Genomic DNA, 51462 nt, shown 5'->3' with positions numbered 1-51462 from the left:
CCGCATCGACGCGGTCCACGCGACCGCCGGTGCGGCCCGCGCCCGAGCCGCGCGAGCGCCGCACCCCGTTGCCGCGCCCGCCGGGCGCGCCACCAACCGAATTCAGCTGGAGAATGACCGTGTTTACCTGCAGAAACCAGAGCTGCGGCACGCAGTGGGAGACGTCCGACGTCGTAATCAAGGACGAAGGCCAGGGGCTGCTGTTCCGCTGCCCGCTGTGCGGCGCGCGCAACTATCTCGAGCGCTTCGACGCGGAAGACGGCACGGTCGTCTACGAGCAGATGGCCGGCCGCCCTTACCTCGGAGACGTGGAATGACCCAGCCGACCGCCACGCCCTTCAGCGCGCTGCCGCTGACGCCCGCCGCGCTCGCGAACCTCACGCAGCTCGGCTACGTCGACATGACGCCGATCCAGGCCGCGAGCCTGCCGATCGCGCTGGCCGGCCACGACCTGATCGCACAGGCGAAGACGGGCAGCGGCAAGACCGCCGCGTTCTCGCTCGCGCTGCTGGCGCGCCTCGACACGCGCCGCTTCGACGTGCAGGCGATGGTCCTGTGCCCGACGCGCGAGCTCGCCGACCAGGTCGCGCAGGAAGTGCGCCGCCTCGCGCGCGCCGAGGAAAACGTGAAGGTGCTGACGCTGTGCGGCGGCACGCCGATGCGCCCGCAGGCGCAGAGCCTCGAACACGGCGCGCACATCGTCGTCGGCACGCCCGGCCGCATCATGGATCACCTCGACCGCGGCAACCTGAAGCTCGACGCGCTGAACACGCTCGTGCTCGACGAAGCCGACCGGATGCTCGACATGGGATTCTTCGACGACATCGCGAAGGTCGCGCGGATGTGCCCGACGACACGCCAGACGCTGCTGTTCTCGGCGACCTATCCGGACGGCATCGCGAAGCTGAGCCAGCAGTTCCTGCGCAACCCGAAGGAAGTGAAGCTCGAGGAGCGCCACGACAACAGCAAGATCCGCCAGCGCTTCTATGAAGTGACGGAAACCGAACGTCTGCACGCGGTCGGCCAGCTGCTGAACCACTACCGGCCGGTGAGCACGATCGCGTTCTGCAATACCAAGCAGCAATGCCGGGACCTGCTCGACGTGCTGCACGCGCAGGGCTTCCACGCGCTCGCGCTGCACGGCGAGCTCGAACAGCGCGAGCGCGACCAGGTGCTGATCCAGTTCGCGAACCGCAGCTGCTCGGTGCTGGTCGCCACCGACGTCGCCGCGCGCGGGCTCGACATCGCGCAGCTCGAAGCGGTGATCAACGTCGACGTGACGCCCGATCCCGAGGTGCACGTGCACCGCATCGGCCGCACCGGCCGCGCGGATCAGGAAGGCTGGGCGCTGAGCCTCGCCAGCATGGACGAGATGGGTCGCGTGGGCGCGATCGAGCAGGCGCTGAAGCGCGAAGTCGAATGGCATCCGCTCGCGGACCTGAAGCCGGCCGGCAACGACACGCTGCTGCCGCCGATGGAAACGCTGCAGATCCTCGGCGGGCGCAAGGACAAGATCCGCCCGGGCGACGTGCTCGGCGCGCTGACCGGCGATGCAGGGTTCGACGGCAAGCAGATCGGCAAGATCAACGTGACCGAGTTCTCGACTTATGTCGCGATCGAGCGCGGCGTCGCGCACGACGCGCTGCGCAAGCTCAATGCGGGGAAGATCAAGGGCAAGCGGGTCAAGGTCCGGTTGATGGACGAGGAGTAATTTCGAGCGGCGCGACTGTCACGGCAGTCGCGCCGCCACATCACGCCAGCTCGGGATACCCGTGCGCGGCCGCGTCCCGCGCGAACCGGGCAATCGTGTCGTACGCGCCCGGCGGCAGGCGCTCGAATCCCTTCAGCCGCAGCACGGTCGCCCGCTCCGGATCGACCGCGACCGCGTGATCGAGCGCATCCCGCAACGCCTCCACCCGCCCCCATTCCAGCGCCTTCGACGCAATCAACGGCAACCCCGGCGCCGACGCCGTCATGCCGATGATCCGGATGTCGTTCAGCAGCTCGGGCAGCGCATCGCGCACGTACGCGAACGTCACGCAGTCGATCGCCGCGCAATCGGCGTCGCCGGCCGCCAATGCGCGCAGCACGTTCAGGTGCGAGCCGAACGACACGACAGAACCGAAGAAACGTCCGTCATGCGCATGCGGCGCGACCGCATGCCGGAACGCGTTCATCCCGCTGTGCGAATCCTCGCCGTTGAATGCGGCCCGCAATCCGCGACAGCCTGCCAGCGTCGTCGCACCGCCCGCATGCACGCGCGCCGACACGGCGAGCACGCTGGCGTAGCGCGCGCCGTCGCAGCCGGGCGCATCGAAGGCCGGCGTCGCGATCAGGTGCACGGCATCGCGCAATCCGAGCATCCGGTACGGATAGCCGCACGTCTGCGACAACAGCAGGTCGTTACGCCGCCACAGCGCGTGCAGATCGCCGAATGGCTCATCCAGCAGCCCGACGCCGGCAGGCCCGCCGGTGCGCGCGAATGCGTCGAGCGCGTCACGCAGCAACGCACGCCACAGTGCGGCGTGGCGCGGCGTCACGTTGTACATCGGCAGTCCGGCGATCCATTGGCTCATGCGCGCATTCTACGCATCGGAGGTGCCCGGGAGAAAGCCGGTTCGCCCACATTTCGGCAAGGTTCGGCACGCGGCGGAGGCTGCCAATGCTTATCGGTCGCGCGGCGATAAGCAAATGCGAATTGCTTGGTTGGTCTGACGATGCAGCCCGGTTAGCGTTCCACTGTCGCAACGCGGTCGCATGCCGCCGTAGCGGTCGACCGCGAGCCGCGACGCCTGTCGGCCAATCGCATCGCGCCCCGTACCGGCGCGATCGTCCGCTTCCCGCATCGCCCGCACTACCCGTTTCATCCCGCCTCAGCACCATGGCCGAATACTTCGACGTCGACCACGCGCGCGCGATCGCCACGCTCGACGCCCGCTTCACCGCCCGCACCGAGTGGCCGACCTGGCTGCTGGTCGTCGCGATCTACGGCGGCTGGCTCGCCGTGCTGCTGCTCGTGCGCGCCGGACGCGTGCCGCTCGCGGCAGCGACGCCGCCGCTGATCCTGCTCGGCGCGTGGCACATGTCGCTGCAGCACGAGCTGCTGCACGGCCATCCGACGCGTTCCGCGTTCGTGAACCGGCTGCTCGGCTATCCGCCGCTGACGATCTGGTATCCGTACACGCTGTACCGCGACACGCACCTCGATCATCACCGCGACGAGGACCTGACCGTGCCGGGCGTCGACCCGGAAACGAACTACGTGTCGCGCGAGCAGTGGGCGCGGCTGCCGCGCTGGCGTCGCACACTGACGGTTGCGCGCACCACCTTCGTCGGACGTCTCGTATTCGGGCCGCCCATGAGCGTCGTCGCAATGTTCGCCGACACGTTGGGCACATTCCGGCGCGGCGACTTCCGCTATCTGCGGATGTGGATCACGCACGCCGCCTGCGTGGTCGCGCTGCTCGCATGGCTGCAGTGGGCGATCGGCGTGCCGTGGTGGTACTACCTGCTGGCGGTCACGTGGCCCGCGCTGTCGCTCGCGATGATCCGTTCGCTGTTCGAGCACCGCGCCGCGCGACATCCGAAGGCGCGCATCGTGATCAACGAAGCCGCCTTCGCGATGCGCCTGCTGTACCTGAACAACAACTATCACCTCGTGCATCACGACCTGCCAAAGCTGCCGTGGTACGACCTGCCGCGCGCTTACCGGATGCGGCGCGACGCGTATGCGGAAAAATGCGGCGGCTTCGTGATTCGCGGCGGGTATCGCGAACTGCTGGCGCGCCATGCATGGACGCCGACCGACACGCCCATGCATCCGTTCGACCAGGGCACGGCGTCGCTGTCGACCGGCAGCGGCGCGAAAGTGGCCGCGGTCGACGGCTATCTTCAGATCAGTACGTGACGCCCGATCGGGCCGCGCTGCGTCGTGAAGCCGCCCGAGTCGACTGCGCGCCTCCAAGGCCGTCCAGCCGCCTCGCATTCCTTACGAAAAGCCGACAATATCGACCTTCATCGGCAAATTGCCAATTCCATCGGCAATGCCCAGAATGACGGCTCGTCCGGGGCTTCCAACAATCATTCGCCCCGACTCAGCCTTCCGGCCGCGCGCCGCACTCCCCTACGACGATGCAACCGAACACCTCGCCCCGCGCGATCCGCTCGATCGGCAACGACTGGTCCGTCTCCGCGATCACCGCGGGCTTTCTCGCGGTGCTGATTTCCTATGCGGGCCCGCTCGCGATCTTCTTCCAGGCGTCGCAGGCCGCGCATGCGTCCAACGCGATGGTGACGTCGTGGGTCTGGGCGATCTCGATCGGCGCGGGCATCTCGGGGCTGTTCGCGAGCTGGAAGCTGAAGGTGCCGGTCGTGACCGCGTGGTCGGCGCCCGGCACCGCGCTGCTCGTCGGCCTCTTTCCGCAACTGACGCTGAACCAGGCAGTCGGCGCGTACATCACGGCCGCGCTGATCATCCTCGTGATCGGCATCACCGGCTATTTCGACCGGCTCGTGCGCCACATTCCGCGCGGCATCGCCTGCGGGATGATGGCCGGCATCCTGCTGCCGTTCGGCATGCACGCGTTCTCCGCCGCGACCGCGCAGCCGGTGCTCGGGTTCGGGATGATCGCGGCCTACGTGATCTTCAAGCGCCTGCTGCCGCGCTACAGCATCGTGCTGGTGCTGCTGACGGGCGCCGCACTCGCGACGCTGCTCGGCATGACGCAGCTCGGCAGCGTGTCGCCGAGCATCGCGCGGCCGATCTTCATCGCGCCCGAATGGACGCTCGGCACCACGCTCAGCCTCGCGCTGCCGCTCGTCGTCGTCAGTCTCACCGGCCAGTTCCTGCCGGGCATGACGATCCTGCGCGTGTCGGGCTATCACACGAGCGCCCGGCCGATCATCACCGCGACCAGCGTGATGTCGCTCGTCGTCGCGTGCTTCGGCGGGATCACGATCGTCGTCGCGGCGATCACCGCGGCGCTCTGCACCGGCAAGGACTCGCACGAGGATCCGGACCGTCGCTATATCGCGGGCCTCGCGAACGGCGTGATCTACCTGATCGGCGGGCTTTTCGCGGGGACGATCGTCACGCTGTTCTTCGCGCTGCCGAAGGCCTTCGTCGCGATCCTGGCGGGGCTCGCGCTGATCGGCGCGATCGGCGCGAACGTGCACGGCATCTTCGAGGACGAGGCTCATCGCGAAGCGTCGGTGATCACGTTCCTCGCGACCGCATCGGGGATGACGTGGCTCGGGCTCGGTTCCGCGTTCTGGGGGATCGTGATCGGGTCCATCGCGTATGCGGTGCTGAGCCGGGTGCGGCGGCAGGCGTAACGCGCATCGCGCGCCCTTTCGCCGCCGCGTCGCTCACCGCGCGTGTTCGCGCACCAGCGCGGCAAGGGCCTCCGCCGGTGTCGTCGTGCCGTACACCCGCTCCGACACACCCGCCTCCACATCGATCTGCCCCGCGTTGTGCACGTCGTACAGATCGACGATCAGTTGTGCGTGTCGTTCGCTGAGCCCCGCGCGCAACAGCGTCGCGATCCATGCGTCACGAGGCAGTTCGTGCGCGGCGATCTCGCGATCGGCTTTCGCGGCGAGCGTTTCGGCGATGTCCCGCACACTCACGCGCCGCGGTCCTTCGATGCTGACGATACGCGGCCCGTTGCCGGCTTCGGTCCGATCGAGCAGCAGCCGCGCCGCCGCGACGCCCACGTCGGGCGCCCAGACCGTCGGGAACACCTTGTCGACCGGATGATGAAAGCTCGGCAGCACGCCGGTACCGAGCGCGACGGGCAAGACGCGTGTCCAGTTCTGCAGGTGTTCGGCCGAGCGCAGCAGCGTGAGCTGCGTCGGAACCGTTTTCAGCCGCGCCTCCAGATAATGAAAGAGCCGCGTGATGCCCGTGTTGCCGTCGCGCTCCGCGCCGTAGTCCGACAGCGCGAGCAGCGCCGGCGGCGGATTCGCGGCAAGTGCGCCGGTCACGATATCGATCGTCCGCGCCATCGTCGCGGCCGGGTCGCTGTCGGCGACGGGCACCGGACACAGCATCTGCACGGCCTGCGCGCCGTCGATCGCCGCGGCGACCGCGCGAGCGTCCGTCAGGTCGGCGATCGCCACGTCACAGCCGAGTTGCGCGAAGCGTTCTCGTCGGCGTGCGTCGCGCAGCACCGCGCGCACGGGATGGCCTGCCTGGCGCAGGGTCGTCACGGTCGACAAGCCGACGTTGCCTGATGCTCCGAAAATCACGAACACGATCCGCTCCTGGGGGATGAAGGTGAGGTGATTGTCGGCACGCGCGGCCGGGACGGCGCGCAAGAATGGATGAAGTGAACAGGAAAGGATGACGGGATGCGAGCGCCGCACGCGGATCGTACGGCACGACCCGCCGGTTCGTCGGCGGCTATCGCCGGGTCGCCGGCGTGTCGTCCTCGCCGTCGTAGGCGAGCCGCAACCCGCCGCGCACGCCCGACCGCGCGATCTCCGTCGGCGTCGCGCCCAGCACGCGATTCATCCAGTTCGCCATATGGCTCTGATGCGCGAAACCCGCTTCGAGCGCGATCTGGCTGATGCTGAGCCGGCCTTCGAGCAACAACGCCTTCGCGCGCTCGACCCGGCGCCGCACCACGTACTGATGCACCGGCATCCCGAGCGTCTCGCGAAACAGCACCTTGAAATGCGGCACGCTGATCGACACGAGCGCCGCGAGTTCGGCGAGTGTCATGCGGCGCTCGAGGTTGGCCTCGACATAGTCGATCACGCGCGCTGCCGCCTTCGGCGCGAGCGTACGCCGGTGCTCGCGGAACGCCGGCTGGCTGTCGGCCAGCCGCGCGACGAGCGCCGTGCACAGGCTCTCCGCATAGAGCGGGTCCGACGCGTCTTCCGCTTCGAGTTCGGCGGCCATCGCCCATGCGATGTGCTGCAGCCGCGGATCGCGCACCTGCAGCCGGCGGCGGATCTGTGCCTGCGACGGCCTCAGCTCGAGCTGGTCGAACGTGCGCCGCACGAACGTATCGCTGAGCGTGATGTGCAGGATCCGGCAGTCGGCGCTGTCGGTCCATTCGCCCGGCACGCCGGCGGGAATCACGTCGACGTCACCATGCGCCTGGATGCGCGACACGCGTGCGCCGTCGCACACGCAATCCGCGCGCACGGGCGAGCCGATATGCACGCCGATGCGGTGATGCTCTGCGGCCGGGATCCGGTACGTGCCCGCGCGAATCTCCAGCAGCGACGCGCCGAAGCCGTGCCAGCCAAGCCCGCGGCTCGAGCGCAGGCTGACCGGCACGCCGTTGTCGGTCGGCGCGGCGAGAATCGGATCGCTCATGGTTCTTCTCCACCAGTTCGTGGGTCGAACGCGCATTGTGACGCGTTTTCCGGCCGCTTGCCGGGCTTGCGCGGCCATTCCCGCGCCACGCGGAAAATGATCATCCGTTTCTGCTCCGGCCCATCCTTGCGTGCGCGCCGACGGGCGCAGCGCCGCTTACGATGGCCTCATCCGACACCTCCGGAGACCGTCATGCCCCATTACTGCCCGCAACGCGCGGCGTTCACCACCGCTTCACCGGCCCGCGGCGCCCGCCGTCCTGCCCGGCCCGCGCCCCGTCACGATCGGATCGCGATCGCGTCGTGGTGCCTGCGCATGATCGGCTGGTACCGGCTCGAACGGCTGCTCGCGTCGATTCCCGACAGCAACGACGACTTCGGGATCGTCTGACGGTCGACACACACGGCGCCGCGGCCGCCCTCAGCCGCCTACTTGCGCCGCCGCTCGTGCGACGCGACCGTCGCGCCGTCGATCACCGGCGCGCCCTGCTTGATCAGGAAATCGCGAAACAGCCCCGTCACTTGCGAGATCCGCCGGTCGGCGAGCGTGATCACGTACCACTCGCGCACGATCGGATTGCCCGGAAACGGCAGTTGCCCGAGCAGCCCGGTGCGCAGCTCGAGTGCACACGCGTGCAACGACAGGAACGCGATGCCGAGCCCCGCTTCGGCCATCTGCTTGATCGCCTCGTTGCTCGACAGTTCGGAGCCCACATGGAAACGGTAGCCGGACGTCTTGAACAGGCTCTCGACGGTCGAGCGCGTACCCGCGCCGCGCTCTCGCACGAGCAGGTGCGCGGATTCGAGATCCTTCAGCGCGACACGCTTGCGCTGCATCAGCGGATGGCCAGGCGCCGCGACGAACACCATCGGATGCTTCGCGAACTCGACGGCGTGCGTGCGCAGTTCCTTCGGTGCACTGCCCATCACCGCGAGATCGATTTCATGCGTCGCGAGCATGCGGATGATGTCGTCGCGATTACCGACCTTGAAATATGTCTTCACGTGCGGGCGCGTCGCGGTGAACTTCACCAGCAGCGGCGGGATCAGGTACTCGGCCGTCGTGATCGCGCCGATCCGCAGCGTGCCGCCGAGATCGCCCGTCAGCGCGGCCACTTCGTCGCCGGCCTCGCTCCACAGATGCAGGATCTCGCGCGCATAGCGCGACACGATTTCTCCGGCCGCGGTGAGCTGCACGCCGCGCCCCACCCGCTGCAGCAGCGCGGCGCCCACCGCCTGCTCGAGCAAGCGAACCTGCAGCGACACGGCCGGCTGCGTCAGGTTCAGCTCCTCGGCCGCGCGCGACACGCTGCCGAGCCGCGCAATCATGTCCAGCGCCTTCAGCTGCCGGAACGTCGCGGTCTTTCCTATAAGTGAATACATATGAGTCGCTTATAAACATTAAATTGTTCTAGTAGGTTCGAAACTATATCGTCGGTTCTTGAGCAATGTCATCCGAATCGTCATTAGCGGGAGCCACAACATGGACAACATCACGCCTACCCTTGCAACGGATCGCGCACCGCGCGTGCCGCGCATCGTGATCGTCGGCGGCGGCGCCGGCGGCCTGCAGCTCGCCACGCGCCTCGGCGACACGCTGGGCCGCCGCGGGCAAGCCGACGTCGTGCTCGTCGACCGCTATCCGACGCACTTCTGGAAGCCGCTGCTGCACGAAGCCGCCTCCGGCCATCGCGATCCGGCCTCGCACACGATCGAATACGCGGCACAGGCGAAGCGCCACGGCTTTCGCTTCGTGCAGGGCGCGCTGCACCGGGTCGACCGCGCGGCACGCACGGCGACGATCGCCGCGGTGCAGGACGCGGACGGCACGGAGATCCTGCCGCAGCGCGCGCTCGGCTACGACGATCTCGTGCTGGCCGTCGGCAGCGTGACGAACTTCTTCAACGTGCCGGGCGCCGCGCGCTACGCGTTACCGCTCGAAAACCTCGACCAGGCCGAGGATTTCCGCCGCAAGTTCCTCGCCGCGTGCACGAAGGCGAACCATCTGGCCGAGCAGCAGCCGGCGCGGCCCGCGGCACCGATCTACATCAACGTGATCGGCGCGGGCGCAACGGGCGTCGAACTGGCCGCGGCGCTGCGCCACGCGATTCAGCAGCTGACGACGTATCGCTTCAAGGCGCTAGTCTCCGCACGCGACGTGCACATCCGCCTGATCGAAGGCGGCCCGCGCATCCTGCCGGCGCTCGACGAACGGCTGTCGGCCAGGATGCACGCGCAATTGCGCACGCTGAACGTCGACGTGCTGACGGATACGCGCGTCGCGGAAGTCGGCGCGGATGCGGTCATCACCGCGACCGGCGAGCGGCTCGCGAGCGACATCACGATCTGGGCGGCCGGCGTCGCGGGCCCCGCGATCCTGCGGGAACTCGGCGACATCGCGCTCAACCGGTCGAACCAGGTGATCGTGACCGATACGCTGCAGACGCCCGACGATTCGCACGTGTACGCGTTCGGTGACTGCGCTGCGTGCCCGTCGGCCGATGCGAGCGGTTTCCTGCCGCCGCGCGCGCAGGTCGCGCACCAGCAGGCCGTGTACCTCGGCGAAGCGCTCGCGCGGCGCCTCGCCGGCAAGCCGGTCGCGGGCTTCACGTTCCGCGACGCGGGCACCGTCGTGTCGCTCGGCCAGGCCGGCGCCGTGTATCAGGCCGACCTCGGCGTGCGTTCGCGTTCGCTGATCGTCGACGGGCTCGCCGCGATCGGGCTGTACAAGTTCCTGTACCGCAAGCACCTGTTCAGCGTGTACGGACTGAAGCGCGCGCTGTTCCAGTCGCTGAGCCACTGGCTGCAAAGCCGCAACCAGCCGTCGATCAAGCTGCACTGATCAGCGGGGTCGCACACGGCATCGCAAGACGGCGTATCGGGCGCACCTCGCCCGATACGCCGTTTTTTTCTTATGCACACACCCGGTGCATTCATCGTGCGCGCACCTTTGGTGCATCACATTCAAGACCATCGATACGATGCAGATCATGCGGTACACATCGCATCGCGCGCCTTCCGCGCCGGCTATGGCGCGCCGCCCGATTCATTAGTTGAATCGTATGAGTTGGACATAAATATTAATTGGTCGCCTATTCCGGATCGACGCTAAGGTGTGTGGCATTCCCGTCCGCGAACGGATCGTCACGTCTCAGGAGAGGAATCACCGTGGTCATCGAAGCCATCGTCACCCGTCTCGACGCCGCATTCGCGCAGATCGAAGCGACACCGGATTCGCATGAATCGCGCAACCAGCGCGATGCGATCATCCAGTGGCTCGACAGCGCGTCGGAGCATGGATACCGGCTCGGTCTCGTCACGACGCTGCCGGCCGCCCGGCTCAGCGACATGTTCGAAGGCCAGTTCGGCCGTGCGAACCTCGACCGCTTCTCGGTCGTCGTGACCGACGCTCATCAGCAGGACTCCGTAGCAAATCAGCATCCGTTCGACGTCGCGCTGCAGGCACTGGGCGTGCCCCCCGAGCGCGCGGTGGGAGTCGCGAGCAGCGAACCGGAACGCCGCGAAGCCGAGACGTTCGGCCTGTCGCGTTGCGTGCGCATCACCGACACGGTGCGATCGATCGCATCGGCAGGCGTGCACTGACCTGAGCACCTGCACACGGGCCGGCTCACGCCGGCCGGCGGCAATCCGGTGCGATGCCCCGGCACCAACCGCTTCCTGCTGTATTTCCATTCGCTGAAGCCGGCCACCGATCTCGTGACCGATACGTCCGATCCGTATTACGCGACCTATCAGGCGAGCCAGGCATACCAGGCCTATTCGAGCGATCCGACGGTCGCGGACAAGCTGAAGACGATCAAGGCGGCGCCGCAGGTCGCGGACGTCGCGCAGACGGTGCTGTCCGCGCTGGTGTCGCAAGCCTTCATCGCGAAGCTCGGCACCGACGGCTACACGTTCGCGAACACGGGCACCTACGCGTTCACGTCGTCGGACGGCAAGTTCACCAACACGCTGAAGGGTGACGGCAAGACGAAGATCGCGTCGGCCGTCGACGCGGTGAATGTGCTGTACAACCTGCTGCAGGTCGCGCCCGCGATGACGGCCGAAAGGGGCGGCGTCACGATGGAGAAGTACCTCGGCGCTGAGCAGGCGCAGACGCTCGCGTACCTGCGGGACGCGGAGGACTATTACCAGAAGGGGCCCGGCATCCAGGAAGCGAACCCGGTCACGTACCGGATGGCGAAGGTGCTGCAGGACGACTACTTCAACGAGGTCGACGCGATCGCGCGCGGCGACCTGACGCGCGCCGCGAAACTGCGCTTCACGCATGCGGAAATCGTGATTCCGTTCGCGTCGATCATGAACCTGAAGAACGTGTTCGTGCCGACGCCGCAGGCGCAGACCTACACGTATGCGAACAACCCGTGGCGCGGCGACCAGGTGTCGCCGATGGCCGCGAACATCAATGGGACGTGTATCGCAACGGCTCGCGGCTCATCGTGAAGATGCCGTACAACGAGCGCGAGACGGATTTCCAGGCCGCATGCGATGGCGCGAAGATCGCGCCGGCGAGCCATTTCTATGACTACGCGGGGTTGAAGCGCTGTTACGGGTATCCGTGACGCGTCAACGCTGGATCGTTGCGCTCGTGTGTGCCGCCAGCGCGGCCTTCGGTTTCGCGGCGGCGTGCACCTTCGGATCGGCGCTGGCCGCATGTTGAACCTTGCGGGTCTTCGCGGGCGTCGCGTGTGTCTTCGACGCGGGCTTCGCGTCGACATGCGCCGCGGCCGGCGCCTTCGACGGCGAACGAACGGCTTGCTGCGCGGGCTTCACGGCCGTCGCACTGCGCGTCGCCACGGGCGGATGCTTGACCTGCTTCGCGTACGCGTTGACGTCGTGGTCGTTCATCCACGATTCCGTATAGGCAGCCGCCGCGGGCTGCGACAGATTGAGACAGGCAATCGATGCCACGAGAAAGGCACGAAGATGCGTGCGACGATTGAATGCGGTAATGACGAATGCTCCTAGCGATCTGGCTTGACGCGCCGTGTCGAACTTGCCGGCGCCGTCGTGGCGGCACGATAAATGAGCGCATTCCACATCGCAAGCATCCGGCCGGTGATCCAAACGATTCTTGACGTTTGGTCGGCCGCTGGCGATCTCGAACTCCGGTTCGCCGACGGTGTCGAACGTGCATCGCCGGAGAATCACATGAAACGCGCCGCCCCTGTCGCCATCCTGATCGTGCTTGCCGCCGCCAGCTTGCCGGCACTCGCCGGCAGTACGGCGTCGCCCATTCCGCAGCAAGCGAAAAACTGCGTACCGTCCTCCACCTCCGCCGGCACGGCGCCCGGCTCCCGCGCCACGTCGAAGGCCCCGCCGATCCGCGTGTGCGTCGGCGATTCCGACACGCAACTGAACCTGCCGTGGTTCCTGACCGACGTCCTCACCGCCGTGGACACGCACCAATCGCCCCGCGACCTGTTCCACAAGATGCGCAACGATTTCTGAAGCGCGGCCGGTCCGACGGCGTTCCCCGTCATGCTCGGGTATTCCCCGACCCCGAAAGAAGAACCCCACATCACGCCGATTGAACGGCGTTGACGGCAAATTGCGGAGAGATCGCGGTGACGCCGTGTTGCGCGAATATTTCCCGTTGAGAGTCAATCACAAAATCGCACCATTTGTTGACTAACAATATTTCGCAATCATGCGTCGCGTCATATACTTGCCGCGCACCATCCTCGTGCCAAGAGACGGTGTTCTTCGACCCGGCCGCACACCGATGCGGTCGGGTTTTTTTTCGGTGCGCGACGTAAATATCTATACATAATGAATGTATGTATAGCGATGCGCGTCGAATCCAGTGACTCCGTCGCGATGCCTTGGCTTGCGTACCGCAAGCGTAGATTCGATTTGCGTCCAGATATCGGCGCGAGCCCCCGTTGCCCCGGCCAGGCACGGCAAATGCTCCGCGCCAATCCATCGACCGGTTCGACCTGCATTGCCATGCATACAACAACAAGCGCGATCGGAGAAACACCCCCGCCGGGCTCAAAACCCGCATTCCAGCGCAGCGGTGCGTGGCCGCATATCGTCTTCTCGGTTGCGTTGATCATCTGCATCCTCGTGCTCTTGATGGCGCTCGTCATGGCCGAACGCCTCGCACGCGAATCGGTTGCCGAGCACGAACGCGTCGTCGCGAACGACATCGTGATCTCGGTCGACCGCATCCTCGACGGCGTGCGCTCGCGGCACCCGGCCGAATTGACCGCGCTGGTCGGACGGCCATGCGCAACGGTCTTCAGGACCCTCGCCGAAGTAGGCACTCACCTGCGCTATCTGCGCGCCGTCGCGCTGGCCAACGACGGTCGCGTCACCTGCTCGTCCGCGCTCGGCTCGATCGACGTCTCGCTCGACGCATATGTGCACGCCCCGCCACCGGGGATGACGGCCATTACGCTGCTTCGGCAGACACCGTTCCAGCATCGCGTCCCCGTGCTGGCGGTGTTTCGTGCGACCGCGCCCGAATCGGGCGTCCTTTATCTGATCGAAGGGGACTATGTGGCCGACATGCTCTCGCACGGTGCGCGCTTCGGCGCGGAAACCGCGATGCTGTCGGTCAATGGCGCGGGCGGTCTCGATCAGCATGGCGCGTTCGTGCCGGCGTTCCACGCGGCCCCGTCGGCCGGCAGCACGATCGCTTCGCGCGCGTGGCCGTTCACGGTTTCCGTCACCTCGGCGGAATCCTATGTTCGGCAGGTGCAACAGCACTATCGGCTGATCTGCGTGACGATCGCGCTGCTGGTGAACGGCCTCGTCGCGGCCGCGTACCTGCTCGCGATGGCGCCGCGCCGGCTGTTGCTGAAGGCCGTTCGCAATGCGCTGAAGCGCAACGAGTTTCACGTGGTGTACCAGCCGATCGTCGACGTCGAAACACGCAGGACAGTCGGCGTCGAGGCGCTGCTGCGCTGGCACCATCCGAAATGGGGGCCGATCAGCCCGGCCGTGTTCGTCCCGCAGGTCGAATCGAGCTCGATCCTGCCGAAGGTGACCGAATTCGTGCTGCGCACGGCCGTATCGGAACTGACCACGCTCACGCCGTCGATGCCGCTGCGCATCGCGATCAACGTCGCGCCGAAGGATCTCGAGCGTCCGCGCTTCGTTTCCGTCGTCGAAGAGACGATCCGCGGGCTTCCGCCGGGGTTCACGCTGGTGCTCGAAGTGACCGAGCGCATCCTGCTCGAAAAGAATGCGCGCACCACCGCGATGTTTGCCGCGCTGCGCGCGACGGGCGCGAGATTCGCGATCGACGACTTCGGCACGCATCACAGCAACCTCGACATGCTGTCGCGCTTTCCGTTCGACTACGTGAAGATCGATCGCCAGTTCATCTCGCAGCTGACCACCGGCAATGCCAGGCTGATCGAAGGCATCGCGGCCGTCGCGCACCACTACGAGCTGAAGATCATCGCCGAGGGCGTGGAGACGGAAGAGCAGCATCGCGCGCTGCATGCGGTCGGGATTCAGTACGCACAGGGCTACCTGTATCAGCGGCCGCAGCGGCCGACAGACCTGAAGCAGGATTTCGCGCCGATGCCGGCTTAGGTGTCGGCTTGGCTGTCGGCCGGCGCGGCGCATGCGGGGCCGAAGGTTCGGCGCGCCTCCATCGCCGCACCGAACCCTTGCGTGCGTATCCGTCGCGCCTCCCAACGGACCACGCGAATGCCGCCGCCCCATGCCCGCCGGCTGCCGCGCGCTCATGCGGGTGCGGGCACTTTGATCCGGTGCCCTTTCACAGCTATGCTCTCTGCGATGCTGACCGCCGCGCGACCGGGTATGAATCCATGGCGCCGTCATGGAATTCGCAGCGCGATCGACAGGTTAAAACGAGTTTTCCGATCATGACGCCAGACCAGCCGCAGCCCATCCCTTCGGACCACCAGCCGGCCCAGCACGAACAGCCGCTGCTCGACCGCTACGCGGAGTTCCGCTTCCAGACGGTCGTCGCGTCGATCACCGACTACGCGGTGTTCATGCTCGACCCGCACGGCAACGTCGCGACATGGAACGCGGGCGCGGAGCGCATCAAGGGTTTCCGGACGGACGAAATCGTCGGCAGCCATTTCTCGCGCTTCTATCCGGCCGACGCGATCGCGGCCGGCCGCCCGGCGCACGCGCTCGAAGCCGCCGCCGCGTACGGTCACTTCCAGGACGAAAGCTGGCGCGTGCGCAAGGACGGTTCGCGATTCTGGGCCAGCGTGACGATCACGGCCGTCCGCGACGAGTCGCATCAGTTGCGCGGCTTCATCAAGATCACGCGCGACATGACCGAGCGCAAGCGTGTGGAGGAACTCGAGGCGGCCACGCGGCGGCTGGACGTCTTCATCGCGACGCTCGCGCACGAGCTGCGCAACCAGCTCGCGCCGCTGCGGCATACGATCGGCATCCTGCAAGGCCTGCCGTCGTCCGAACTGGGCCCGGCGCTCATGCAATGCAAGGACATCGCGGATCGCCAGATCGAACAGCTCGTCCGGCTCGTCGACGATCTGCTCGACATCGGACGTATCAAGTCCGACAAGGTGGAACTCAAGAAAGCGCCGCTGAACGTGCGCGATATCGTGTACCGGAGCGTGCAGGGCATTCAACCGAAGGTCGACGCGCGCGGGCAGCAGATTCTCGTGCGGCTGCCGCCCGCGCCCGTGATCGTTCACGGCGACGATGTCCGGCTCGTCCAGGTGCTGTACAACCTGCTCGACAACGCGTCGAAGTATTCGCCGAACGGCGAGCGCATCGAGATCCACGTGCGCACCGAGCAGAACGTGGTTGCGATCGAGATCGTCGATTACGGGATCGGCATCGTGCCCGGCGCGCAGGAATCGATCTTCGACCCGTTCGAGCAGGAGCATGCCGCGGAGCGCTACGCACCCGGCGGGCTGGGGCTTGGGCTCGCGATCAGCAAGAAATTCGTCGACCTGCACGGCGGCAGCATCACGGCCGACAGCGCCGGGATCGGCGCGGGGTCCTCGTTTACCGTCCGACTGCCGGTCGCAGAATCGAATCGTATGATCGAGCACGCGCAAAAAACGCCGGCGCCATCGCCCGCGCATTCGCTGCGCATCCTGATCGTCGACGACAACCGCGAATCGGCCGACACGCTCGCCATCCTGATGCAGATCAAGGGCCACACGTCCCGCGTCGCATACCACGCGCGCGACGCACTGCCGCTCGCCCGCGAATTCGCGCCGCATCTGATGCTGATCGACCTCAGCATGCCGGACGTCAGCGGGTTCGAGCTGCTCCACGAGTTACGCTCGACCGGCGCCGCACCCGATTCGTACTATGTCGCACTGTCCGGACATGTACGGTCGTCGGACCGACAGGAAACCACGGACGCAGGCTTCCACGATCATTTCGCGAAGCCGATTCCGATCGATGCGCTGGACAGCCTGCTCGTGCGCGTGGAGGACGACGCGCGGCGCCGCGGCCGGCTGTGACGATGGGCACGGCCACCGCGGAGCGACGCGCGGGAGCCGCGAGAGGCGCTAAAATCCGCCGCCTGGGCATCCACACGAGCAAGCGTTTTGACGGAGTTCGAGCAGGGTTTCATCCTCACCCGCCACTGGCGGGACACCGCGTCCGGCATCGAGATCGAGTTCTGGCTGGCAACCGAACACGGCCCGCGCCGCGTGCGGTTGCGCCCGCAGGAAGCCGTCGCGTTCGTGCCGGCCGAGCAGCAGGCGCTCGCCGAACGCGCGCTGGCTGGCGAACGCGATGCCGAACTGCGCCCGCTCGCGCTGCGTGACTTCCGCCAGCGCGCCGTCGCCGGCCTCTATTGCCGCCGCTACCGCAATCTGTCCGGGCTTCAGAAGCGCCTCGCCGGGGCCGGCGTCGACGTCTACGAAGCCGACATCCAGCCGCCCGACCGCTACACGATGGAGCGCTTCATCACGGCGCCCGTGCTGTTTCGCGGCACGGCCGGCCGCGACGGCACGCTGACCGACGGCGAACTGAAACCCGCGACCGGCTATCGCCCGACGCTGCGCTGCGTGTCGCTCGACATCGAGACGAGCGTCCACGGCGAGCTGTATTCGATCGCGCTCGAAGGCTGCGGGCAGCGGCAGGTCTACATGCTCGGGCCGCCCAACGGTGACGCGCCGGCCGTCGACTTCCAGCTCGACTACTGCGACAGCCGCGCCGAGATGCTCACGCGGCTCAACGACTGGTTCGGCGCGCACGATCCCGATGCGGTGATCGGCTGGAACCTCGTGCAGTTCGACCTGCGCATCCTGCATGCGCACGCGGAGCAATACGGCGTGCCGCTGAAGCTCGGGCGCGGCGGCAGCGTGCTCGAGTGGCGCGCGCATGGTCAACAGCCCGACCACTTCTTCGCGGGGGCGGCCGGCCGCCTGATCCTCGACGGCATCGACATGCTGAAATCGGCGACGTGGTCGTTCCCGTCGTTCAGCCTCGAATACGTGTCGCAGTCGCTGCTCGGCGAAGGCAAGGCTGTCGACAATCCATATCAGCGGATGGACGAGATCCAGCGCCGCTTCGATCACGACAAACCCGCGCTCGCGCACTACAACCTGAAGGACTGCGAACTCGTCACGCGCATCTTCGACAAGGCCGACCTGCTGTCCTTCGCCCTCGAACGCGCGAGCGTCACGGGCCTCGCGGCCGATCGCACCGGCGGCTCGGTCGCCGCGTTCACGAACCTGTACCTGCCGCGCATGCACCGGCTCGGCTACGTCGCGCCGAACCTCGGCGACGTGACCGGGCAGAACAGCCCCGGCGGCTTCGTGATGGATTCGCGGCCCGGGCTGTACGATTCGGTGCTCGTGTTCGACTACAAGAGCCTCTATCCGTCGATCATCCGCACGTTCCTGATCGATCCGGCCGGGCTGATCGAAGGGCTCGCGCACCCGGACGACGACGCGTCGGTGCCGGGCTTTCTCGGCGCGCGCTTCTCGCGTACCGCGCACTGCCTGCCCGACATCGTGCGGCGCGTATCCGAAGGCCGCGACGAAGCGAAACGCCAGCGCAACGCCCCGCTGTCGCAGGCGCTGAAGATCATCATGAATTCGTTCTACGGCGTGCTCGGCTCGACGGGCTGCCGGTTCTTCGATCCGCGCCTCGCGTCGTCGATCACGATGCGCGGCCACGAGATCATGCATCGCACACGCGAGCTGATCGAGGCGCAGGGCTACGAAGTCATCTACGGCGACACCGATTCGACTTTCGTGTGGCTCGGGCACGAGCACGACGACGATGCCGCCGCCACCAAGGGCCGCGCGCTCGTCGAGCAGGTGAACCGCTGGTGGCAAGCGCACCTGCGCGATCGCTTCGGGCTGGAAAGCGCGCTCGAACTGCAATACGAGCGGCATTACCGCCGCTTCCTGATGCCGACGGTGCGCGGCGCGGAGGAAGGCAGCAAGAAGCGCTATGCGGGCCTCGCAGTCACGGCGAACGGCGACGATGACCTCGTGTTCAAGGGGCTCGAAACGGTGCGCACCGACTGGACGCCGCTCGCGCAGGTATTCCAGCGCGAGCTCTACCGGCGCGTGTTCAAGCGCGAGCCGTACCAGGATTTCATTCGCGACTATGTGCGCCGCACGCTCGCCGGCGAATACGACGCACAACTGATCTATCGGAAGCGCGTGCGCCGGCCTTTGAGCGAATATCAGCGCAACGTGCCGCCGCATGTGCGCGCCGCGCGGATCGCCGACGAATTCAACCAGGCGCGCGGCCGGCCGCTGCAGTACCAGCGCGGCGGCTGGATCAGCTACGTGATGACGACGGCCGGCCCGGAGCCGCTCGAGACGATGCGCTCGCCGATCGACTACGCGTTCTATGTGAGCCGCCAGCTTCAGCCGGTGGCCGATGCGATCCTGCCGTTCCTGCGGGACGATTTCGAACGCGTGATTTCGGGGCAAGGGCAGTTGTTCTGAGATCGACGGGGCGGCGACATCAGGCGCCGTCCTTGCGCGGCATGCGCGCCGCCGTCCGCCTGCCGGACCGCCGCAATCCGCAGATCTTCCCTCTCTCCGTCCTCCCGTAACCTGCCCCGCGCCGTCCCGCCTTTTCCGCTCGCCCCGGCGCGCCGCCCCTCCCACGCCCCTGGGAAAACCCGACCACCTCACCGCCCAACTTCTCGTTGACACATCGATTTTTGCCCTTCTAATATGCACACAACGCTGCACACAACAAAACACACACCAATGTGTGGAGAAAACAGCAGGCATACGGGTTTACCCATCTCAAAGTGAGGTCACCATGAATCGACTGTCTCGTTTCACCCGTCAAATCGCCGCATGCACCGTGGCGGCCGCGGCGCTGGTTTCGGCCGCTCCGTCGTATGCCGCCGGGCCCGACGCCTGGGCCGCCGTGAAGAAGGCCGGCGTTCTGCGCTGCGGCGCCGCGGTCGCGCCGCCGTACGTGATGCGCGACCCGAAGACGGGCGCCTACAGCGGTTTCTTCTCGGATCTGTGCCGCGATTTCGGGCAGAACGTGCTGAAAGTGAAGGTCGAATTCGTCGACACGAGCTGGGACAACATCGTGGCCGGCCTGCAATCGGACAAATGGGACCTGTCGCTCGCGCTGAACGACACGCCCGAGCGTGAGAAGGCCGTCGCGTTCTCCGTGCCGGCGACCGACTACAACGTCTCGTTCGTCTACAACAGGAACAACCCGAAGATCGCGAAGAACCTGCGCTCGCTCGCCGACATCGACAAGCCGAACGTCACGGTCGCGGTGATGTCCGGCACGTCGCAGGACAAGGCGATCTCGGCGGAACTGAAACAGGCGCGGATCATGCGGCTGCCGGGCAACGACGAGACGCGCCTGTCGCTGATCTCGAAGCGCGCCGACCTGCTCGCCGACGCGAACATCACCAACATGCTGCTGACGGAAGCGCACCCGGACTGGGCCGCCAGTTTCAACCCCGCGCCGCCGCTCGCGCAGCAGGAAGTGGCGTTCGGCCTACGCAAGGACACGCCGAAGGCCGATCTCGACGTGCTCAACAGCTACCTCGCCCAGCAGGTCAAGTCGGGCGCGGTGAACCGCCTGATCAAGACTTCCGTGCAAGCAATGCTCATCCCCGGCAAGTAAGCGCCGAGCGCGCAGACGGGCCCGACGGATCGCCGGCGGGCGCCGATTTTCCGATTCGCACTTTGCGCGCCGACGTCGGGCGCCGCTGGAGAGACAGTCATGTTGTCGCCTCAAACGACGGCCGTCAGGTCGGCCATGCATCCCCTTTCGACCACGCGCTTGTCCGCGTCCGCGCCCGACGGCGATTTCGTGCGGCTGCGCGACGTGCACAAGGCGTACGGCCCGAACCTCGTCGTCATGGACGGCATGAGCCTCGACATGCGCGCCGACGACCGGCTCGTGATCATCGGCCCGAGCGGCAGCGGCAAGAGCTCGCTGCTGCGCGTGATGATGGGCCTGGAAGGCATCCAGCGCGGCGAGATCGCATTCCAGGGCGCGTCGTACATCCGCGGCGGCGATGCGCGCGGCGGCTGGCGCATCGACGCGAAGCTGCAGAAGCAGGTCGGCATGGTGTTCCAGCACTACACGCTGTTTCCGCACCTGTCGGTGCTCGGCAACCTGATCCTCGCGCCGGTGCGCGTCGGCGGGCTGTCGAAGGCGGAAGCGACCGAGCGCGCGCGCACGTATCTCGCGCGCCTCGGCCTCGAAAGCAAGCTGCATGCATATCCGAGCCAGCTCTCCGGCGGGCAGAAGCAGCGCGTGGCGATCGCCCGCGCGCTGATGCTCGAACCAAAGCTGATGCTGTTCGACGAAGTGACGTCCGCGCTCGATCCGGAGATGGTGGTGGAAGTCCAGAACGTGATGCTGCAGCTCGCCGAGCAGAAGATGGCGATGATCATCGTCACGCACGACATGCACTTCGCGCGGGACATCGCCACGCGCGTCGTGTTCTGCGCGAACGGGAAGATCGTCGAGGAAGGCGCGCCGGACCAGATCTTCAAGTGTCCGAAGGAAGCGCGCACGCGGGAATTCCTCGAGAAAGTCCTGCATCTCGACTGAGGCCGAAGCCATGAACTACCACTTCGATTTCAGCTTCCTCGCGGGCAGCCTCGGCGCGCTGGTCGACGGGCTGAAGGTCACCGTCGTGCTCGCCGTCGCCGCGAACGCGATGGGCCTCGTGTTCGGCTTCGTGCTGTGCCTGCTCGCGATGAGCCGCTGGGCGATCGTGCGCTGGCCCGCACAGCTCTTCATCGAATTCTTCCGCTGCACGCCGGCGCTGCTGCAGATCATCTGGTTCTTCTACTGCATCCCGATGATGGTCGACGTGTTCATCGACCCGATCGCGATGGGCGTGCTCGCGCTCGGCCTGAACCTGACCGCGTTCAATGCGGAAGCCTACCGCGCCGGCGTGCAGGCGGTGCCAAAGGAGCATCTCGATGCCGCAGTGGCGCTGGGCCTGCGGCCGTGGCAACGCACGATCTTCGTCGTGCTGCCGCAGGCGCTGCGCAGCGCGATGCCGGTGCTGCTGACCAACGGCATCGGCAGCCTGCAGCAAAGCGCGCTGGTGGCGATCGTCGCGGTGGCCGACCTGATGTACGTCGCGAAGAGCATCGCGACCGAAGCGTACCGGCCGCTCGAAACCTACTCGGTCGTCGCGCTCGTGTATTTCGCGCTGTCGCTGCCGATCGCGAAACTCGTCCACGTCATCGAGCGCCGCCAGGACGTCGCCGTCCAGCGCTGAGGAGCCCGTCGTGAATCTCGATTTTTCCGTCGTCTGGCCGTACTGGCTCGTGCTCGCGAAAGGCCTCGGGCTGACGCTCGCCTTCACCGTCACGTGCGCGCTCGTCGGCAGCCTGCTCGGCTTCGTGCTGAGCCTGCTGCGGATGTCGCCGTCGCGCTGGCTGCGCGGGCCGGTCACCGCGTTCGTCGAATTCTTCCGCGGCACGCCGCTGCTGATCCAGCTGTTCTGGGTGTTCTTCTGCTTCCCGGTCGTGCTGCGGCTGCCGATTCCGCCGTACCTGTCGGTGCTGATCTCGCTGACGCTGTACATGGCCGCGATCACGAGCGAGACGTTTCGCGGGTCGCTGAAGTCGATCGCCGGCGAGCAGCACGACGCGTGCATCGCGCTCAGCCTGTCGCCGCACGTGAAGATCGTCTACGTGATCTTTCCGCAGGCGCTGCTGCGCGCGATTCCGCCGCTGCTGTCGAACGTCGTGAGCCTGTTCAAGGAAAGCGCGCTCATCTCGTCGGTGGGGATCGCCGACCTGATGTTCGTCGGCCAGAACGTGTCGAACAGCACCGCGCGGCCCGTCGAGTTCCTGACCACCGTCGCCGTCATCTATTTCCTCGTCGCCTTTCCGCTGACCCGCCTGGTCGGCGTAGTGGAGTCCAGGATGCTCAGGCGCTATGCCTATTAACTCGCAACGCTCTCACCCAAGCCGGAGAACTCTCATGCAACTGAAAGGCATTCTGCCCGCACTCGTCACGCCGTTCGATGCAGCGGGCGCGGTCGATCATGACACGCTCGCGTCGATCCTCGAATATCAGCTCGCCGCGGGCGTCAGCGGCTTCGTGCCGCTGGGGTCGACCGGCGAGTACTACGCGCTCACGAACGACGAGCGCCGCGCGGTGATGAAGACCGTGCGCGAAGTGGTCGGCAACCGCGGCACGCTGATCGCCGGCGCGAACGGCTCGTCGACGCGCGAAGTGATCGAGCAGGTCCGCCAGGCGCGCGATGCCGGCTACACGAACATCCTGATCGCGCCGCCGTACTACGCGCTGCCGTCGCAGGACGAACTGATCGGCCACTACGACGCGATTCTCGCCGCGGTGACCGACGTGAACGTGATCCTGTACAACTATCCGGTGCGCACGAATGTCGAGGTCGGCTTCGGCGTGCTCGACGCGTTCAAGGCTCATCCGCGCGTGATCGGCATCAAGGAAAGCAGCGGCAACCTGCTGCGCGCGATCGAGATCGGCGGCAAGTACCGCGACCACTATCAGCTGTCGTGCGGCTCGGACGACCAGGCGCTCGACTTCTTCCTGTGGGGCGCGACGAGCTGGATCTGCGGGCCGGCGAACTGCTTCGCGAAACAGGTCGTGAGCTTCTACGACAAATTCTCGGCCGGCGACATCGCGGGCGCGCAGAATGTGATGCGCTCGCTGTTCCCGGTGATGGCGAGCATGGAGTCGGGCAAGTTTATCCAGAAGGTGAAGTACGGCTGCGAGCTGGCCGGCTTCAAGGTCGGCAACGCCCGCATGCCGCTGCAGCCGCTGACGGACGACGAGAAGGCGGCGTTCCGCACAATCTTCGAGGCGTCGCAGGCGTAAGGCCGTCATGCGTATCCGTACCGGCGCAAACCGGCGCCGGTACGCCGACCGAGGAACCTCAACATGACGATTCACAGCTTTACCTGTATCGAAGGCCACACCGAGGGCATGCCGGTGCGCATGGTGATCGACGGCGCGCCGGCGTTGCAGGGCGCGACGATGAACGCGCGCCGCGAGGACTTCGTCGCGCATCACGACTGGGTGCGCCGCGCGCTGATGCTGGAGCCGCGCGGCCATGCGCACATGTCGGGCACGATCTTCTATCCGCCGCTCAGCGACAACGCGGATTTCAGCCTGCTGTTCATCGAGACGTCCGGCTGCCTGCCGATGTGCGGCCACGCGACCATCGGCTCGATCGCGTTCGCGATCGAGGAACGCGTCGTCCTGCCGAAGCAACCGGGCACCGTCACGGTCGACGTGCCGGCCGGGCAGATCGTCGCGCGCTACGAGACGGACGGCGCGCGCGTGAGCTCGGTGCGCTTCACCAACGTGCCGAGCTTCCTGCTCGCTCGCGACGTCGCGATCGAGATTCCCGCGCTCGGCACGCTGGCCGTCGATATCGCGTACGGCGGCAACTTCTATCCGATCATCGAGGTTCAGCCGAACTTCCCCGGTTGCGAACACTTCACGCCGGACGAGTTGCTCGCGTGGGGCCGCGACGTGCAGCGCGCGGTCAACGATGCGCTCGACGTCGTGCATCCCGATCATCCGGCGATTCGCGGCGTGCGGCACTGCATGTGGACGGGCCAGCCGATCGCGGACGATGCGCACGGGCGCGCGGTGGTGATCGCCGGCGACAGCCTCGTCGACCGTTCGCCGTGCGGCACCGGCAGCTCGGCACGCGTCGCGCAGCGCTTCGCGCGCGGCTGGCTCAAAGCGGGTGAAGCGTATTGTCACGAGAGCCTGATCGGCAGCCGCTTCATCGGCCGCGTGGAATCGGTCGAGCGTCTGAACAGCGGGCTGGACGCCGTGCGGCCGAGCATCGAAGGACGCGCGTGGGTCACCGGGCGCGCGCAGTATCGCGTCGATTCGTCCCAGCCGTACGCGCACGGCTTCAGCCTTCAGGAGTTCGTCAATTGAACGCGATTGCGCGAGAACGTGCGCCCGCATCGCCCGGCACAGCACGCAATGAAACGGCCGTCGTGATCGGCGGCGGGATCGTCGGCGTGTGCTGCGCGCTCTATCTGCAACGCGACGGCCGCGCCGTCACGCTGATCGATCCCGCGGCTCCAGGCGACAGCACCGCGAAATGGAGCTGCGGACAGATGGCCGTCAGCGAGGTCATTCCGCTGTCGAAGCCCGGCATCCTGCTGAAGGTGCCGCGCTGGCTGATGAACCAGAAGGGGCCGCTCGCGCTGCGGCCCGGCGCGCTGCCGGGCATCCTGCCGTGGTTCTTCCGGTTCGTCGCGTCGGCCCGTCACGCGAGGATCGTGTCGATCGCGCAGGCGATGGCCACGCTGACGCACGACGTCTATCCCGACTACGCGCCGCTGCTCGATGCATGCGGCGACCGCGCGCTGCTGGGGCAGCGCCCGGTGCTCGAAGTGTTCGACGATCCGGCCGGCATCGCGCACGAACAGCCGCATCTCGAGTTGCGGCAGTCACTCGGCTTCGCGTCGCAGCGGCTGACGGCCGCCGATATCGGCGATCTCGAACCGGCACTCGCCGGCCGGTTCCGGCACGGGCTGCTGTTTCCCGACTGGCGCGCGGTCAACGATACCGAAGGCTTCATCGCGGCGCTGACGGCCAGCTTCGAGGCGCAAGGCGGACGCCGCCTCCGCGCGAACGCCGCGCGCATCGACGAAGCCGACGGGCGCGCGACCGGCGTGACGCTCGCGAGCGGCGAGCGCGTCGCGGCCGATCATGTCGTCGTCGCGGCCGGCACCGGTTCGCGACAGTTCTTCGGGCAGCTCGGCGTGCGCGTGCCGCTCGAGGGCATCGCCGGCTATCAGGCGCTCGTGACCGACCCGGGCGTCGAATTCCGTCACTCCGTGATCTATGCGGACGGCGGCTTCTGCTTCAGCCCGATGACGCGCGGGCTGCAGATTGGCGGCACCATCGAGTTCGCGGGCCGCGATGCGGCGCCGAACTTCCGGCGCGCGGACATCATCCTGGAGAAAGCCCGACGCATCCTGCCCGAGCTGCAGACCGGACGCGTCGAGTACGGCGTCGGCTATCGGCCGTTCCTGCCCGACACGAAACCGGTGATCGACCGCTCGAAACGGCTGCCGAACGTGATCATGGCATTTGGCCACGGCCAGCTCGGCCTCACGCTCGGCGCGACGACCGGCCGCCTGGTCGGCGACCTCGCGGCCGGCCGCCCGACGCGGCAGGACCTGTCACCATTCAGCGCTTATCGCTTCGCCTGACATTCGAGACCCTTCATGCACTCCTACGAACGACTTTTCATCGACGGCCGCTGGGTGGCGCCCGCTCGCGGCCAGACCTTCGACACGCTCGACCCGAGCGACGAAACCGTGATCGCGAAAGTGGCGGCCGCCACCGCCGAAGACATCGACCTCGCGGTCAACGCCGCGCGTCGCGCCTTCGACGCAGGCCCGTGGCCGCGCATGACCGGCGCACAGCGCGCCGCCGTGCTGCGCGCAATCGCGCAAGGCATCCGTGACCGCCTGCCCGAGCTGGCCGAACTCGAAGTGCGCGACAACGGCAAGCCGCTGCCCGAAGCGCTGTGGGATCTCGGCGACGCCGCCGGCTGCTTCGACTTCTACGCGGGGCTTGCCGAACAACTGGACGGCAACGCCGAAACGCCCGTGCCGCTGGCCGACGAGCGCTTCAGCACAGTCGTCCGCAAGGAGCCGATCGGCGTGGCCGGCGCGATCATCCCGTGGAATTTCCCGTTGCTGATGGCCGCGTGGAAGGTCGCGCCCGCGCTCGCGGCCGGCTGCACGATGGTGCTCAAGCCGTCCGAGCTGACGCCGCTCACCGCGCTGGAGCTGGCTGGCATCGCCGACGCGGCCGGGCTGCCGGCCGGCGTGCTGAACGTCGTGACGGGCCTCGGCGCGGATGCCGGCGCGCCGCTCGCCGAGCATCCGGGCGTCGACAAGCTCGCGTTCACCGGCAGCGTGCCAACCGGCAGCCGGATCATGCAGGCCGCCGCGCGCGACATCAAGAACGTAAGCCTCGAACTCGGCGGCAAGTCGCCGTTCATCGTGTTCGGCGACAGCGATCTCGAAGCGGCCGTCGAGTGGATCCTGTTCGGCATCTTCTGGAACCAGGGCGAAGTGTGTTCGGCCACGTCGCGCGTGCTCGTCGAGCGCTCGCTGTACGCGCCGCTCGTCGAGCGGCTCGCGCAGGAAGCGCGCAAAATCACCATCGGTAACGGCCGCGACGAAGGCGTACTGTTCGGCCCGCTGGTGAGCCGCGGGCAGTACGACGAGGTGCGGGAAGCGATCGCGCGCGGCCGCGACGAAGGCGCTCGGCTCGTGACGGGCGGCGGGCGGCCCGCGCATCTCGAACGCGGCTACTTCATCGAGCCGGCCGTGTTCGCCGACGTGCCGGAAGACAGCTGGATCTGGCGCGAGGAAATTTTCGGGCCGGTGGTGTGCGTGCGGCCGTTCGATACGGAAGACGAAGCGGTTCGCTCGGCCAACGATTCGCGCTTCGGTCTCGCGGCGGCCGTGATGTCGGCCGATCTGCCGCGCTGCGAGCGCGTGGCACGCGCGATGCGCGCGGGCATCGTGTGGATCAACTGCTCGCAGCCGACGTTCACGGAGGCGCCGTGGGGCGGCTACAAGCAGAGCGGGATCGGACGCGAGCTCGGCGAGTGGGGGCTGAACAACTACCTCGAAATCAAGCAGATCACGCGCTACGACAGCGACAAGCCGTGGGGCTGGTACATCAAGTAGGAAGGTGAATCGATCATGCGCTGGAACAAAACGCTGCAACTCGTCGACGTACATTGCGAGGGCGAGATCGGCAAGGTCATCACCGGCGGCGTCCTCGACGTGCCGGGCAAGACCATGCTCGACAAGATGAATCACATCAATGAGATCGACGACAGCTTGCGGCGCCTGGTCGTGCTCGAACCGCGCGGCTGCCTGCAGATGTCGGTCAACCTGCTGCTGCCGCCGACGCGGCCGGAAGCGCAGGCGGGCTTCATCGTGCTGCAGGCCGACAAGGCGCATCCGATGTCGGGCAGCAACTGCATCTGCGTCGTGACCGCGCTGCTCGAACTCGGCATGGTGCCGATGCAGGAACCGGAGACCACCGTCGTGCTCGACACGCCGGCCGGGCTCGTCACCGCGCGGGCCGCATGCCGCGACGGCCGCTGCGTCGGCGTCTCGCTGGACATGGTGCCGTCGTTCGTCGAACACCTCGATGTCGACGTGCACACGGAGGAATTCGGCACGATCAAGGCCGACATCGCATTCGGCGGCGTGTACTACGCACTCATCGACGTCGACCAGATCGGGCTCGACATCGCGCCGGGCAACGCGCGACAGCTCGCGACGCACGGCGTGCGGCTCAAGGCAATCATCAACCGGCAGGTCGCCGTGCAGCATCCGCTGGTCCCGGAGATCAACGAAGTCGCGTACGTGATGTTCCGCAACCGGGTCGACGACACGGTGTACCAGACCTGCACGACGCTGCCGCCCGGCCGCGTCGACCGGTCGCCGTGCGGGACCGGCAGCTCGGCCAATCTCGCGACGCTCGCCGCGCGCGGGCGCGTGCAGGTCGGCGATTGCCTCACATCACGCTCCACGATCGGCGGCGAATTCCGCGTCGAACTGCTGGGTACAACCGAAGTGGGCGGGCGGCCGGCCGTGCTGCCGCGCGTGACCGGGCGCGCGTGGGTGTTCGGGTTCCAGCAGCTCGGCGTCGATCCCGACGATCCGCTGGCCGCCGGGTTCATGCTCAGCGACACGTGGGGCGACGGATTCGGGCCATCCGCGCCATCAGGCACGTGAGGACGCGATGCTAAACTCGAGAGCGCGCCCGGCGACCCGGGCCGATTACAGGAAGGATGGCGAGATGAGCAAAGAGGCCGTTGAAACCGAAGGTGGCGGCCGCCGGCACGGCGGGCGGTATGTGTATGAGGAATTGCGCAAGCAGATCCTGACGCTCAAGCTGAAACCCGGCGTGCAGCTCGACGAAATCTCGCTGGCCGCGCAGTTCGGCCTGTCGCGTTCGCCGGTGCGCGACGCGATTGCGCGGCTGAGCAGCGAGGGGCTCGTCACGATCCTGCCGAACCGGACGACGCTCGTCACGCCGTTCGAGATCGAGGAATTCCCGAAATACATCTCGGCGCTCGACCTGATCCAGCGCGCGGTCACGCGGCTCGCGGCCACGCAGCGCTCCGAGGCCGACCTCGCGAAAATCCGCAAGGCCGACGACGTCTACATGGCGGCCGTCGCGAGCGGCGACTTCCAGGCGATGTCGGAGACCAACAAGGCGCTCCACATGGCGATCGCGCATGCCGCGAACAATCCCTACTTCGTCGGCTACTACGAGCGGCTGCTGGGCGAGGGGCAGCGCCTGCTTCATCTGCATTTCGACTTCACCGTGAGCTCGCCGACGGCCGCCAAGCTCGGCCGCGACCACGACGAACTGATCGACGCGATCGTGCGGCGCGATGCGGACGCCGCCGAGCGCGCTGCGCACGAGCACACGATGCTGTTCCAGAAGCGCTTCCTCGATTACATGCGGCAGAACATGACGGAGTCGATGGCGGTGCTGTAAGCGCAACACCGAAGGCCGGCGGCACCACGCCCATCCGGCTAAAATACCGCCCTGCCGCGCGTCCCGCCGCGGCCGGAGGATACTCACATGACCGCACGTCGCGGTGCCGCGGTCGCCATCGCGCCCGGTCACGAGACAGCCAGCCTGTCGAAAGCCCAGAAAACGTTCAATACGCTCGTCAAGCAGATCGAGAAGCGGCGCGAGCGGCTCGGCGCTTGGGACGCCGTGATGCCGGCGTTTCAGAAGAAATTCGTCGACGCGCTGTTGCCGCTCGAACAGGAATCGACGGCACTGCGGATCAAGCTGATCCACCTGCTCGACGATGCGTTCCTGCAGAAGGGCTTGAGCAAGGCCGAGCAACGCACGCTGTCCGACCTGATCGCCGACATGGCGCGCGATTTACTGCAAGTCAGCGACGACGCGACGCTGAAGGTCATTTACAACCGGCATGTCGGATCCGCGAACGTCGGCAACGCGGCGGCCGAGCCCGATCCCGAACCGACGAAACCGGAACGGGAATCCGAACCGCAATCGCAACAGCAATCGCCAGAGGATCTCGACTCACTGTCGCCCGACGAACTCGCCGAGCGGATACAGGCCGAACTCGACGCGCAGTTCGAGCGCGACATGGCCGCTCATGCGGCCCGCGAGGCCCAGCGCGCGAAGCGCAAGAAAGCGCCGAAGCAATCGGCCGCGCAGGCCAGGATCGAAGCCGAGCAGGCTGAATCGAGCAAGTCGATCCGCGAGATCTATCGGAAGCTCGCCAGCGCGCTGCACCCCGATCGCGAAACCGATCCGCGCGAGCAGGAACGCAAGACCGTGCTGATGCAGCGGGTCAACCACGCTTATGCGAAGGGCAATCTGCTGCAGCTGCTGGAACTGCAACTGGAGATCGAGCAGATCGACCGGCGTGCGATCGACGGGCTCAGCGAAGCGCGGCTCACGCGCTACAACGGCATCCTGGAAGAGCAGATCCGCGAGCTCGACCAGGAGATCCAGCACGTCGAGAACGATTTCCGGCGCACGTACGGCATCGCGTCGTCCACCAAGGTTGCGCCCGATACCGTCATCCGCATGCTCACGCGCGATATTGCCGGCATGCAGCGCGGCATCCAGGACCTCGGCGTGGCGCTGCGCGAGTTCGAGGATCCCGACAAGGTCAAGGACTGGCTGAAGGACATGAAGCGCCGGCCGGCATCGTCACGCTTCGACGACAATCCGTACTAGGTCCATTCGCCCACCCCGCAGGACGTCGGGCGCGTAGCCGGTTTGACGCGACAGCGACGCGGGCCGCCGAGCCGGCGTCAGGCTGCCTCGACCGGCGAGCGCCTCCGCTCCTCGACCATCGATGCGATCAGCGCCGCCAGATCGTCGGTCGACGGATCGTGAATTCCGGACGAGAGATGCAGTTCGAGATCGGCGGGCGGCAGCGGCGGCAACCCGTCGTTCGCGTCGAGCACCCGCCAATTGGCGGGCAACGTGCAACGGTCGATGATGGTCACCGCCGCGCGGTGATTGACCGCAATCCGGATCCCCGTGGGGCTCTGGCTCGTATAGACGATATGACACGGCCGATCGATATCAGCGAGCGCCGCGAGCCCGCGCTGCCGGTAACAACAGGTTTCGGGAAACAGCGCGAGCGGTACCGAGGCTTGCCGGTCGAGCTGAAAATCCCGATGCGCGGCCCACACGACCTGCTCACTGCCGAGCGTGTGGCCACCGGGGCGCGGCCCATGCCGGACGACGAGCGCGAGGTCGAGCTCGCCCGCATTCAGGCGCTCGAGCAGTTCGAGCGACATCCGGCAATGAATGTGCGGCTGCACGCCGGGCCGCAATTCATGGAAGCGCTTGAGCAAGTCCGGCAGCCAAAGCTCCGCGTAATCCTCAGGCAATCCGAAACGAATGACACGCTGCGACGAACTGCTTCGATTCAGTGCGGCAATCGCCTCGCTTTGGACCTGAATGATCCGGCGCGCGTGAATCAGGAAATTCTCGCCATCACGCGACAACGCGAGCCGGCGGCCGCCGCGCAGGACGAGGGGCGTGCCGAGCCGCTCCTCGAGCGTGCGGATCCGCAGACTGATCGTCGATTGCGTCCGGTGCAACTGCCTCGCAGCGGACGTGAAACCGCCCGTATCCACCACCGCGACAAACGCGCGAATCAATTCCGGGTCCAGCGAGCTGAGTTTCGACCAATCGGGTCCGCTGATAGAAGCCATCGAAATTACTCGTTTTCAAAAAGAATTTGACGTCCGAAAGATGGCGGTGAGCGAGCCGATTATTGATGAAAATAATTCCGCTCACAACCTTCGCCGATCCGACACGGCCCGACTCGCCCGGCGCGATGCAGCCCCGTATCGCGCGCCCTCGTCCACCCTATCGAAAACGAGATTCGCACATGATCCCCTCACTATTTTTCCATCGGCTTTTCCGCCCGATCCTCCGTCGCGCCGGCCGCTTGCTGCCCCGGCTGCTTCTGCTCACCGGCCTGATCGCCGGCGCCCATCCCGCAACCGCAGCCGACGATCGCACGATCACGATCGGCGTGAACAACTGGGCCGAAAATATCGCGGTTGCGAACCTGTGGAAGGCACTGCTCGCGCAAAAAGGCTATACGGTCTCGCTGCGACCGGGCGACAAGGCGATCATTTACAGCGCTGTCGCGCAAGGCAAGCTCGACCTCACGTTCGAAGTCTGGCTGCCGTCGGCGGATGCCGCCCCCTATGACAGCGTGAAATCGCGGGTCGAAAAGATCGGGCCCTGGTTTCCGCGCGCGCAGCTGGGCCTCGCCGTGCCGGACTATGTCGACGTCGATAGCGTCGACCAGTTGAACGCACGCGCCGCGCAGTTTCAGCACGATGGCAAGCCGATGATCTTCGGCATCGAACCGGGCAGCGGCCTGATGAAACTGACGGCCCAGGCACGCACCGCGTATGGGCTCGACTACACGGTGCTGCCTTCATCCGAGGCCGCGATGCTGCTTGCGCTCGAACGCGCAGCAAAGCGTCGCGAGCCGATCGTGGTCACGCTGTGGAATCCGCACTGGGTCTGGGCGAAATATCCGATGCACTACCTGAAGGACCCGAAGCAGGTGTTCGGGCAGCCAGATGCGATCTACGCGATCGCGACCGCCGGATTCGGCCGCGCGCATCCGGATATCTCGCACTGGCTCGGCGCCTGGAAGATGGACGACCAGACGCTCGGCTCGCTGATGAACGACATTCGCGCGGAGGGCGATGCCGACCCGCAGAAGGGCGTCGCACGCTGGATCGCGGCAAACCGCGAGCGCGTCGACGCATGGCTGCGCTAGGTGCCGAACCGGGCAACCGTGCGCGGTCTGCCTTGGCCGCCGCACGGCGTGCCTGCCGGCGTATTCATTGACGGTTCCGCTTGGGCAATCGGAATAACTCGTTTCCTGAAACATTCTGGTTGACGAAAGATGATCGATATCCGCGGCAAGCATCCCGCGCCGCGACCGTGCCGATGCATTTCCCTTCCTGGAGTCAAAACATGACCGTCAACCTGCCGCTTGCCGATGCCGAATGTATGGACCTCGGCGACATCGTCGATACCGACCGCTATCCGCTGCACGCCCCGGATCATCCCCGGATGCGCGAGTTGATAGCGGCCTGCCGCGACGAACTCGCGGGCCACGGCAGCGCCGTGCTGCACGATTTCCTGCGGCCGGCCGCCCTCGAACTGGCGCGCGCCGAGGGCCGCGCGCTGGCGGCGAAGACGTTCTACTCGCACCGCAAGGTCAATGCGTATTTCACGGCCGACGATCCGTCGCTGCCGGCCGACGATCCTCGCCGCGTGTTCATGGATCGCACCAGCGGCTTCGTCACGCGCGACATCATTCCGGCCGACGCAATCATTCATCGCCTGTACGTCGCCCAGTCGATGAAATCCTTCATCGCCGCATGCCTCGGCGAGGCGCGCGTATGGGAGTACGCGGATCCGTACGCCGGCCTCGTGCAAAACGTGCTGCCGCCCGGCACGGAGCAGCCGTGGCACTACGACACGAACGAATTCATCGTGTCGATGATGACCCAGCAACCGGCCGCCGGCGGCGACTTCGAGTACTGCCCCGGTATCCGCTCGCCGGAAGGCGAGAACTACAACGAGGTCGGGCGCGTCGTGCGCGGCGAGACACGCGAGCCGGTCCGCGTGATCACGTTGCGCCCGGGCGATCTACAACTGTTCAAGGGCCGCTTCTCGCTGCATCGCGTCGCGCGGGTCGAGGGCGAGCGCGAGCGTCACACGGCGATCTTCGCGTACTCGAAGAAGCCCGGCGTGATCGGCCGCCTCGAGCGCACACGCCAGTTGTACGGCCGTGTCTCGGAAATGCATCTCGAGGCCGAGCAACGGCTCGTCCGCGCCGACGGCCTTGTCGACTGATCCGTCATTCTCCGCCCGATTCCATTCGAAACCTGATACCCGATACCCGATACCATGTCCATCCTCAGACCGACCCACCGTCCGGAAGATTGCGAACCGACCGCCGACGAGATCGCACAGATCCAGCGAGACCGGCTCGCCGCGGTTCGCCGCGAACTGAAGAAGCGAGACCTGAGCGCCGCCGTCCTGTTCGACCCGACCCACATGCGCTATGCGACGGGGTCGCGCAACATGCAGGTGTACTCGATGCGCAATCCGGCGCGATACCTGTTCGTGCCGGCCGAAGGCAAGGTCGTGCTGTTCGAGTACGCCGGCTGCGAGTTTCTTGCCGACGGGCTCGACACGGTCGACGAAGTTCGTCCGGCGACCGCTATTTCGTACTACTTCTGTGATGACATGCTTCGTCAGGTTACCGAACGATGGGCGGACGAAATCGACGCGCTCGTCCGCGCATCGGGCGGCGGCAAGCGCATCGCGATCGAAAGCGCGACATCCGCGGCCGCGTTCGCACTTCAGGCGCGCGGCTACGAGATCTCCGATGCACAGGAACCGCTCGAGCGCGCCCGCGCAATCAAGGTGCCGAACGAAATCAAGATGATCCGCGCGTCGCTGCGCGCAGCGGAAGCGGGGGTACGCAAGCTCGAGGCCGCGCTCGTGCCGGGCATCAGCGAAAACGAACTGTGGTCGCATCTTCATCAACACGTGATCGCAACGGACGGCGACTACGTGGAGACTCGGCTGATCAGTTCGGGGCCGCGCACGAACCCGTGGTTCCAGGAGAGCAGCCCGCGCAAGATCCAGGCGGGCGAGCTGGTCGGGCTTGATACCGACGTTGTCGGCCGGTTCGGCTACTACGCGGACTTTTCCCGCACGTTCCTGTGCGGCGACGGCCCGGCGACCGACGCACAGAAGAACCTCTACCGGCTCGCGTACGATCAGATCCACGCCAACATGGAAAACGTGAAGGCCGGCACGACGTTTCAGGAATTCATCGCGAAAGCATGGAAAATCCCGCAGCCGTATCGCGCGCGCCGCTATTTCGCGCTCGCGCACGGTGTCGGGATGACCGGCGAGTATCCCTATATCGTCCATCGTGAGGATAGCGATGCAAAGGGTTATGACGGCGTGATCGAGCCCGGCATGACGCTGTGCATCGAGAGCTACATCGGTCACGAAGCCGGGGGCGAGGGCGTGAAGCTCGAAGAGCAGGTGTACGTGCGTGACGACGGGCAGGTCGAGCTGTTGTCCGACTACCCGTTCGAAGCGCGCCTGCTCGCGTAGAAGCGGCAAGCCCGCCGCCACCACTGCCGCCGCGCCCGCCAGCGAACGATCGACCGCGATGAACGTCCGGTACGGCACGCACGTGCCGATGGCGATATCGAAAAGCACGAGATGCAGGCGCGGGCCGCCTGCATCACCGCACCTCGCCCATCCCGCCCATCAGCGTCATCAGCTGCTGTCGCAGCCACTGACTGCCCTGGTCCTGATCGGCGCTGCGATGCCAGTAGCAGAAGTATTCGAGCCCGGGCATCTCGAACGGCAGTTCGAGAATCCGGGCCGGATAGCGCTGCAGCAGCCGCAGCGGCGCCGTCAGCGCGAGATCGCCGCGCATCGCGATCAGCGGCGCGACCATGTAGTGCTGCACGCGCATCTGGATGTTGCGGCGCAGCCCCAGGCGCGTCAGTTCCGCGTCGACGTGCCCGCTGCCCTTGCGGCGGCTCGACACGTGGATGTGCCCCATCGACAGGTAGTCGTCCATGGTCAGCGTGTCACCCTTGAACGGGTGATCGTCGCGGATCATGCATGCGTAGCGGTCGCGCACGAGCAGCGCCTGGTGCAGATGCGGATCGCCGATCAGCGGCGCGTCGATCGCGATATCCACCGAGCCGTTCGCGAGCGCAGTCGCGACTTCGCGCCGGTCCATCGTGTAGCTGCGCACGTGCATGCCCGGCGCATGTGTTTGCAGCAGTTCGCCGAGCGCGGGCAGCAGCAGCGCTTCGGTCAGGTCGCTCATGCTGAGCCGGAACACGCGCTCGGACGAGGCCGGATCGAACACGTCGCCTTCGTGCGCGCTCGAATCGAGCAGTTGCAGCGCCTCGCGCACGCGGCCGACGATGTTCTCGGCCATCGGGGTCGGCATCATCCCGGCCGGCGTGCTGACGAACAGCGGATCGTTCAGCGTCTTGCGCAGCCGCGCCAGCGCGTTGCTGACGGCCGGCTGCGTGAGGTTCAGCACCTCGGCCGAGCGCGTCAGGTTGCGCTTGTTGTAAATCGCCTCGAATACGACGAACAGGTTCAGATCAATCTTCGAAAGGCGCATCGCCGGGTCTCCTTGCCGGCATCTTACGGCGCACGCCGCCCGTTCGTCCATGACACCCCCAAGGTCCGACGCGCCGCTCAGCCGCGCGGCGGCCGCGTCAGGTACGGCTCGGTCGACCCGCGCACGGCGTCCTTGATCTCCATGCGCGCGATCGCCTGCAGGTGCACCTCGTCCGGGCCGTCGGCGAAGCGCAGCGCGCGGCCCCAGGTCCACATGTCGGCGAGCGGCGTGTCGGGGCTCACGCCCATCGCGCCGAACACCTGCATCGCGCGGTCGCATACGTCCGTGTACACGGTCGGCACGAGCGCCTTGATCATCGAGATTTCCTTGCGCGCCGCCTTCGCGCCGACCTTGTCGATCATCCACGCGGCCTTCAGCACCAGCAGGCGCGCCTGATCGATCTCGATGCGCGAGCGTGCGATCCATTCGCCGACCGTGCCGTGACGATTCAGCGGCTTGCCGAACGCCTCGCGCGACTGTGCGCGGTCGACCATCAGCTCAAGCGCCAGCTCGGCAGCGCCGATCGATCGCATGCAGTGATGGATGCGGCCCGGCCCGAGGCGCGCCTGCGCGAGCGCGAAGCCGCTGCCTTCCTCGCCGAGCAGGTTGCGCGCCGGCACGCGCACGTTGTCGAACGTGATCTCGCAGTGCCCTTCCGGCGCGTAGTGATTGACCACCGTGATGTTGCGCAGGATCGTCACGCCCGGCGTGTCGCGCGGCACGAGGATCATGCTCTGCTGCTGGTGCGACTCGGCGTCGGGATCGGTCTTGCCCATCACGATGAAGATCTTGCAGTTCGGATGCGCGGCGTTCGTGATGAACCACTTGCGGCCGGTGATCACGTACTCGTCGCCGTCGCGCCGGATCCGCGTCGTGATGTTGGTCGCATCCGACGATGCCACGTCGGGCTCCGTCATCGCGAACGCCGAACGGATCTCGCCGCGCAGCAGCGGCAGCAGCCACTGTTCGCGCTGCTCGGGCGTCGCGAACATGTGCAGCAGTTCCATGTTGCCGGTGTCCGGCGCGTTGCAGTTGAACACTTCCGACGCCCAGCTCACGCGCCCCATGATCTCGGCGAGCGGCGCGTATTCGAGGTTGGTCAGGCCCGTGCCGGGCTCGTCGTCCTTCAGGTGCGGCAGGAACAGGTTCCACAGCCCTTCGGCCTTCGCGCGCTCCTTCAGCTCCTCCATGAACGACACGGGATACTGGCCCGCGTGCACTTCGTCGTTCCACTGGCGGATGCGCGGCACGATGTGCGCGTCCATGAACGCATGCACGCGTTCGCGCAGCGCTTCCACTTTCGGGGTGTAGCCAAAGTCCATGATCGACTCCTCGAGATTGCGTGTTCGGTTCGGTCAGAAGGCCGAGACGCCGCCGTCGACGGCGACGGCCTGCCCGGTCAGATAAGTGTTTTCCTTCGCGCACAGCATCAGCATCGTCGCGACGATTTCGTCGGGCCGGCCGAGCCGCTTCATCGGCGAGCCCTGCGCGAGAAAGTCCTGGCGGTCGCCGATATCGCTGTCGGTGACCATCGGCGTCGTGCTGTAGAACGGGCACACCGCGTTCACGCGAATGCCGTGGCGCGCGTATTCGAGCGCGGCCGTCTTCGTGAGCCCGACCACCGCGTGTTTCGACGCCGCATAGGCCGCCAGCTTCGGCGCGCCGCCGAGCCCGGCCACCGACGCGACGTTCAGGATCACGCCTTCGCGCTGCGCGAGCATCTGGCGGATCTGGTGCTTCATCCCGAAGAACACGCCCTTCGCGTTCACCGCGAAGCTCAGGTCGAGATCGGCTTCGTCGGTGTCGATCAGCGCCTTCATCGGCGGCGCGATGCCAGCATTGTTGATGCCGACGTCGAGCCGTTCGAAGCCCGCGACCGCCGCCTGGACCAGCAACGCGACGTCGGCTTCGGCACGCACGTCGCAGCGCTGCGCGATCACATCGGCGCCGGCTGCGCGCAGCCGCGCGGCCACGTGTTCGAGCGCTTCTTCGTTCAGGTCGCCGAGCGCGAGCCGCGCGCCCATCGCGGCCAGCTCGCTCGCGAGCAACGCACCGAAGCCGCTCGCGGCGCCGGTGATCATCACGGCCTGCCCCGCATAGCTGTCGAGTTTCATCGCGCGCTCAGATCGTCAGGCCGCCGTCGACGACGATGCATTCGCCGTTCGTGTAGCTCGCCGCGTCCGACACGAGATACAGCACCGTGCCGGCCATCTCGCGCGGCTCCGCGTGGCGGCGCAGCGGAATCTTCCCCATCCAGGTTTCGTAGATGTCCTTGTCGGCGAACAGCGCGCCTGCGAACTTCGTCTTCGTGAGGCCCGGCAGCAGCGCGTTCACGCGGATGCCGAACGGCCCGCACTCCTTCGCGAACGCCTTCGTCATGTTGACGACGGCCGCCTTCGTGATCGAGTAGATGCCCTGCCGGTCGCCCGGCTGAAGCGCATTCACCGAAGCGGTGTTGACGATCGCGCCGCCGCCCTGCGCCTTCATCAGCTTGCCGGCCTCGACCGACATGAAGAAGTAGCCGCGGATGTTCACGTCGACGGTCTTTTCATACGCGGCGAGATCGGTATCGAGGATGTGCCCGAAATACGGGTTCGCGGCCGCGTTGTTCACGAGGATGTCGAGCCGGCCGTGCTTGCCGCGGATCGTCTCGAACGTCGCGGCGATGTCCTCCAACCGCCCGACGTGGCAGGCCAGCGCTTCGGCGCGGCCGCCCGCCGCGACGATCGCGTCCGCGACCGCCTGGCAGTCGTCCAGCTTGCGGCTCGACACGATCACGTGCGCGCCCTGCTCCGCGAGCAGCTTCGCGATTTCCTCGCCGATGCCGCGGCTCGCGCCCGTCACCAGCGCGATCTTGCCCGTCAGGTCGAACAGATTCGTTGCCATGTTGCTGTGCTCCTCCATTGATATGTTGTCGTGCCGTCGCTCGGCGATGTCGGCAATCTCAGCGGTGCGCGTCGATCACGCCGACGGCCATTTCGGCCAGCCGGCCGGCCATCGCGCCCACGCGCAGCGCCTGCTCGCTCGACGCGTTGCCCTGCAGCGCGCGCGCCTTCACGCCCTGCGCGATCGCCGCGAGCCGGAAGAAACTGAAGGCCAGATAGAAATGCCAGTCGCGGATCGGCTCGATGCCGCGCAGTTCGCAATAGCGCGCGACGATCGCCGCTTCGTCGGGAATGCCGAGTTCGGCGCGATCCTGGCCCGCGAGCCCGCGTACCTGGCCGCCCGACGGCAGCCGCAGGCACATGCAGAAGTACGCGAGATCGGCGAGCGGATTGCCGAGCGTCGACAGTTCCCAGTCGAGCACGGCCTGCACGCGATAGTCATCGCGCGCGAATATCAGGTTGTCGATCCGGAAATCGCCGTGCACCAGCGCGGGCCGGCCCGTGTCTTCCGGGCACGCCTTCGGCAGCCAGTCGATCAGCGCCTCCATCGCGTCGAGGCGCTCCGTTTCCGCCGCGCGATACTGCTTCGTCCACACGCCGATCTGGCGCTCGAAGTAGTTGCCGGGGCGACCGTAATCGGCAAGGCCGACCGCGTCGACGTCCACGTCGTGCAGCGCGGCCATCGTGCGCAGCAGTGCGTCGTAGCAGATCGCCCGATCGGCCTTCGGCAGTTCCGGCAGCGCCGGATCCCAGAAGATCCGGCCGTCCTCGAAGCTCATCACGTAGAACAGACTGCCGATCACGTCGCGGTCTTCGCAGAGGTGATACGGATGCGCGACCGGCACCGCGGTGCCCGACAGCGCGCTGAGCACGCGGAATTCGCGATCGACCGCGTGCGCGGATTTCAGCAGTTCGCCGGGCGGCTGGCGGCGCAGCACGTAGCGGCCGCTCTTCGCATGCAGCAGGAAGGTCGGGTTCGACTGGCCGCCGGCAAACTTCTCCATGTCGAGCGGGCCTTCGAAACCCGGCACGTGCGCTTCCAGATAGTTCGTGAGGCGGGCTACGTCGAGAGGCTGGGAAGGGTTCGTCATCGTCGCGATCGTTCGTGGGTCAGCCGTAGGTGCGCCACGCATGTCGTTCGGGATCCTCGAGATGCGGGATGCCGTTGAACGACGCCAGGTGGAACGCTTCGGCGTTGAAGAAAAACTGCGAAAGACTGCTGTTGCGGATCTGCAGGTTCAGCGCGATCGCGCTCGACGGCGGCGCGGCGAGCACCTGCTGCACCGTCACCGCGATCGGCCCGCCGGAGCTCACCGCGAGCACGCGCTGGCTGCCGCCGTGGCGGATCGCGGCGCGCGCGTCGGCGACGCGCTGCTGGAAATGCGCCCAGGTTTCGGGCGCGGTGTCGCCGAGCTTGTCGTCGGCCCACAGGTGCAGCACCTGTCGCAGCGCGCGAAAGTGCTCCTTCATCGAGCCGGCCGCGAGCCGCGCGATCTCCGGATAGTCGCTGGCCGCCGCCGCGAACAGCCCGTGGAAGTCGTATTCGTTCAGGCCCGGATGGCGGTCGACCGGCGCGCCTTCGCGGCCCATCCCGCGCAGGATCGCGTCGACCGTCTGCGCATGCCGGTTCATCGTGCCGCAGATCACGCGGTCGAACGTCAGGCCCTGCCGTGCGAAGTACTCGCCGAGCCACACGCCCTGCTGCTCGCCGAAGGGGGACAGCCGGTCGTAGTCGTCCGTGCCGAACGACGCCTGCCCGTGCCGTACCAGAAAGAGTTCAGCCATTGCATGTCCGCCTGAATGGAACCGAAGGCCCAGCATAGCGAGCGGGCTTACATTTTTGAAATTTATTTTTTGAATCGGTTGGTATTCATGAAATGAATTCCACGGATTCAAACAATGCGCTTGCAACGACTTTCGTCTTAGCCTGCGTCGCGGCACGCGAATTGCGTCAGCAGGCACCGTCCTATCACCACGTTCAGGAGGGTGCGATGCTCGGTACGATCCTTATCATCGTTCTGATTCTGCTTCTCATTGGAGCATTTCCCGCATGGCCGCACAGCCGAGGCTGGGGCTACTGGCCATCCGGCACTCTCGGGCTGGTCGTCCTCATCGTCGTGATACTGGTGTTGCTGGGGCGCATCTGACGGTTTCCGCCGCCTGCTGACGGCGGGGAACGCCTCGGGCGGCACGCGCCCGCCCCGCCCGCATGCGCGCCTTTCCGAATCCTCGCCGTGGACTCTTTACATAACGGGGCCGGAACTGGCGCGGCAGGCGCCGCGCGTTACTGGCCGCCCTCCAGACGCAACTGAAGCCGGCTCGTCACCGACGTCACCCCTGGCACCTGGCGGGCCGCGTCCACCGCGACCCGATCCTGGGATTCGTCGGAGATCGACCCGGCCAGCGTCACGTCGCCCGTCTTCGCCTTGGCGAACACGGTGACCTGCGCATTGCCGATGCCGTGCGCTTTACCGATTGCCAGCTGCACCTTCTTCGCGAACGCGCGGTCGGCCGCGCGCCCGGCTTTCTTCGTCGCCCGCGGCGACGCGTTCTACGGTGCAACAGCCGGCGCGGCGGACGCGGTAGCAGTGGCGGCAGCAGCGGCGGACTGTGCATGGCCGGTGATCGGCGACAGCGCGACGAAACCTGCAACGACGATTGCAAAATGGTGCTTCATCGGATTTCTCCTCAACGGGAACGAACGGGGAAAACCGCCGAGCGCCGGCCGTCAGGCCGTGGCGGCGGATAACGCACGGCCGCGCGGTGCGGCGAGCGCGGCGAGCGCACGCTCGTCGGCTTTCAGCGCGGGCGCCAGCGTGGCGCGCACATGGTCGACGAAGGTACGGACCTTGGCATCGAGGACGTCGCCCGGGCCGCACGGCGGCACGACACTGCCTATACCCGCGTCCACCCGTTCCGATAAAGCTCCGCGGCCAGCACGCCGAGCCGCGACGCGAGGATGCGGCTACTTAAGCATCGAGATTCGCGACACCGATCTCGCGCCGTATGCGCGGCGACTCGGTCCGCATCCGCCAGGCGCTGCCGGCGCTGCGGGAATACGCGCGCCGCCATGCGGATCCCCACGGAACCCGCCGCGTTCGCGCCGTCACGCGCGCGGTTCGCGCCCGACCTGTTCGAGCGGCGGGCTGAACCCGAGCACCGTGTACGCGATGACGGACACCGTCCCTTTCCCCGCCGCGCCCCGCACGACCACCGCGCGCACGGCGCCGGCCCGGTCGAATTTCAGGCGGGTACCGACGGTCGCGTTGCGCAGCGCCTCCAGCTCCTCGATCCGCGCGATCGCCAGCTTGCGCACCGCGCCGGACACGTACACGGGCAGGAACACCAGCGCGATGAAGATCGACACCGCGTCCTTCGATACACTGTCCAGCACCGGCTGACCCGACAACACGAGTGACAGCGACGTCGCGGCGACGACGATCGCGAGCACGGTCGCGCCCACACCGAGCGACGAGAACCGCTCGGCCGCCTTCTTCATGCGTGCCTTCACGAGCGCGCGCGCGGTCGCGGACGGCACCAGCCATTCGCGCTGCGCGCCGTGGTACCCGGCGAAGCCAAGGAACAGCGTCGCGACGGCGCTGATGCCGATGCTGGTGTACAGCGCATCGAAGATCATGCAGATGAATTCGAGCACGAACACGATCACCGGCGGCCACAGCAGCAGACGGAACGAATAGCCGTCGCGGCCATGCCCCTGGATCCACCCTCTCACCAGCGGCAGTTGCCAGAAGCGGCTCTCCCGGTGAAGCGAAAGTTTTTCGTTGTCGGTCAATTCTTCACCTGTGGTGTTCCGTTGCGTCTGGTACGGTTGACGCGGCTGAAACAGGAATGAATACCTGGGGTTATCGATTGATCCCAAAGATTCATTAGACGGTGCATCCTCCTGCGCGCGATGCTGGCCCCGCCAGTGAACGCTGCGTCATTGCAACGCCGCGCACGAAAAATGGAGTGAGACACATGCCTACCGATCACCGTCAACGGCGCCACACGCTGTGGCTGCTGTGCGCGCTTTCGTTCATCCTCTACGTCGACCGCGTGAACCTCGCGACCGCGGCCGGCGCGATCAAGGCTGAGCTCGGCCTGTCGAATACCGAACTTGGCGTCGCATTTTCCGCGTTCGCGTATTCGTATGCAATCTGCCAGATCGGCGGTGGCTGGATCGCCGACCGCTTCGGCGCCCGCATCACGCTGATCGGCTGCGGGCTGATCTGGGTCGCCTCGACGTTCATGACCGGGCTCGTGCACAGCCTCGCGCTGCTGTTCGCCGCCCGCCTGCTGCTCGGGATCGGCGAAGGCGCGACGCTGCCCGCCCAGGCCCGCGCGATCACGCACTGGTTCTCGCGTGAACGGCGCGGCGTCGTGCAGGGCTTCACGCATTCGTTCTCGCGGCTCGGCAACGCGGTCACGCCGCCGATCGTCGCCGCGCTGATGACGTGGCTGTCGTGGCGCGCGGCATTCTTCGTGATCGGCGCGGTGACGCTGGTGTGGCTCGTGTGGTGGGTCGTCGGCTTCCGCGAGTACCCGCGCGGAGAAGGCGACGGCCGCACGCACACCGCTGCCGCCGTCCGCCCGGCACCGTCGTCCGGCCCGACGCCGTGGGGGCCGCTGTTGCGCCGGATGGCGCCCACGATCTTCGTGTACTTCTGCTACGGCTGGACCGCGTGGCTGTTCTTCACGTGGCTGCCGACCTTCTTCCTGAACGGCCAGGGCCTGAACTTGAAATCGACTGCGCTGTTCGCGTCCGGCGTGTTCTTCGCGGGCGTGGTCGGCGACACGCTCGGCGGCTGGCTGTGCGACCGCATCTATCGCAAGACCGGCAACCTCGCGCTGTCGCGCCAGAGCGTGATCGTCGCGAGCTTCACCGGCGCGCTCGTCTGCCTGCTGCCGCTCGCGTTCGTGCATTCGACGGCCGGCATCGCGCTGTGCCTGTCCGGGTCGTTCCTGTGCCTCGAACTGACGATCGGGCCGATCTGGGCCGTGCCGAGCGACATCGCGCCGCAACACGCGGGCATCGCGAGCGGAATGATGAACGCGGGTTCGGCGATCGCGGGGATCCTGTCGCCGATCCTGTTCGGCTATCTCGTCGATCACACCGGCAGCTGGACCGTGCCGTTCGTCGGGTCGGTCGCGATGCTGCTGATCGGCATCGTCGCCGCGCTGCGGATCCGGCCGGATCGCGCGTTGTCGGAAGCGACGCCGCCGCTCGCCGAAGCGCCGGCCGCGCCGTAGGCGCGCTGAAGCCGTTCGCTTCGGGTTCGCCTGCCTCCCCGTCCTCGCCAGCGTCGCCGTCGCGCTTCACTGCGTTCCGCGATGGTGGTGCCTCGGCTGATTCGGCTGATTCGGCCGACGCGGCTTGTTCGGCGTGCTTGGCTGGCTCGGCCAGCTCGGCTGATTCGGCTGATTCGGTCGCCTCGGCTGGCTCGGTCGCCTCGGCTGGCGCGGCTGGCTCGGCCGCCTCGGCTGGCAAACCGCGCCGTTACGCGCCGCCGTCATCGCCCGGCCCGCCTTCCCGGTGGAACAGCGCGAGAAACTGCTGCGCGGGAATGCTCAGCGGCCGGTCGCGCCGCACGAGACTCCCGTACGACGGCAGCTTCTGGCCGAGCTCGTAATCGAGGATCGCCACGAGCCCGTGCTCCGCGTTGCGCTGCGCGACCGTCAGCGGAATCACGCCGAGCATGTGCGAACGGTCGACGAGGTTCATCGTCGTCAGGATCGAGCCCGTCTCGACCAGCCCGCGCGGCATCGGCTGGTGACGCGCGTGGAACTCGCGCTCGACGACCTCGCGCGCCGGGCTGCCGGCCGGCTGCAGGATCCACGTGTAATCGAGCAGCGCGTCGAATGCGACCGGCCCGGCGCCGGCAAGCGGATGGTCGCGGCCCGCGATGATCGCGAGCGCCTCGTCATCCACCACGCGGAAGTCGCAATCGGTGCCGACGTTGCGTCCGATCACCACTTCGAGCACGCCTTCGCGCAACTGCGGCATCAGCCGGTCGCTGGTATCGACCGCGATGTCGATCGCGAGCAGCGGATAGCGCGCCTTCAACCGCACCAGCGCCTCGGTGAGCCGCCCCGGCGACGCGGCCATGATGCTGCCGATCGCGAGCCGCCCCGCGCTGCCGAGCTGCAGCTCGCCCAGCTCGCGATTGAGCGCCTCCATGCTGCCGCGAATCCCGCGGAAATAGCCGAGCACGCGCTCGCCGGCCGGGTTCAGCACGAGTCCGCGCCCGACACGGTCGAACAGCCGCTGGCCGAGCGCGCTTTCCAGCTCGGCCAGCATCTTCGTCGCGGCCGGCTGCGTAAGGCCCAGCTGCCCGGCGGCCCCGCGCAGCGTCGAGCATTCATCCACCGCGAGCAGCAGCGCGATCTGCCGCATCCGCAGCCGGTTCAGCAATTGGGGAGTCGAGTCTCGTCGATCGATCGAGCCCATTTCGATTACTCCAGGTTATCGATTCATCAAGAGTTTTCAATTTACCGACTCATTCCGTCTACCTAGCATGAACCCCATAGACCAACGGCCCCGCGCCGACACCGGAGACACAGCATGAACCCGCAACCGACCGCCGCCCGTCACGGAGACGCCTCATGACGACCGCCGCCGCCCTGCCCGTCGTCGCGCTGACGCTCGGCGACCCCGCCGGCATCGGCGCCGAACTGATCGCGAAACTGCTCGCGCGGCCCGACGCGACGTCCCGCGCGAACCTCGTGCTGATCGGCGACCGCTGGCTGTGGGAAGCCGGCCAGCGCGTCGCCGGCGTGACGGTCGAGCTCGAGCCCGTCGAATCGCTCGCCGCCGTGCGCGGCCGGCCGTCCACCGCGCGCGCCGCGTTCGTCGCGGTCGAAACGATCGATCCCGCACAGGTCACGGTCGGCCAGCCCGGCGCGGCCGGCGGCCGCTCGACGCTGACCGTGCTCGACCAGTGTCTCGACGCCGCGCTCGCCGGCGACATCGACGCGATCTGCTTCGCGCCGCTGAACAAGTACGCGATGAAGCTCGGCGGGCTCAGGCACGACGACGAGCTGCACCACTTCGCGGCCGCGCTCGGCGTGACCGGCTACTTCTGCGAATTCAACACGCTCGGCGAACTGTGGACCGCGCGCATCTCGTCGCATATCCCGCTGAAGGAAGCGGCGGCCCAACTGAGCGTCGAGCGCATCGAACAGGCATCCGAACTGATTTACCAGTCGTTGCTCGCGAACGGCGTCGCGACGCCGAAGGTCGCGATCGCCGCGTTCAACCCGCACGGCGGCGACGGCGGCAGCTGCGGCCGCGAGGAAGTCGACATCATCGAGCCGGCGGTACGCAAGCTGCAGTCGCGCGACTGGCCGACCGACGCGCCGTTCCACGGCCCGTTCCCCGCCGACACGATCTTCCTGAAGGCGCAGGCCGGCGACTACCAGGCGATCGTCACGATGTACCACGACCAAGGGCAGATCGCGATCAAGCTGCTCGGCTTCTCGCGCGGCGTGACCGTGCAGGGCGGGCTGCCCGTGCCGATCACGACGCCCGCGCACGGCACCGCCTACGACATCGCGGGGCGCGGCAGCGCCGACGTCGGCGCAACCTGGCAGGCGTTGCAGATCGCGTGCCGGATGGGCGCCGCGCGCCGAACGCCCACCGTTTCGGCGTGACGTTCGCGCGCCCTTGCACACAACAACATCGATTCCAGGAGACACCAACATGAAGATCCGCTCCGTGCGCGCCCGCGTATTCCAGTGGAAAGGCAAGACCGTCCCGCCGCAGGGCAACTTCTGCTCGAACGCGATGGACCTGCTGTACGCGCCGCAGGAAACCATGAGCACGTTCCGCTTCCATGCGTGGACCGTCGTCGAAGTCGAGACCGACGACGGCATCGTCGGCCTCGGCAACGTCGCGCTCGCGCCGCACATCGCGAAAGCGATCATCGACCAGTACCTCGCGCCGCTCGTGATCGGCCAGGACCCCTGGGACTATGAGTATCTGAACCAGCGGATGTACCGCGCGACCCACGCGTGGGGCCGCAAGGGCATCGGCATGGCGGCCATCTCGGCGGTCGACATCGCGATCTGGGACATCCTCGGCAAGAGCGTCGGCAAGCCCGTGTTCAAGCTGCTCGGCGGCCGCACCAAGGAAAAGATCCCCTGCTATTACTCGAAGCTCTACCGCACCGACCTGAAAGAGATGCAGGACGAGGCGCAGCGCTATATGAAGGAAGGCTTCCGCGCGTTCAAGATGCGCTTCGGCTACGGGCCCGCGCACGGGCAGCAGGGCGTGGTGGAGAACCTGAAGTCGGTCGCGGCGATCCGCGAGGTGATCGGCTACGACAACGACCTGATGCTCGAGTGCTACATGGGCTGGAATCTCGAGTACGCGAAGCGCATCCTGCCGAAGCTCGAGAAGTACCAGCCGCGCTGGCTCGAGGAACCCGTGATCGCCGACGACATCGACGGCTACGCGGAACTGAACCAGCTCACGCGCATTCCGATCTCCGGCGGCGAGCACGAGTTCTCGCTGTACGGCTTCAAGCAGCTGCTGGACCGCAAGGCCGTGTCGGTCGTGCAGTACGACACGAACCGCGTCGGCGGGATCACGATGGCGCACAAGATCAATGCGCTGTGCGAGGCGTACAGCGTGCCGGTGATTCCGCATGCAGGCCAGATGCACAACTATCACCTGACGATGAGCACGCTCGCGTCGCCGATGAGCGAGTACTTCCCGATGTTCGACGTGGAAGTGGGCAACGAGCTGTTCTATTACATCTTCGACGGCGAGCCGGTGGCCGAGAACGGCTTCCTGCAACTGCGCGACGACGTGCCGGGCCTCGGTCTCACGCTGAAGACCGAGTTCCTCGACCAGTTCGACATCGTCGAGTGAGCACGGCCATGAACGCACGCTACCAAGGCGTCTTTCCGGTTGCGCCGACCATCTTCGACGCGCACGGCGCGCTCGACCTCGACGGCCAGCGCCGCTGCCTCGACTTCATGATCGATGCCGGCTCGCAGGGCATCTGCATCCACGCGAACTACTCGGAGCAGTTCGCGCTCGGCGACGACGAACGCGAGCTCATCACGCGCACGACGCTCGAACACGTCGCCGGCCGCGTGCCGGTGATCGTCACGACGTCGCATTTCAGCGCGCGCCTCTGCGCGGAGCGCAACCGCCATGCACAGGCATGCGGCGCCGCGATGGTGATGGTGATGCCGCCGTACCACGGCGCGACGTTCCGCGTGCCCGAAGCGCAGGTGCGCGCGTTCTTCCACGAAGTCGCCGATGGCCTCGACATTCCGCTGATGATCCAGGACGCGCCCGCGAGCGGCGTCGCCCTGCCTGCGTCATTGCTCGCGACGCTCGCGCGCGAGATCGACGCCGTGTCGTACTTCAAGATCGAGACGGCCGGCGCCGCGTCGAAGCTGCGCGAGCTGATCGCGCTCGGCGGCGACGCGATCGAAGGGCCGTGGGACGGCGAGGAAGGCATCACGCTGCTCGCCGACCTCGATGCCGGCGCGACCGGTGCGATGACGGGCGGCGGCTATCCGGACGGTATCCGCCGGATCACCGACGCGCATTTCGCCGGACGCCGCGACGAAGCCTGCGAGCAGTACGCGCGCTGGCTGCCGCTGATCAACTACGAGAACCGCCAGTCGGGCTTCCTGACCGCGAAGGCGCTGATGAAGGAAGGCGGCGTGATCGCGTGCGACCAGCCGCGCGCGCCGTGGCCCGAGATGCACCCTGAGGTACGCGCGGGCCTGCTCGACGCGGCGCGGCGGCTCGATCCGCTCGTGCTGCGCTGGGGACGCTAGTCCGGCACCGGTTGCCCCTGCAACGTTGCGTATCGGCGTGACGGCGGTCCGACAGATGGCCGCCGCCGCTCATCACATGGATCGGAGACACCATGAACCTGTTGAACCCGGCCACCCCGGCCTATGAAGCCGGCGAAGCCATTCCGCGCCGCCGCTGGCTGCGCGTGATTCCGCCGCTGCTGCTCGCCTGCATCGTTTCGTACATGGATCGCGTGAACATCGCGTTCGCGATGCCCGGCGGGATGAACGCCGATCTCGGCATGGACGCGACGATGGCCGGCCTCGCCGGCGGCATCTTCTTCTTCGGCTACCTGTTCCTGCAGATCCCCGGCGGCCGGCGCGCGGCGCTCGGCAGCGGCAAGACCTTCATCGCCTGGTCGCTCGTGAGCTGGGCCGTGCTGTCGGTGCTGACCGGGCTCGTCACCCACACGTGGCAGTTGCTGACGCTGCGCTTCCTGCTCGGCGTGGCGGAGGGCGGTATGCTGCCCGTCGTGCTGACGATGGTCAGCCACTGGTTTCCCGACCGCGAACGCGGCCGCGCGAACGCGATGGTCATCATGTTCGTGCCGCTCGCCGGCATGATCACCGCGCCGCTGTCCGGCTTCATCCTCGCCGCGTACGATTGGCGTCACCTGTTCTTCAGCGCCGGCGCGCTGTCGCTGCTGTGCCTGTTCGCGTGGATGATGTTCGCCGACGACGGCCCGGAAACCGCGCGCTGGGTGTCGCCGCGCGAGAAGGCGTACATCCTCGACGCGCTGCGCGACGAACAGGCGCGCAAGCAGGCCGCCGGCACGCCGGCCGCCGCGTCGTTCGGCGCGATACTGCGCAATCCGACGATCTGGCTGCTTATCGCGATCAACTTCTGCTATCAGGTCGGCATCTACGGCTATACGATGTGGCTGCCGACCCTGCTGAAAAACCTCACGCACGGCGGGATGGGCAAGGTCGGCCTGCTCGCGATGCTGCCGTATGTCGCGATGGTGATCGGGATGTTCGTCACGTCGTATTTATCCGACCGGACCGGCAAGCGCCGCCTGTTCGTGCTGCTGCCGCTCGTCGGCTTCGCCGCGTGCCTCGCGCTGTCGGTACTCACGCATGCATCGATGGTCGTGTCGTTCGCGTTCCTGATCGGTTGCGGCTTCTTCCTGCAGGCGGCCGCCGGCGTGTTCTGGGCGATTCCACCGAAGCTGTGCAGCGTCGAGACGGCCGGCAGCGCGCGTGGCCTGATCAACGCGCTCGGCAACCTCGGCGGCTTCTGTGGCCCGTATGCGGTCGGCGTGCTGACCCAGCACGTGAGCGCGGCGGCCGGCGTGTACAGCCTCGCCGTCACGCTCGCGGTGGCCGGCCTGCTCGCGCTGACGCTGCCGAAGCGCTGCGAAGGCTGACGAACACCGACACGCGGGCACGCGAACACGCGAACGAAACAACGGAGACACACCATGAACGACATCCTGCTACTGGTGCAGAAATGCGCCCATACCTTCAGCTTCTACGACCTCGAAACGAAAGCCGCGCTCAAGCATGTCGTGCTGCCGAACTTCCCGCACGAGTTCACCGTCGACGTGAACAATCGATTCGCGTACGTCGGCATCTTCGGGATCGAGACCGCCTGGTCGCGCGGCCATGAAGGCGATCACCGGATCGCCGAGATCGACCTCGTCGAGCGCACGCATACGCGGATGCTCGACCTGTGGCCGTACTACCGGCCGCACGGGATGGCGACCGATTGCGACGGCCGGCTGTACGCGATGAGCGAAGCGCACGACATGCTGCTCGTGTTCGACGAACCGACCCGCCAGAGCGTGCCGAACATGGCCGTGCCGTCCGGCGGCGTGAAGACCCACCTCGTGACGCTCACGCGCGATGCGAGCCGCGCATACGGCGTGCACCTGCTGTCGAACACGGTCACGCAGTTCCATCCGCGCGACGCGACCGTCGCGCCGCGCGCGGTGATGCCCGGCCCGCGTCCCGAAGGCAATGCGCTGTCGGGCGACGAGCGCACGCTGTTCGTCGCGAATCGCGGCGACGACACGCTCGTCGAGATCGATACCGACACGATGACCTGCGGCCGCCGCGTGAAGACGCGCAGCGATCCGAACCGCATCTACCGCACCAGCGCGCCGGACGGCCGCGACCTGCTGTTGCTGACGAATTCCGGCGAGCGCTCGATCTCGGTGTTCGATGCGCGGCAGCTGGAGGAGATCGAACGCGTCGCGCTGCCCGCGAACCCGACCGCGCTGTCGTTCCATCCGTCGCGGCGCGTCGCGTACGTGTCGTTCCAGGACGACTACGTGCGCGAGCTTGATCTCGATGCGTGGCGGTTCGTCGGCGCATGGCCGACGCTGCGCGAACCCGATGCATCGTATGTGCTCGCAGGCGCGCGCTGAGCGGCACGGCGACGCCCCGCTGCCGGACGCGCTGCCGGCGGCGCTCGTCGACGCGCATCACCACCTGTGGCAGCTCGGCGCGGGTGCGCACTACCCGTGGCTGCAGGAACGCTACGATCCGGCGCGCTTCATGTTCGGCGACTACGCGGCGCTGTGCCGCGACTTCGGCGTGGACGACTACCGGCATGCCGCACAACGCGCGCCGATCGTCGCGAGCGTGCATGTCGAGGCCGAACGGGCGCGCGGCGAAGCGCTCGCGGAAACGCGCTGGCTGCACGAGGTCGCGGCCGCACACGGGCTGCCGTCGGCCGTCGTCGCGTGGGTCGACCTGCTGGCCGACGATGCGCACGAGCGGCTCGCCGAACAG

The 51462-nt window shown here is 67.0% G+C and carries 47 protein-coding genes and 4 pseudogenes; 34 read left to right on the top strand and 17 right to left on the bottom strand.

Translation table 11 applies throughout. From position 1 onward, the window contains the following. Nucleotides 1–119: 119 nt before the first annotated feature. Together F3J14_RS13585 and dbpA are read left to right on the top strand one after the other, a co-directional pair. Nucleotides 120–317 (top strand): hypothetical protein, encoded by a 198-nt coding sequence (locus F3J14_RS13585; protein ID WP_006756243.1) that lies wholly within the window; start codon nucleotides 120–122, stop codon nucleotides 315–317. After that, nucleotides 314–1711 (top strand): ATP-dependent RNA helicase DbpA, encoded by a 1398-nt coding sequence (gene dbpA / locus F3J14_RS13580; protein WP_166723420.1) that lies wholly within the window; start codon nucleotides 314–316, stop codon nucleotides 1709–1711. The genes F3J14_RS13585 and dbpA overlap by 4 nt, the downstream gene beginning before the upstream one ends. A gap of 40 nt (nucleotides 1712–1751) precedes the next feature. Here dbpA and F3J14_RS13575 read toward each other — a convergent pair whose 3' ends face one another. Beyond that, nucleotides 1752–2576 carry a PhnD/SsuA/transferrin family substrate-binding protein gene (locus F3J14_RS13575; RefSeq protein ID WP_166723419.1) on the bottom strand — a complete coding sequence of 275 codons (825 nt, stop codon included), beginning with the start codon at nucleotides 2574–2576 and terminating at the stop codon, nucleotides 1752–1754. Between the two features lie 305 nt (nucleotides 2577–2881). On the opposite strand from F3J14_RS13575, the gene F3J14_RS13570 reads away from it, so the two are divergent. Together F3J14_RS13570 and F3J14_RS13565 are read left to right on the top strand one after the other, a co-directional pair. Next, a complete protein-coding gene (locus F3J14_RS13570; protein ID WP_166723418.1) occupies nucleotides 2882–3907 on the top strand; it encodes a fatty acid desaturase in 1026 nt (341 codons plus the stop codon). A gap of 224 nt (nucleotides 3908–4131) precedes the next feature. Further along, a complete protein-coding gene (locus F3J14_RS13565; RefSeq protein WP_166723417.1) occupies nucleotides 4132–5334 on the top strand; it encodes a benzoate/H(+) symporter BenE family transporter in 1203 nt (400 codons plus the stop codon). A 33-nt stretch (nucleotides 5335–5367) separates the two neighbouring features. Here F3J14_RS13565 and F3J14_RS13560 read toward each other — a convergent pair whose 3' ends face one another. Continuing rightward, the gene (locus F3J14_RS13560; RefSeq protein ID WP_166723416.1) at nucleotides 5368–6255 is read right to left on the bottom strand and encodes an NAD(P)H-binding protein; all 888 of its coding nucleotides are present in this window, start codon (nucleotides 6253–6255) and stop codon (nucleotides 5368–5370) included. A 148-nt stretch (nucleotides 6256–6403) separates the two neighbouring features. Further along, nucleotides 6404–7327 carry an AraC family transcriptional regulator gene (locus tag F3J14_RS13555; protein WP_166723415.1) on the bottom strand — a complete coding sequence of 308 codons (924 nt, stop codon included), beginning with the start codon at nucleotides 7325–7327 and terminating at the stop codon, nucleotides 6404–6406. 192 nt (nucleotides 7328–7519) lie between these two features. On the opposite strand from F3J14_RS13555, the gene F3J14_RS13550 reads away from it, so the two are divergent. Beyond that, nucleotides 7520–7717 (top strand): hypothetical protein, encoded by a 198-nt coding sequence (locus F3J14_RS13550; protein ID WP_166723414.1) that lies wholly within the window; start codon nucleotides 7520–7522, stop codon nucleotides 7715–7717. Nucleotides 7718–7755: 38 nt separating this feature from the next. Here F3J14_RS13550 and F3J14_RS13545 read toward each other — a convergent pair whose 3' ends face one another. Then, entirely contained in the window at nucleotides 7756–8709 is a 954-nt protein-coding gene (locus F3J14_RS13545) for a LysR family transcriptional regulator (RefSeq protein ID WP_006749336.1), read from the bottom strand. Nucleotides 8710–8809: 100 nt separating this feature from the next. Here F3J14_RS13545 and F3J14_RS13540 point away from each other — a divergent pair, with 100 nt between their 5' ends. The 3 genes and pseudogenes from F3J14_RS13540 to F3J14_RS13530 form a co-directional block, all read left to right on the top strand. After that, nucleotides 8810–10168 carry an NAD(P)/FAD-dependent oxidoreductase gene (locus F3J14_RS13540; protein ID WP_166723413.1) on the top strand — a complete coding sequence of 453 codons (1359 nt, stop codon included), beginning with the start codon at nucleotides 8810–8812 and terminating at the stop codon, nucleotides 10166–10168. Nucleotides 10169–10494: 326 nt separating this feature from the next. After that, the gene (locus tag F3J14_RS13535; RefSeq protein ID WP_006749334.1) at nucleotides 10495–10929 is read left to right on the top strand and encodes a hypothetical protein; all 435 of its coding nucleotides are present in this window, start codon (nucleotides 10495–10497) and stop codon (nucleotides 10927–10929) included. Nucleotides 10930–10989: 60 nt separating this feature from the next. After that, a pseudogene (locus F3J14_RS13530) lies at nucleotides 10990–11909 on the top strand (histidine-type phosphatase); the annotation flags it as partial. Nucleotides 11910–11913: 4 nt separating this feature from the next. Here the strand turns inward: F3J14_RS13530 and F3J14_RS13525 are convergent. Beyond that, complete coding sequence (locus F3J14_RS13525; RefSeq protein WP_166723412.1) at nucleotides 11914–12195, bottom strand: transcriptional regulator; 282 nt, start codon at nucleotides 12193–12195, stop codon at nucleotides 11914–11916. Between the two features lie 303 nt (nucleotides 12196–12498). Between F3J14_RS13525 and F3J14_RS13520 the strand changes: the two genes are divergently transcribed. The 15 genes from F3J14_RS13520 (at nucleotide 12499) to F3J14_RS13450 (ending at nucleotide 30534) form a co-directional block, all read left to right on the top strand. Further along, nucleotides 12499–12798 carry a hypothetical protein gene (locus tag F3J14_RS13520; RefSeq protein WP_166723423.1) on the top strand — a complete coding sequence of 100 codons (300 nt, stop codon included), beginning with the start codon at nucleotides 12499–12501 and terminating at the stop codon, nucleotides 12796–12798. Nucleotides 12799–13254: 456 nt separating this feature from the next. Further along, entirely contained in the window at nucleotides 13255–14895 is a 1641-nt protein-coding gene (locus F3J14_RS13515; RefSeq protein ID WP_166723411.1) for an EAL domain-containing protein, read from the top strand. 296 nt (nucleotides 14896–15191) lie between these two features. Then, on the top strand, nucleotides 15192–16784 hold the full coding sequence (locus F3J14_RS13510; protein ID WP_166723410.1) for an ATP-binding protein: 1593 nt from the start codon (nucleotides 15192–15194) through the stop codon (nucleotides 16782–16784). An 87-nt stretch (nucleotides 16785–16871) separates the two neighbouring features. Beyond that, nucleotides 16872–19238, top strand: a complete 2367-nt coding sequence (locus F3J14_RS13505; protein WP_166723409.1) for a DNA polymerase II — start codon at nucleotides 16872–16874, stop codon at nucleotides 19236–19238. A 325-nt stretch (nucleotides 19239–19563) separates the two neighbouring features. Further along, on the top strand, nucleotides 19564–20397 hold the full coding sequence (locus F3J14_RS13500) for a transporter substrate-binding domain-containing protein (RefSeq protein WP_166723408.1): 834 nt from the start codon (nucleotides 19564–19566) through the stop codon (nucleotides 20395–20397). Between the two features lie 99 nt (nucleotides 20398–20496). After that, nucleotides 20497–21336 (top strand): amino acid ABC transporter ATP-binding protein, encoded by an 840-nt coding sequence (locus tag F3J14_RS13495; protein ID WP_166723407.1) that lies wholly within the window; start codon nucleotides 20497–20499, stop codon nucleotides 21334–21336. A 10-nt stretch (nucleotides 21337–21346) separates the two neighbouring features. After that, nucleotides 21347–22018, top strand: coding sequence for an amino acid ABC transporter permease (locus tag F3J14_RS13490; protein WP_166723406.1), 672 nt, complete (start codon nucleotides 21347–21349; stop codon nucleotides 22016–22018). A gap of 10 nt (nucleotides 22019–22028) precedes the next feature. Further along, the gene (locus F3J14_RS13485) at nucleotides 22029–22694 is read left to right on the top strand and encodes an amino acid ABC transporter permease (protein WP_124833989.1); all 666 of its coding nucleotides are present in this window, start codon (nucleotides 22029–22031) and stop codon (nucleotides 22692–22694) included. 34 nt (nucleotides 22695–22728) lie between these two features. Beyond that, nucleotides 22729–23607 (top strand): dihydrodipicolinate synthase family protein, encoded by an 879-nt coding sequence (locus F3J14_RS13480; protein WP_166723405.1) that lies wholly within the window; start codon nucleotides 22729–22731, stop codon nucleotides 23605–23607. A 63-nt stretch (nucleotides 23608–23670) separates the two neighbouring features. Continuing rightward, nucleotides 23671–24687, top strand: a complete 1017-nt coding sequence (locus tag F3J14_RS13475; protein WP_166723404.1) for a 4-hydroxyproline epimerase — start codon at nucleotides 23671–23673, stop codon at nucleotides 24685–24687. Continuing rightward, nucleotides 24684–25976 carry an FAD-binding oxidoreductase gene (locus tag F3J14_RS13470; RefSeq protein WP_166723403.1) on the top strand — a complete coding sequence of 431 codons (1293 nt, stop codon included), beginning with the start codon at nucleotides 24684–24686 and terminating at the stop codon, nucleotides 25974–25976. Before F3J14_RS13475 ends, F3J14_RS13470 begins: the two co-directional genes overlap by 4 nt. A gap of 15 nt (nucleotides 25977–25991) precedes the next feature. Then, a complete protein-coding gene (locus F3J14_RS13465) occupies nucleotides 25992–27473 on the top strand; it encodes an aldehyde dehydrogenase family protein (RefSeq protein ID WP_166723402.1) in 1482 nt (493 codons plus the stop codon). A 15-nt stretch (nucleotides 27474–27488) separates the two neighbouring features. After that, nucleotides 27489–28535, top strand: coding sequence for a proline racemase family protein (locus F3J14_RS13460; protein ID WP_166723401.1), 1047 nt, complete (start codon nucleotides 27489–27491; stop codon nucleotides 28533–28535). Between the two features lie 64 nt (nucleotides 28536–28599). Beyond that, on the top strand, nucleotides 28600–29307 hold the full coding sequence (locus tag F3J14_RS13455) for a GntR family transcriptional regulator (RefSeq protein ID WP_168736206.1): 708 nt from the start codon (nucleotides 28600–28602) through the stop codon (nucleotides 29305–29307). An 87-nt stretch (nucleotides 29308–29394) separates the two neighbouring features. Next, a complete protein-coding gene (locus F3J14_RS13450; protein WP_166723400.1) occupies nucleotides 29395–30534 on the top strand; it encodes a molecular chaperone DnaJ in 1140 nt (379 codons plus the stop codon). Between the two features lie 77 nt (nucleotides 30535–30611). On the opposite strand, the gene F3J14_RS13445 is transcribed toward F3J14_RS13450, so the two are convergent. Then, nucleotides 30612–31526 carry a LysR substrate-binding domain-containing protein gene (locus tag F3J14_RS13445; protein ID WP_166723399.1) on the bottom strand — a complete coding sequence of 305 codons (915 nt, stop codon included), beginning with the start codon at nucleotides 31524–31526 and terminating at the stop codon, nucleotides 30612–30614. Between the two features lie 239 nt (nucleotides 31527–31765). On the opposite strand from F3J14_RS13445, the gene F3J14_RS13440 reads away from it, so the two are divergent. From F3J14_RS13440 to F3J14_RS13430, 3 genes are all read left to right on the top strand, one after another. Continuing rightward, the gene (locus F3J14_RS13440; protein WP_247682209.1) at nucleotides 31766–32617 is read left to right on the top strand and encodes a glycine betaine ABC transporter substrate-binding protein; all 852 of its coding nucleotides are present in this window, start codon (nucleotides 31766–31768) and stop codon (nucleotides 32615–32617) included. Nucleotides 32618–32817: 200 nt separating this feature from the next. Continuing rightward, nucleotides 32818–33705, top strand: a complete 888-nt coding sequence (locus tag F3J14_RS13435; protein ID WP_166723397.1) for a hypothetical protein — start codon at nucleotides 32818–32820, stop codon at nucleotides 33703–33705. Between the two features lie 54 nt (nucleotides 33706–33759). After that, nucleotides 33760–34986, top strand: coding sequence for a Xaa-Pro peptidase family protein (locus F3J14_RS13430; RefSeq protein ID WP_166723396.1), 1227 nt, complete (start codon nucleotides 33760–33762; stop codon nucleotides 34984–34986). Between the two features lie 133 nt (nucleotides 34987–35119). Here the strand turns inward: F3J14_RS13430 and F3J14_RS13425 are convergent, their stop codons facing one another. From F3J14_RS13425 to F3J14_RS13400, 6 genes are all read right to left on the bottom strand, one after another. Beyond that, nucleotides 35120–36025, bottom strand: coding sequence for a LysR family transcriptional regulator (locus tag F3J14_RS13425; RefSeq protein ID WP_166723395.1), 906 nt, complete (start codon nucleotides 36023–36025; stop codon nucleotides 35120–35122). A gap of 77 nt (nucleotides 36026–36102) precedes the next feature. Next, complete coding sequence (locus F3J14_RS13420) at nucleotides 36103–37347, bottom strand: acyl-CoA dehydrogenase family protein (protein WP_166723394.1); 1245 nt, start codon at nucleotides 37345–37347, stop codon at nucleotides 36103–36105. A gap of 33 nt (nucleotides 37348–37380) precedes the next feature. Then, the gene (locus F3J14_RS13415; RefSeq protein WP_166723393.1) at nucleotides 37381–38139 is read right to left on the bottom strand and encodes a glucose 1-dehydrogenase; all 759 of its coding nucleotides are present in this window, start codon (nucleotides 38137–38139) and stop codon (nucleotides 37381–37383) included. Nucleotides 38140–38146: 7 nt separating this feature from the next. Next, nucleotides 38147–38911, bottom strand: a complete 765-nt coding sequence (locus F3J14_RS13410) for an SDR family oxidoreductase (RefSeq protein ID WP_124612840.1) — start codon at nucleotides 38909–38911, stop codon at nucleotides 38147–38149. A gap of 58 nt (nucleotides 38912–38969) precedes the next feature. Further along, nucleotides 38970–40001, bottom strand: a complete 1032-nt coding sequence (locus F3J14_RS13405; protein ID WP_166723392.1) for a phosphotransferase — start codon at nucleotides 39999–40001, stop codon at nucleotides 38970–38972. 19 nt (nucleotides 40002–40020) lie between these two features. After that, a complete protein-coding gene (locus F3J14_RS13400) occupies nucleotides 40021–40695 on the bottom strand; it encodes a histidine phosphatase family protein (protein ID WP_166723391.1) in 675 nt (224 codons plus the stop codon). 206 nt (nucleotides 40696–40901) lie between these two features. Here F3J14_RS13400 and F3J14_RS13395 point away from each other — a divergent pair, with 206 nt between their 5' ends. Next, nucleotides 40902–41057, top strand: a complete 156-nt coding sequence (locus tag F3J14_RS13395; RefSeq protein ID WP_166723421.1) for a DUF3309 family protein — start codon at nucleotides 40902–40904, stop codon at nucleotides 41055–41057. 137 nt (nucleotides 41058–41194) lie between these two features. Here the strand turns inward: F3J14_RS13395 and F3J14_RS35665 are convergent. The 4 genes and pseudogenes from F3J14_RS35665 to F3J14_RS13380 all read right to left on the bottom strand — a co-directional run. Continuing rightward, a pseudogene (locus F3J14_RS35665) lies at nucleotides 41195–41407 on the bottom strand (BON domain-containing protein); the annotation flags it as partial. A gap of 54 nt (nucleotides 41408–41461) precedes the next feature. Continuing rightward, entirely contained in the window at nucleotides 41462–41587 is a 126-nt protein-coding gene (locus F3J14_RS36080; RefSeq protein WP_282100657.1) for a hypothetical protein, read from the bottom strand. 51 nt (nucleotides 41588–41638) lie between these two features. Further along, nucleotides 41639–41770, bottom strand: a pseudogene (locus tag F3J14_RS13385) (LysR family transcriptional regulator); the annotation flags it as partial. Between the two features lie 246 nt (nucleotides 41771–42016). After that, nucleotides 42017–42703 carry a hypothetical protein gene (locus F3J14_RS13380; RefSeq protein WP_166723390.1) on the bottom strand — a complete coding sequence of 229 codons (687 nt, stop codon included), beginning with the start codon at nucleotides 42701–42703 and terminating at the stop codon, nucleotides 42017–42019. A gap of 185 nt (nucleotides 42704–42888) precedes the next feature. Here F3J14_RS13380 and F3J14_RS13375 point away from each other — a divergent pair, with 185 nt between their 5' ends. After that, the gene (locus tag F3J14_RS13375) at nucleotides 42889–44160 is read left to right on the top strand and encodes an MFS transporter (protein ID WP_166723389.1); all 1272 of its coding nucleotides are present in this window, start codon (nucleotides 42889–42891) and stop codon (nucleotides 44158–44160) included. 247 nt (nucleotides 44161–44407) lie between these two features. On the opposite strand, the gene F3J14_RS13370 is transcribed toward F3J14_RS13375, so the two are convergent. Continuing rightward, a complete protein-coding gene (locus tag F3J14_RS13370) occupies nucleotides 44408–45358 on the bottom strand; it encodes a LysR family transcriptional regulator (RefSeq protein ID WP_166723388.1) in 951 nt (316 codons plus the stop codon). Between the two features lie 155 nt (nucleotides 45359–45513). Here F3J14_RS13370 and F3J14_RS13365 point away from each other — a divergent pair, with 155 nt between their 5' ends. The 6 genes and pseudogenes from F3J14_RS13365 to F3J14_RS13340 form a co-directional block, all read left to right on the top strand. Continuing rightward, complete coding sequence (locus tag F3J14_RS13365) at nucleotides 45514–46560, top strand: 4-hydroxythreonine-4-phosphate dehydrogenase PdxA (RefSeq protein ID WP_166723387.1); 1047 nt, start codon at nucleotides 45514–45516, stop codon at nucleotides 46558–46560. Nucleotides 46561–46609: 49 nt separating this feature from the next. Beyond that, complete coding sequence (locus F3J14_RS13360) at nucleotides 46610–47782, top strand: L-rhamnonate dehydratase (RefSeq protein ID WP_138849815.1); 1173 nt, start codon at nucleotides 46610–46612, stop codon at nucleotides 47780–47782. 8 nt (nucleotides 47783–47790) lie between these two features. Then, nucleotides 47791–48708 (top strand): dihydrodipicolinate synthase family protein, encoded by a 918-nt coding sequence (locus tag F3J14_RS13355; RefSeq protein WP_166723386.1) that lies wholly within the window; start codon nucleotides 47791–47793, stop codon nucleotides 48706–48708. Between the two features lie 92 nt (nucleotides 48709–48800). Next, nucleotides 48801–50093, top strand: a complete 1293-nt coding sequence (locus F3J14_RS13350; protein WP_166723385.1) for an MFS transporter — start codon at nucleotides 48801–48803, stop codon at nucleotides 50091–50093. A gap of 54 nt (nucleotides 50094–50147) precedes the next feature. Next, on the top strand, nucleotides 50148–51095 hold the full coding sequence (locus tag F3J14_RS13345; RefSeq protein ID WP_166723384.1) for a YncE family protein: 948 nt from the start codon (nucleotides 50148–50150) through the stop codon (nucleotides 51093–51095). Next, nucleotides 51073–51462: pseudogene (locus tag F3J14_RS13340) on the top strand (amidohydrolase); the annotation flags it as partial. The gene F3J14_RS13345 and the pseudogene F3J14_RS13340, both read left to right, overlap by 23 nt.

Source organism: Burkholderia sp. Tr-862, from assembly GCF_011753085.1.
In the GTDB taxonomy this organism is placed as follows: domain Bacteria; phylum Pseudomonadota; class Gammaproteobacteria; order Burkholderiales; family Burkholderiaceae; genus Burkholderia; species Burkholderia ambifaria.
This window is presented reverse-complemented; position numbering and strand designations above follow the sequence as displayed.

Coding starts and splice junctions, on each gene's coding strand:
- dbpA (WP_166723420.1), top strand. CDS start 314: ATGACCCAGCCGACCGCCACGCCCTTCAGCGCGCTGCCGCTGACGCCC.
- F3J14_RS13575 (WP_166723419.1), bottom strand. CDS start 2,576: ATGAGCCAATGGATCGCCGGACTGCCGATGTACAACGTGACGCCGCGC.
- F3J14_RS13570 (WP_166723418.1), top strand. CDS start 2,882: ATGGCCGAATACTTCGACGTCGACCACGCGCGCGCGATCGCCACGCTC.
- F3J14_RS13565 (WP_166723417.1), top strand. CDS start 4,132: ATGCAACCGAACACCTCGCCCCGCGCGATCCGCTCGATCGGCAACGAC.
- F3J14_RS13555 (WP_166723415.1), bottom strand. CDS start 7,327: ATGAGCGATCCGATTCTCGCCGCGCCGACCGACAACGGCGTGCCGGTC.
- F3J14_RS13550 (WP_166723414.1), top strand. CDS start 7,520: ATGCCCCATTACTGCCCGCAACGCGCGGCGTTCACCACCGCTTCACCG.
- F3J14_RS13545 (WP_006749336.1), bottom strand. CDS start 8,709: ATGTATTCACTTATAGGAAAGACCGCGACGTTCCGGCAGCTGAAGGCG.
- F3J14_RS13540 (WP_166723413.1), top strand. CDS start 8,810: ATGGACAACATCACGCCTACCCTTGCAACGGATCGCGCACCGCGCGTG.
- F3J14_RS13525 (WP_166723412.1), bottom strand. CDS start 12,195: ATGAACGACCACGACGTCAACGCGTACGCGAAGCAGGTCAAGCATCCG.
- F3J14_RS13520 (WP_166723423.1), top strand. CDS start 12,499: ATGAAACGCGCCGCCCCTGTCGCCATCCTGATCGTGCTTGCCGCCGCC.
- F3J14_RS13515 (WP_166723411.1), top strand. CDS start 13,255: ATGCTCCGCGCCAATCCATCGACCGGTTCGACCTGCATTGCCATGCAT.
- F3J14_RS13510 (WP_166723410.1), top strand. CDS start 15,192: ATGACGCCAGACCAGCCGCAGCCCATCCCTTCGGACCACCAGCCGGCC.
- F3J14_RS13500 (WP_166723408.1), top strand. CDS start 19,564: ATGAATCGACTGTCTCGTTTCACCCGTCAAATCGCCGCATGCACCGTG.
- F3J14_RS13495 (WP_166723407.1), top strand. CDS start 20,497: ATGTTGTCGCCTCAAACGACGGCCGTCAGGTCGGCCATGCATCCCCTT.
- F3J14_RS13490 (WP_166723406.1), top strand. CDS start 21,347: ATGAACTACCACTTCGATTTCAGCTTCCTCGCGGGCAGCCTCGGCGCG.
- F3J14_RS13480 (WP_166723405.1), top strand. CDS start 22,729: ATGCAACTGAAAGGCATTCTGCCCGCACTCGTCACGCCGTTCGATGCA.
- F3J14_RS13475 (WP_166723404.1), top strand. CDS start 23,671: ATGACGATTCACAGCTTTACCTGTATCGAAGGCCACACCGAGGGCATG.
- F3J14_RS13465 (WP_166723402.1), top strand. CDS start 25,992: ATGCACTCCTACGAACGACTTTTCATCGACGGCCGCTGGGTGGCGCCC.
- F3J14_RS13460 (WP_166723401.1), top strand. CDS start 27,489: ATGCGCTGGAACAAAACGCTGCAACTCGTCGACGTACATTGCGAGGGC.
- F3J14_RS13455 (WP_168736206.1), top strand. CDS start 28,600: ATGAGCAAAGAGGCCGTTGAAACCGAAGGTGGCGGCCGCCGGCACGGC.
- F3J14_RS13450 (WP_166723400.1), top strand. CDS start 29,395: ATGACCGCACGTCGCGGTGCCGCGGTCGCCATCGCGCCCGGTCACGAG.
- F3J14_RS13445 (WP_166723399.1), bottom strand. CDS start 31,526: ATGGCTTCTATCAGCGGACCCGATTGGTCGAAACTCAGCTCGCTGGAC.
- F3J14_RS13435 (WP_166723397.1), top strand. CDS start 32,818: ATGACCGTCAACCTGCCGCTTGCCGATGCCGAATGTATGGACCTCGGC.
- F3J14_RS13430 (WP_166723396.1), top strand. CDS start 33,760: ATGTCCATCCTCAGACCGACCCACCGTCCGGAAGATTGCGAACCGACC.
- F3J14_RS13425 (WP_166723395.1), bottom strand. CDS start 36,025: ATGCGCCTTTCGAAGATTGATCTGAACCTGTTCGTCGTATTCGAGGCG.
- F3J14_RS13420 (WP_166723394.1), bottom strand. CDS start 37,347: ATGGACTTTGGCTACACCCCGAAAGTGGAAGCGCTGCGCGAACGCGTG.
- F3J14_RS13415 (WP_166723393.1), bottom strand. CDS start 38,139: ATGAAACTCGACAGCTATGCGGGGCAGGCCGTGATGATCACCGGCGCC.
- F3J14_RS13410 (WP_124612840.1), bottom strand. CDS start 38,911: ATGGCAACGAATCTGTTCGACCTGACGGGCAAGATCGCGCTGGTGACG.
- F3J14_RS13405 (WP_166723392.1), bottom strand. CDS start 40,001: ATGACGAACCCTTCCCAGCCTCTCGACGTAGCCCGCCTCACGAACTAT.
- F3J14_RS13400 (WP_166723391.1), bottom strand. CDS start 40,695: ATGGCTGAACTCTTTCTGGTACGGCACGGGCAGGCGTCGTTCGGCACG.
- F3J14_RS13395 (WP_166723421.1), top strand. CDS start 40,902: ATGCTCGGTACGATCCTTATCATCGTTCTGATTCTGCTTCTCATTGGA.
- F3J14_RS36080 (WP_282100657.1), bottom strand. CDS start 41,587: ATGAAGCACCATTTTGCAATCGTCGTTGCAGGTTTCGTCGCGCTGTCG.
- F3J14_RS13375 (WP_166723389.1), top strand. CDS start 42,889: ATGCCTACCGATCACCGTCAACGGCGCCACACGCTGTGGCTGCTGTGC.
- F3J14_RS13370 (WP_166723388.1), bottom strand. CDS start 45,358: ATGGGCTCGATCGATCGACGAGACTCGACTCCCCAATTGCTGAACCGG.
- F3J14_RS13365 (WP_166723387.1), top strand. CDS start 45,514: ATGACGACCGCCGCCGCCCTGCCCGTCGTCGCGCTGACGCTCGGCGAC.
- F3J14_RS13360 (WP_138849815.1), top strand. CDS start 46,610: ATGAAGATCCGCTCCGTGCGCGCCCGCGTATTCCAGTGGAAAGGCAAG.
- F3J14_RS13355 (WP_166723386.1), top strand. CDS start 47,791: ATGAACGCACGCTACCAAGGCGTCTTTCCGGTTGCGCCGACCATCTTC.
- F3J14_RS13350 (WP_166723385.1), top strand. CDS start 48,801: ATGAACCTGTTGAACCCGGCCACCCCGGCCTATGAAGCCGGCGAAGCC.
- F3J14_RS13345 (WP_166723384.1), top strand. CDS start 50,148: ATGAACGACATCCTGCTACTGGTGCAGAAATGCGCCCATACCTTCAGC.